General features: G+C 73.4%; 51 protein-coding genes and 1 riboswitch (2 of these 52 running past the window's edge). Of the genes, 31 read left to right on the forward strand and 20 right to left on the reverse strand.

Annotated elements, in window-relative coordinates; translation table 11 throughout:
• Positions 1 to 449: the 3' portion of an FG-GAP-like repeat-containing protein gene (locus tag ACZ5GT_RS01020; protein WP_469012149.1), read on the forward strand. The gene continues 2,830 nt to the left of window position 1, outside the view; 449 of the gene's 3,279 nt are visible here — the last part of the coding sequence; its start codon lies off the left edge, out of view; the stop codon is at positions 447 to 449.
• Positions 450 to 633: 184 nt separating this feature from the next.
• On the opposite strand, the gene ACZ5GT_RS01025 is transcribed toward ACZ5GT_RS01020, so the two are convergent.
• Together ACZ5GT_RS01025 and ACZ5GT_RS01030 are read right to left on the reverse strand one after the other, a co-directional pair.
• Positions 634 to 1,563, reverse strand: coding sequence for a hypothetical protein (locus tag ACZ5GT_RS01025; protein ID WP_469012152.1), 930 nt, complete (start codon positions 1,561 to 1,563; stop codon positions 634 to 636).
• Positions 1,564 to 1,857: 294 nt separating this feature from the next.
• Positions 1,858 to 2,298 (reverse strand): hypothetical protein, encoded by a 441-nt coding sequence (locus tag ACZ5GT_RS01030; RefSeq protein ID WP_469012155.1) that lies wholly within the window; start codon positions 2,296 to 2,298, stop codon positions 1,858 to 1,860.
• A 127-nt stretch (positions 2,299 to 2,425) separates the two neighbouring features.
• On the opposite strand from ACZ5GT_RS01030, the gene ACZ5GT_RS01035 reads away from it, so the two are divergent.
• From ACZ5GT_RS01035 to ACZ5GT_RS01055, 5 genes are all read left to right on the forward strand, one after another.
• Positions 2,426 to 3,643, forward strand: coding sequence for a PP2C family protein-serine/threonine phosphatase (locus ACZ5GT_RS01035; RefSeq protein WP_469012160.1), 1,218 nt, complete (start codon positions 2,426 to 2,428; stop codon positions 3,641 to 3,643).
• 69 nt (positions 3,644 to 3,712) lie between these two features.
• Positions 3,713 to 5,065 (forward strand): hypothetical protein, encoded by a 1,353-nt coding sequence (locus ACZ5GT_RS01040; RefSeq protein ID WP_469012163.1) that lies wholly within the window; start codon positions 3,713 to 3,715, stop codon positions 5,063 to 5,065.
• An 83-nt stretch (positions 5,066 to 5,148) separates the two neighbouring features.
• Positions 5,149 to 5,514: a hypothetical protein gene (locus tag ACZ5GT_RS01045; protein ID WP_469012167.1), complete on the forward strand. Its 366-nt coding sequence runs from the start codon at positions 5,149 to 5,151 to the stop codon at positions 5,512 to 5,514.
• An 8-nt stretch (positions 5,515 to 5,522) separates the two neighbouring features.
• A complete protein-coding gene (locus ACZ5GT_RS01050; RefSeq protein WP_469012171.1) occupies positions 5,523 to 8,702 on the forward strand; it encodes a vWA domain-containing protein in 3,180 nt (1,059 codons plus the stop codon).
• A 74-nt stretch (positions 8,703 to 8,776) separates the two neighbouring features.
• The gene (locus ACZ5GT_RS01055; protein WP_469012173.1) at positions 8,777 to 10,150 is read left to right on the forward strand and encodes an extracellular solute-binding protein; all 1,374 of its coding nucleotides are present in this window, start codon (positions 8,777 to 8,779) and stop codon (positions 10,148 to 10,150) included.
• A 61-nt stretch (positions 10,151 to 10,211) separates the two neighbouring features.
• Here ACZ5GT_RS01055 and ACZ5GT_RS01060 read toward each other — a convergent pair whose 3' ends face one another.
• Positions 10,212 to 10,373, reverse strand: coding sequence for a hypothetical protein (locus ACZ5GT_RS01060; RefSeq protein ID WP_469012176.1), 162 nt, complete (start codon positions 10,371 to 10,373; stop codon positions 10,212 to 10,214).
• 99 nt (positions 10,374 to 10,472) lie between these two features.
• On the opposite strand from ACZ5GT_RS01060, the gene ACZ5GT_RS01065 reads away from it, so the two are divergent.
• Both ACZ5GT_RS01065 and ACZ5GT_RS01070 read left to right on the forward strand, forming a co-directional pair.
• On the forward strand, positions 10,473 to 11,816 hold the full coding sequence (locus ACZ5GT_RS01065; protein ID WP_469012178.1) for a helix-turn-helix domain-containing protein: 1,344 nt from the start codon (positions 10,473 to 10,475) through the stop codon (positions 11,814 to 11,816).
• Positions 11,817 to 12,027: 211 nt separating this feature from the next.
• Positions 12,028 to 12,777, forward strand: a complete 750-nt coding sequence (locus ACZ5GT_RS01070; RefSeq protein WP_469012180.1) for a GAF and ANTAR domain-containing protein — start codon at positions 12,028 to 12,030, stop codon at positions 12,775 to 12,777.
• A gap of 61 nt (positions 12,778 to 12,838) precedes the next feature.
• On the opposite strand, the gene ACZ5GT_RS01075 is transcribed toward ACZ5GT_RS01070, so the two are convergent.
• Positions 12,839 to 13,612, reverse strand: a complete 774-nt coding sequence (locus tag ACZ5GT_RS01075; RefSeq protein ID WP_469012182.1) for a hypothetical protein — start codon at positions 13,610 to 13,612, stop codon at positions 12,839 to 12,841.
• A 200-nt stretch (positions 13,613 to 13,812) separates the two neighbouring features.
• On the opposite strand from ACZ5GT_RS01075, the gene ACZ5GT_RS01080 reads away from it, so the two are divergent.
• Positions 13,813 to 14,778 (forward strand): nucleoside hydrolase, encoded by a 966-nt coding sequence (locus ACZ5GT_RS01080; RefSeq protein WP_469012183.1) that lies wholly within the window; start codon positions 13,813 to 13,815, stop codon positions 14,776 to 14,778.
• Positions 14,779 to 14,789: 11 nt separating this feature from the next.
• On the opposite strand, the gene nicT is transcribed toward ACZ5GT_RS01080, so the two are convergent.
• Positions 14,790 to 15,830 carry a Nickel transporter NicT gene (gene nicT, locus ACZ5GT_RS01085; RefSeq protein WP_469012185.1) on the reverse strand — a complete coding sequence of 347 codons (1,041 nt, stop codon included), beginning with the start codon at positions 15,828 to 15,830 and terminating at the stop codon, positions 14,790 to 14,792.
• A gap of 28 nt (positions 15,831 to 15,858) precedes the next feature.
• Positions 15,859 to 16,047, reverse strand: a riboswitch (cobalamin riboswitch).
• A gap of 80 nt (positions 16,048 to 16,127) precedes the next feature.
• Here nicT and ACZ5GT_RS01090 point away from each other — a divergent pair.
• Both ACZ5GT_RS01090 and ACZ5GT_RS01095 read left to right on the forward strand, forming a co-directional pair.
• On the forward strand, positions 16,128 to 16,547 hold the full coding sequence (locus ACZ5GT_RS01090; protein ID WP_469012187.1) for an ArsR/SmtB family transcription factor: 420 nt from the start codon (positions 16,128 to 16,130) through the stop codon (positions 16,545 to 16,547).
• A 306-nt stretch (positions 16,548 to 16,853) separates the two neighbouring features.
• On the forward strand, positions 16,854 to 18,509 hold the full coding sequence (locus ACZ5GT_RS01095) for a glycoside hydrolase family 13 protein (protein ID WP_469012188.1): 1,656 nt from the start codon (positions 16,854 to 16,856) through the stop codon (positions 18,507 to 18,509).
• A 105-nt stretch (positions 18,510 to 18,614) separates the two neighbouring features.
• Here the strand turns inward: ACZ5GT_RS01095 and ACZ5GT_RS01100 are convergent, their stop codons facing one another.
• The gene (locus ACZ5GT_RS01100; RefSeq protein ID WP_469012189.1) at positions 18,615 to 19,361 is read right to left on the reverse strand and encodes a DUF4142 domain-containing protein; all 747 of its coding nucleotides are present in this window, start codon (positions 19,359 to 19,361) and stop codon (positions 18,615 to 18,617) included.
• A gap of 290 nt (positions 19,362 to 19,651) precedes the next feature.
• On the opposite strand from ACZ5GT_RS01100, the gene ACZ5GT_RS01105 reads away from it, so the two are divergent.
• Positions 19,652 to 20,335: a DUF6445 family protein gene (locus ACZ5GT_RS01105; RefSeq protein ID WP_469012447.1), complete on the forward strand. Its 684-nt coding sequence runs from the start codon at positions 19,652 to 19,654 to the stop codon at positions 20,333 to 20,335.
• A gap of 42 nt (positions 20,336 to 20,377) precedes the next feature.
• On the opposite strand, the gene ACZ5GT_RS01110 is transcribed toward ACZ5GT_RS01105, so the two are convergent.
• The gene (locus ACZ5GT_RS01110; protein ID WP_469012191.1) at positions 20,378 to 20,749 is read right to left on the reverse strand and encodes a DUF6479 family protein; all 372 of its coding nucleotides are present in this window, start codon (positions 20,747 to 20,749) and stop codon (positions 20,378 to 20,380) included.
• A 240-nt stretch (positions 20,750 to 20,989) separates the two neighbouring features.
• Here ACZ5GT_RS01110 and ACZ5GT_RS01115 point away from each other — a divergent pair, with 240 nt between their 5' ends.
• From ACZ5GT_RS01115 to ACZ5GT_RS01150, 8 genes are all read left to right on the forward strand, one after another.
• Entirely contained in the window at positions 20,990 to 21,379 is a 390-nt protein-coding gene (locus ACZ5GT_RS01115) for a luciferase domain-containing protein (RefSeq protein WP_469012194.1), read from the forward strand.
• A 250-nt stretch (positions 21,380 to 21,629) separates the two neighbouring features.
• Positions 21,630 to 23,588, forward strand: coding sequence for a YncE family protein (locus ACZ5GT_RS01120; protein ID WP_469012197.1), 1,959 nt, complete (start codon positions 21,630 to 21,632; stop codon positions 23,586 to 23,588).
• Positions 23,589 to 23,825: 237 nt separating this feature from the next.
• Entirely contained in the window at positions 23,826 to 25,481 is a 1,656-nt protein-coding gene (locus ACZ5GT_RS01125; RefSeq protein WP_469012200.1) for a molybdopterin-dependent oxidoreductase, read from the forward strand.
• A gap of 113 nt (positions 25,482 to 25,594) precedes the next feature.
• Entirely contained in the window at positions 25,595 to 26,275 is a 681-nt protein-coding gene (locus tag ACZ5GT_RS01130) for a fasciclin domain-containing protein (RefSeq protein ID WP_469012202.1), read from the forward strand.
• Positions 26,276 to 26,383: 108 nt separating this feature from the next.
• Positions 26,384 to 26,968, forward strand: coding sequence for an ECF RNA polymerase sigma factor SigK (sigK, locus tag ACZ5GT_RS01135; protein WP_469012206.1), 585 nt, complete (start codon positions 26,384 to 26,386; stop codon positions 26,966 to 26,968).
• Positions 26,965 to 27,714, forward strand: coding sequence for an anti-sigma factor (locus ACZ5GT_RS01140; RefSeq protein ID WP_469012210.1), 750 nt, complete (start codon positions 26,965 to 26,967; stop codon positions 27,712 to 27,714). Before sigK ends, ACZ5GT_RS01140 begins: the two co-directional genes overlap by 4 nt.
• 195 nt (positions 27,715 to 27,909) lie before the next feature.
• Complete coding sequence (locus ACZ5GT_RS01145; RefSeq protein WP_469012213.1) at positions 27,910 to 29,571, forward strand: serine/threonine-protein kinase; 1,662 nt, start codon at positions 27,910 to 27,912, stop codon at positions 29,569 to 29,571.
• Complete coding sequence (locus tag ACZ5GT_RS01150; RefSeq protein ID WP_469012215.1) at positions 29,568 to 30,488, forward strand: hypothetical protein; 921 nt, start codon at positions 29,568 to 29,570, stop codon at positions 30,486 to 30,488. Before ACZ5GT_RS01145 ends, ACZ5GT_RS01150 begins: the two co-directional genes overlap by 4 nt.
• Here the strand turns inward: ACZ5GT_RS01150 and ACZ5GT_RS01155 are convergent.
• Positions 30,469 to 31,188 carry a TetR/AcrR family transcriptional regulator gene (locus tag ACZ5GT_RS01155; protein ID WP_469012220.1) on the reverse strand — a complete coding sequence of 240 codons (720 nt, stop codon included), beginning with the start codon at positions 31,186 to 31,188 and terminating at the stop codon, positions 30,469 to 30,471. The genes ACZ5GT_RS01150 and ACZ5GT_RS01155 overlap by 20 nt on opposite strands.
• 165 nt (positions 31,189 to 31,353) lie before the next feature.
• Here ACZ5GT_RS01155 and ACZ5GT_RS01160 point away from each other — a divergent pair, with 165 nt between their 5' ends.
• Genes ACZ5GT_RS01160 through ACZ5GT_RS01175 form a run of 4 tightly spaced genes read left to right on the forward strand, consistent with a single transcriptional unit; the run spans position 31,354 to position 34,932 of the window.
• Entirely contained in the window at positions 31,354 to 32,385 is a 1,032-nt protein-coding gene (locus ACZ5GT_RS01160) for a medium chain dehydrogenase/reductase family protein (protein WP_469012224.1), read from the forward strand.
• A 47-nt stretch (positions 32,386 to 32,432) separates the two neighbouring features.
• Entirely contained in the window at positions 32,433 to 33,164 is a 732-nt protein-coding gene (locus ACZ5GT_RS01165) for an SRPBCC family protein (RefSeq protein WP_469012226.1), read from the forward strand.
• Entirely contained in the window at positions 33,161 to 33,808 is a 648-nt protein-coding gene (locus tag ACZ5GT_RS01170; RefSeq protein ID WP_469012230.1) for an RNA polymerase sigma factor, read from the forward strand. The genes ACZ5GT_RS01165 and ACZ5GT_RS01170 overlap by 4 nt, the downstream gene beginning before the upstream one ends.
• A complete protein-coding gene (locus tag ACZ5GT_RS01175) occupies positions 33,805 to 34,932 on the forward strand; it encodes a CU044_5270 family protein (protein ID WP_469012233.1) in 1,128 nt (375 codons plus the stop codon). Before ACZ5GT_RS01170 ends, ACZ5GT_RS01175 begins: the two co-directional genes overlap by 4 nt.
• 115 nt (positions 34,933 to 35,047) lie before the next feature.
• On the opposite strand, the gene ACZ5GT_RS01180 is transcribed toward ACZ5GT_RS01175, so the two are convergent.
• Entirely contained in the window at positions 35,048 to 35,470 is a 423-nt protein-coding gene (locus tag ACZ5GT_RS01180) for a PIN domain-containing protein (RefSeq protein WP_469012235.1), read from the reverse strand.
• Positions 35,467 to 35,682 (reverse strand): type II toxin-antitoxin system VapB family antitoxin, encoded by a 216-nt coding sequence (locus ACZ5GT_RS01185; RefSeq protein WP_469012238.1) that lies wholly within the window; start codon positions 35,680 to 35,682, stop codon positions 35,467 to 35,469. Before ACZ5GT_RS01185 ends, ACZ5GT_RS01180 begins: the two co-directional genes overlap by 4 nt.
• 203 nt (positions 35,683 to 35,885) lie before the next feature.
• Between ACZ5GT_RS01185 and ACZ5GT_RS01190 the strand changes: the two genes are divergently transcribed.
• The 3 genes from ACZ5GT_RS01190 (at position 35,886) to ACZ5GT_RS01200 (ending at position 38,591) form a co-directional block, all read left to right on the forward strand.
• On the forward strand, positions 35,886 to 36,470 hold the full coding sequence (locus ACZ5GT_RS01190; RefSeq protein ID WP_469012241.1) for a TerD family protein: 585 nt from the start codon (positions 35,886 to 35,888) through the stop codon (positions 36,468 to 36,470).
• Between the two features lie 19 nt (positions 36,471 to 36,489).
• Positions 36,490 to 37,536 (forward strand): hypothetical protein, encoded by a 1,047-nt coding sequence (locus tag ACZ5GT_RS01195; protein ID WP_469012245.1) that lies wholly within the window; start codon positions 36,490 to 36,492, stop codon positions 37,534 to 37,536.
• Positions 37,537 to 38,216: 680 nt separating this feature from the next.
• Positions 38,217 to 38,591: a hypothetical protein gene (locus tag ACZ5GT_RS01200; RefSeq protein WP_469012248.1), complete on the forward strand. Its 375-nt coding sequence runs from the start codon at positions 38,217 to 38,219 to the stop codon at positions 38,589 to 38,591.
• 232 nt (positions 38,592 to 38,823) lie between these two features.
• Here ACZ5GT_RS01200 and ACZ5GT_RS01205 read toward each other — a convergent pair whose 3' ends face one another.
• The 3 genes from ACZ5GT_RS01205 to ACZ5GT_RS01215 form a co-directional block, all read right to left on the reverse strand.
• Complete coding sequence (locus tag ACZ5GT_RS01205) at positions 38,824 to 39,105, reverse strand: hypothetical protein (RefSeq protein ID WP_469012250.1); 282 nt, start codon at positions 39,103 to 39,105, stop codon at positions 38,824 to 38,826.
• Positions 39,106 to 39,150: 45 nt separating this feature from the next.
• Positions 39,151 to 40,026 (reverse strand): alpha/beta fold hydrolase, encoded by an 876-nt coding sequence (locus tag ACZ5GT_RS01210; RefSeq protein WP_469012253.1) that lies wholly within the window; start codon positions 40,024 to 40,026, stop codon positions 39,151 to 39,153.
• A gap of 189 nt (positions 40,027 to 40,215) precedes the next feature.
• Positions 40,216 to 41,481: a hypothetical protein gene (locus tag ACZ5GT_RS01215; protein WP_469012256.1), complete on the reverse strand. Its 1,266-nt coding sequence runs from the start codon at positions 41,479 to 41,481 to the stop codon at positions 40,216 to 40,218.
• Positions 41,482 to 41,786: 305 nt separating this feature from the next.
• On the opposite strand from ACZ5GT_RS01215, the gene ACZ5GT_RS01220 reads away from it, so the two are divergent.
• From ACZ5GT_RS01220 to ACZ5GT_RS01230, 3 genes are all read left to right on the forward strand, one after another.
• Entirely contained in the window at positions 41,787 to 43,337 is a 1,551-nt protein-coding gene (locus ACZ5GT_RS01220) for a serine/threonine-protein kinase (RefSeq protein ID WP_469012258.1), read from the forward strand.
• Between the two features lie 165 nt (positions 43,338 to 43,502).
• Positions 43,503 to 44,813 carry an AAA family ATPase gene (locus ACZ5GT_RS01225; protein ID WP_469012448.1) on the forward strand — a complete coding sequence of 437 codons (1,311 nt, stop codon included), beginning with the start codon at positions 43,503 to 43,505 and terminating at the stop codon, positions 44,811 to 44,813.
• 194 nt (positions 44,814 to 45,007) lie between these two features.
• Positions 45,008 to 46,252 carry a vWA domain-containing protein gene (locus ACZ5GT_RS01230; protein WP_469012261.1) on the forward strand — a complete coding sequence of 415 codons (1,245 nt, stop codon included), beginning with the start codon at positions 45,008 to 45,010 and terminating at the stop codon, positions 46,250 to 46,252.
• A gap of 55 nt (positions 46,253 to 46,307) precedes the next feature.
• On the opposite strand, the gene ACZ5GT_RS01235 is transcribed toward ACZ5GT_RS01230, so the two are convergent.
• Complete coding sequence (locus ACZ5GT_RS01235; RefSeq protein ID WP_469012264.1) at positions 46,308 to 46,847, reverse strand: alpha/beta hydrolase; 540 nt, start codon at positions 46,845 to 46,847, stop codon at positions 46,308 to 46,310.
• 186 nt (positions 46,848 to 47,033) lie between these two features.
• On the opposite strand from ACZ5GT_RS01235, the gene ACZ5GT_RS01240 reads away from it, so the two are divergent.
• Positions 47,034 to 48,215, forward strand: coding sequence for a mannosyltransferase family protein (locus ACZ5GT_RS01240; RefSeq protein ID WP_469012267.1), 1,182 nt, complete (start codon positions 47,034 to 47,036; stop codon positions 48,213 to 48,215).
• 29 nt (positions 48,216 to 48,244) lie between these two features.
• Here ACZ5GT_RS01240 and ACZ5GT_RS01245 read toward each other — a convergent pair whose 3' ends face one another.
• The 6 genes from ACZ5GT_RS01245 to ACZ5GT_RS01270 form a co-directional block, all read right to left on the reverse strand.
• Positions 48,245 to 50,179: an ArnT family glycosyltransferase gene (locus tag ACZ5GT_RS01245; RefSeq protein ID WP_469012270.1), complete on the reverse strand. Its 1,935-nt coding sequence runs from the start codon at positions 50,177 to 50,179 to the stop codon at positions 48,245 to 48,247.
• Positions 50,180 to 50,280: 101 nt separating this feature from the next.
• Positions 50,281 to 51,360, reverse strand: coding sequence for an NlpC/P60 family protein (locus tag ACZ5GT_RS01250; protein ID WP_469012274.1), 1,080 nt, complete (start codon positions 51,358 to 51,360; stop codon positions 50,281 to 50,283).
• Between the two features lie 45 nt (positions 51,361 to 51,405).
• Positions 51,406 to 51,888 carry a poly-gamma-glutamate biosynthesis protein PgsC/CapC gene (locus ACZ5GT_RS01255; RefSeq protein WP_469012277.1) on the reverse strand — a complete coding sequence of 161 codons (483 nt, stop codon included), beginning with the start codon at positions 51,886 to 51,888 and terminating at the stop codon, positions 51,406 to 51,408.
• Positions 51,885 to 53,351 carry a poly-gamma-glutamate synthase PgsB gene (pgsB, locus tag ACZ5GT_RS01260; protein WP_469012278.1) on the reverse strand — a complete coding sequence of 489 codons (1,467 nt, stop codon included), beginning with the start codon at positions 53,349 to 53,351 and terminating at the stop codon, positions 51,885 to 51,887. Before pgsB ends, ACZ5GT_RS01255 begins: the two co-directional genes overlap by 4 nt.
• 16 nt (positions 53,352 to 53,367) lie before the next feature.
• Positions 53,368 to 55,617 carry a HAMP domain-containing protein gene (locus ACZ5GT_RS01265; RefSeq protein WP_469012281.1) on the reverse strand — a complete coding sequence of 750 codons (2,250 nt, stop codon included), beginning with the start codon at positions 55,615 to 55,617 and terminating at the stop codon, positions 53,368 to 53,370.
• Positions 55,618 to 55,922: 305 nt separating this feature from the next.
• Positions 55,923 to 56,888: the 3' portion of an alpha/beta hydrolase family protein gene (locus ACZ5GT_RS01270; RefSeq protein ID WP_469012284.1), read on the reverse strand. The gene runs 384 nt beyond the window's last position; only the last 966 of its 1,350 coding nucleotides appear in the window; the start codon falls outside the window, past its right edge; the stop codon is at positions 55,923 to 55,925.

Here is a 56,888-nt window from a genome sequence, read left to right on the forward strand (position 1 = left end):
ACGTGAGCGGTGACGGCCGCCCGGACCTGATCGCCCGGAACGCCTCGACCGGCTCTGTCCACCTGTACAAGGGCACCAGCACGGGCAAGCTGTCGGCAGGCGTGAAGCTCTACGCCGACTGGCGGACGTACAAGAAGGTCGTCGGGGCCGGTGACCTCGACGGCGACGGCATCGGCGACCTGCTCGCCCAGGACAAGTCGAACAACCTGTACCGGTACGCCGGCACCGGCAAGGGCACGTTCAAGGCCCGCGTGAAGGTCTTCTCGAACTGGGGCGCCTCCTACAACGCCCTCGTCGCGGCCGGTGACCTCGACGGCGACGGCAGGACGGACCTCGTCTCGCGCGACACCAGCGGCAACCTGTACCGCAACAGCGGAGACGGCAAGGGGTCGTTCGGTGGCCGCACGAAGATCGCGACGGGCTGGCAGGGGTACCGGGCCGTGGTGTGAGCACCGGCCGCGGGGTGCTTGCGCCCGCGGCCGGGCTCCGGGCTCCGGGCTCCGGGCTCCGGGCTCCGGGCTCCGGGCTCCGGGCTCCGGGCTCCGGGCTCCAGGCCCGGGCCCGGCCGCGGGCAGACACCCCCACGCCGTCCCGTTGCCGCGTTCCCGCCGGGGGCGCGAGTGCGTGGGGGTGTCAGGTTCTCAGGCGGGTCGGCCGGGCGGGGGCCGGGTGCGGGGCGGGCGCGGCGGGTTCTCCCCGGCTTCTTCCGAGAGGGCCCGGGCGGCCGGTGAGCCAGGCGGTGAGGGCGACCGTCAGGCCGAGGGCGACCAGCAGCCAGGACGCCTCGCGCAGGGGGGCGGTGAGGGCGTCGTAGACCGCGCCAGCGGCTGTCTCGTGGGACGGTTCGGGCAGGTCGGCGAGGGTGAGGCGGCGGCCGATCGCGATGGCGAGGACGAGCAGCGCACCGCCCAGCGCGGCGCCGAGCGCGGTCGCGGTGACCGCGCGGCGGCGGCAGCCGGCGACGGCGATCCCGGTGACGGCGAGGACCACGGACGCCGGCGGCAGCCAGAAGCCGGCGACCTCCAGTACGCGGAAACCCGTCCGGAAGCGGTCCAGGTCCTCGGCCGACACCACGGGCACCTCGGTGTGCTGGACCGGGATGCGGTCGGCCAGCGGCATGTGCTCGTCGGCCAGTTTGCGCTTGACCTGCGCGGTGACGGGCGCGAGGTCGACGGTCACCGCGCGCTCGCCCTCGCGGTCGTCGTCGCGCAGGGCGCGCAGCACGGCGTCGTGGACGGCCCGGTTCCCGGCGTCCCACGCCGTGCGGTAGGCCTCGGTCCGGGTGAACGAGCGCACCGCGTCGTGCACGAACGGGCGCACGCTGCCCCGCATCGGCCGGACGTCGAACCGGTCGTCGACCTCGTCCACGATCCCGGCGCCGACGGTCTCCGCGACGGCGTTCCGCACGGCCGGGTCCGCCGCCAGCGGCGCCAGCGTCGCGACGTACCGGCCGGTGTCGGCCAGCCCGTAGGCGGCCCAGGCGGCCAGCGCGCCGAACGGCGCGAGGAGACAGGCGAGGGCGATCAGGGCGGCCGACAGGACGCCACGCAGTCGTGAAGGCACCCTCCCAGGCAACGTCCCCGCCCCACCCCCCGCGACCCCAACGCCCGCAAACGGGTGCCCCCGCCCATGCGGGCCGCGGGGCCGGGGGACGTGCGGCCGCGGGGTCGCGCCGCCGCGGCCGCGCTGCCGCCGGGCTGTGCCGCTGCGGGGGCGCGCCGCCGCCCGGTCGTGCCGTTGCCGTTGCCGCTGCCGCTGCCGCTGTCGGCGTCGGGCCGCGCCGTCGGGCGCCCGGCCGCCCGCGCGGCCGGCCGGATCGTCACTGTCGGCCGGGCGGCGGCGCGGCGGTGGGGTTCGTCAGCGGATGCGGTTGCCCGCTGCGTCCTCGCGTGTGTAGTAGCGGTAGAAGAAGACGGCGAAGACGCCCGCCGTGACGGCGAGGCCCAGCGCCACGCACTCCAGCACGGACGCGCTGCTCTGGTTGAAGAGGAAGGCGATCGCCGCGCCGGCGAACGCCGACTTCGTCAGCGAGTGCAGTTCCCGTTTCAGCCGCGGCGCGAGGACCGCCACGGCGATGCACAGCACGATGAACACCAGCGCGGTCACGACGCCGAACAGGAGATTCCAGCCGGTGATGGGGCCGCCGGCGCGACGGTTCGCCGCCGCCCAGTAGCCGTAGAGGAGCCCGAGGGCGACGGGTACCCCGTACCGGGCCGCCGTGTGGACGCGTTCGTCGAAGACGTCGGGTGTGCGAGTGGGCCTGACCAGTTCGCCGCGCCTGGGTGCCGCGTGCGTCATGGGAGCACTCCTTCCTCCTCGCCCCGGTTTCCAGGGCACACCGGCCCGGGGCTCCTGGCAAGTCGGCGGACGGAACCGGTTCCCGCCCCGGATGCGCGGGGGGCGGGCGCGTGCTTCGCTGGGGCTCATGAGCGGGCGGGTGCCGAGGAGGGCGGCCGGCGGCCGGGCTCCGCTCCCCCGGGTGCCGCGGGCCGGGCGCGAGGACGTGCTGTACCGGCACCAGCTGCTGCGCGTGCGCGGGCGCAGCGTCGCCTGGGTGCCGCCGCTGCTGCTGCTCGTCGGCATCATGGCCGTCGACATCAACACCGGTGATTTCCGGATCAACTCCTGGATCGTGCTGGTGCCGGGCATCGCCGCCGCGATCTGCGGGCTGTGGGGCACGGCCGCCTTCGCCGCGCTCGCCCTCGGCGCGTACGTCATCGGGGACCGGTCCTGGCCCGACCAGTACCAGAGCGGCCTGCCCGACTTCATCCTGGTCGCCGTCGGCGGCGTCCTCGCGGTGCTGGCCTGCGCGGTGCGGCTGCGCGGCGAGCGCCGCATGCTGCACATGCGGGACATCGCCGACACCACCCGCCGCACCGTGCTGCGCCCCCTGCCGCCGGTCTGGGGCGGCCTCGAGCACGCGGCCGTCTACCTCGCCTCCGACGTCGAGGCACGGGTCGGCGGCGACTTCTACGACGTCCAGCCCGGCCCGCACGGCACCCGCGTCCTGGTCGGCGACGTCCAGGGCAAGGGCCTCGCGGCGGTCGAGGCGGCGGCCGCGCTGCTCGGCGCGTTCCGCGAGGCCGGCTACCACGAGGCATCCCTGACGACGATCGCCGAGCGGCTGGAGACCCGGATGATGCGCCACCACGAGCACACCACGGCCCTCGGCCGGGACGACGGCGAACGTTTCGCCACCGCCGTGCTGCTCGGCTTCCCGGAGGACTGCCCCGGCGCGGTCGACGTCGTCGTCTTCGGCCACGAACCGCCGCTGATCGTCGGCCCCGCGGGCGTGCGCGCCCTGCCGCCCGGCGACGGCCTCCCCCTCGGCCTCGGCGATCTGACCGACGAGGGCCCGCCCCCTGTCCGCCGGGTGCCTTTCGGCCCCGGTGAGACCCTGCTGCTGACCACCGACGGCGTCACCGAGGCCCGCAACAGCGACGGGGTGTTCTATCCCCTCCCCGTTGACGTGGCCGGCGCCGTCGCCGCCGACCCGGGCATCGCCGCCCCGCGGCGCCTGGTCGCCCTCGTCCGCGACGACACGCTGCGGCACTGCGGCAGGCGGCTCGCCGACGACGCGACGATCTTCGCCGTGCGGCGCGTCCCGCCCGGGCGACCCGGACGGGTGCGTCTGCCGTCCTGAGGCCCACCTTTGCACCCGCAGCGGTTACGGTGCTGCCGTACGTGATCGACGGGGGATGGGGAGGGAACGATGCCCGGAACCGTGCTGCTGCTCGCCGCATCGCCGGCCGGCAAGGGGTGCCTGGTGGACGCCGCGTCGGTGCTCCCGGTCCTCGCGGCGGTCCCGCCCGCCGTGCTGTCCGGCACCGAGACCGCGAACGTCGTCGAGCTCGCCGACCCCCTGGAACCGCAGGCCGTGCTGACCCGGCTGCGGGCCGCCGCGGCCGCGACCGGTCCGCTGACCGTGTTCGTCACCGGCCAGCTCCAGCTCGACCGCCGCCAGCGCCTGCCGCACCTCGCGCTGGCCCGTACGACGCCGGCCACCGTCCGCTACACCGCCCTGCCCTGGCACTGGATCCGGGAGGAACTGCGGCTGCGGGCGGCCGGGTCGACGTCCCTGGTCCTCGACCTGCACGCCGATCCGGAGACCTGGGAGTGGCTGCGGGTGAACCCGCTCGATTCGGGACCCGGCCACGCCGTTTACGGTCGCATCGCGCCGCCGCCGGGCCGGCGCGCGGTGGCCGTGCCGGCGTACATGAAGGCGGTGGCGACGATCCTGCGCAGCGGGCACCGGCCGGAACTGGCGGACCTCCACCAGCAGGCGCTGGCCCGGCTGGGCAGCGACGGCCACGGCTACGGAGACCTGCTGCTGGCGCCGGCGTCGGCAGCCGTGCCGGCAGCAGCGCCGACAGCCGCGTCGGCGGCGGCGCCGGTGGTGGCGGCGCCCGCGCCCTCGCCGAGGCCGACCGGCGCCGGGGGCCCGGCCTTCGTACCCCGGCCCGCCGAGCCCGCCGAGCCCGTCCAGCCCGTCCAGTCTTCAGAGTCCCCCGAGTCCCCGGAGTCCCCGGAGTCCCCGGAGTCCTTCGAGCCCGCACAGCCCTTCGACGGGGACGCCCGTCTGCCCGGACGGTCCGGTCCGCAGGCGCCCGGGGGGTCGGACGCCGCCGCGGCGGACGTCGGCGACGACCCCCACGCCGCCATCTCCGACGCCGTCCGGTCCGGGCGGCACGCGGACGCCGACAGGCTCGCCGCCCGGCACGAACAGGCCGCCCTGGACGCCCACGGGCCCGGCTCCGAGGAGGCGCTGCACTGGGCCGAAGTACGGGCCGACCTCGCGATGTTCGCCGGTGACCCGGCGCGCAGCTGCCGTACCTGGCTGGCGGTGGCCGCCGCGCGGCTGTCGGCCGGGCAGGCGCCGGACGCGCCGGCCGTCGAGGCGGCCGTGGACCGGGCGCACCACCAGTGGGGGCTGATCGACGACCCGGCCGGCGCGCGGGAACTCGGCTCCCTGCTGGCCGACCTGCGCTCCCGGGTGCCGGGGCGCCGGGAGGGCGCGCTGGAGCATGTGCGGCGCCAGCTCGGTCAGTTGCAGACACAGGGCTGAGCCCCGGTCGCCGAGCCGGTCGCGGACGCCGGATCGGACAGACCCTCCCCGGGGCGGCGGCCTGGGTGTCATGATGGTGTGTCATGGCTGAGGGGGATGGAGTGGCCGACCACGGGATCCGCGTACGGCTGGACCGGACGGCGAGCGAGAGCGACGTCGTCGCTCTGAAGAAGTGGCTGGAGCGGGAGGCCCCGCTCGACCAGTTCGCGCGCACCGGCGAGTTACGCATCGACATCCGCAGACGCACGGACGCCGAACCGGGCGCCCCGATGGGCTTCGGTTCGGAGATCGTCGTGGCGCTGGTCGGCGCGGGCGCGTCCGCCGTGTTCAAGGAGCTGTTGCAGCAGGTGAGGCTCGCCGTTCACGCCTGGCAGGCCAACCGCCGGGACGTCGAGAACGGTGAGCCGCCCGGCGCCGACGTCGACGGTTTGGGACCCGACGGCAGGTAGGCCGCCCGGTGAGCCGCTTCGACGCGCGTGGCAAGGGGAACCGGGCGCTGCTGGTCGGCGTGTCCGAGTACGACCACACGAAGCCGCCGCACGGGGTGCCCGGCGACCTCCCGGCCGTACGGCACAACCTGGACCGGCTGCGGGACGTGCTGCAGCGGAGCGGGGTGTTCGGCGCGAGCGAGCTGGTCCTGCTGCGGTCGCCGTACACGCACGACTTCGAGCACCAGCTGCGCAGGGTCGCCGAGGAGGCCGAGGGCCTGCTGCTGGTGTACTTCGCGGGCCACGGGGCCATCCCCAGCGCGGGCGACGAACTGTTCCTGCAACTGCGGGGCGCCGGCGTGTACGCGGGCGAGGAGGCGGTCTTCCCCGGCGCCGAGATGTTCACCACGGTGCTGGGCATGCTGGGCACCAGCCGGGCCGAGCGGATCGTGGTGGTCCTCGACTGCTGCTTCGCGGGCAACGCGGCCTGGATCTGGGAGCACCTCCCGGACCGGCGGCGGGTGCTGCTGCTGACGAGCGTGCAGGCCAACCACCGCATCGACGCGGGCGATCCGGCGACGCCGACGCCGTTCACCGCCCTGCTGGCGGAACTCCTCGACCGTACGGGGGAGGTGTGGTTCGGCCGGCTCGCGGAGGACTTGCGGGCCAGGATGCGGGCGGCGCGCCTGCGGACGGTACGGGACCAGCCGTGGGAGCCGCTCAGCCGGACGGAGCCGGGCGAGGACGTCCTGCTGTCCGCCCGCGGGGTGCCCCGCCCGGGAAGCCCGGTGCAGACACCGCCCGGCCCACCGGCCTCATCCGGCCCGGACCCCCGCGACCCCGGCCTGTCCGGCCCGGACCCCCGCGACCCCGGCCTGTCCGGCCCGGACCCCCGCGACCCCGGCCTGTCCGGCCCGGACTCCCGAGACTCGGGCTTCGCCGGTCGGGACTCCCACGACCCTGGCTTGTCGGGGCCAGATTTTCGCGACTCCGGCTCCTCGGGCCCAGGCTCCCGCGACCCGGGCTTATCGGGCCCAGGTTCCCGCGATCCCGGCTTCTCGGCGTCGCGTCCCCGCGATCCGGGATTTCCTGGGTCGCGTCCCCGTGACCCGGGATTCCCTGGGTCGCGTCCCCGTGACCCGGGATTCCCTGGGTCGCGCATCCGTGACCAGGGCTCCCGCGACCCCGGCTTCCCCCGATCCGGCTCGGGCTCCGGCTCCGGCTCCGGCTCCCGCGATCCGGGTCCCCCGGGGACGGTCTTCCCCGGCACGGGCGCCTCCGGCTCGGGCCCTTCCGGCTCGGGTTCCCCCGGCGGGGACGCCTCCGGCCCAGGCGCCCCCGGCTCCGGACGGTCCGGGGCGACCGTGTCCCCGCCGGTTTCCGGTGGGGCCGGTCCGACCGGTCCGACCGGTCCGGCCGTGGCCCCGCCCGGCTCCGTTCTGCCCCACCCGGGCAGGGCACTCCTCGCTCTCCTGCGGGCTCCCGCCACGCTCCTCGCCGCCTGGTACCGGCGACTGCGGCCGGCCGGGCGGATCACCCTGGTGCTCGCGCTGCTCGCCACCGGGCTCGGGTCCTGCGCCCTGTCCGCGCTGCTGGCCGACGGCTCCTCCTGCGCACCGCCCCTCGAACTGCGCGTGCTGACCGACCCCGACCTGGAGGCCACCGTGACCGCGGCCGCCGCCGCGTACCTGACGTCGGACGCGAACACCGACGGCGACGGCTGCCGGCGCAGCGGCGTCACCGTCTACAGCGCGGGCTCCGCCGACGCGATCACCGCGCTGCGCCGGCAGACCGAGGCCTGGCAGGAACCCCCCGACGAGGACACCAACCCGCAGCGCGACGTCGGCCCGCAGCCGGACGTGTGGATCCCGGCCTCGCCCGCCGACGTCGCCCGGGTCACCAAGGGCCAGGACACCGACACCCTGGCCCGCCTGACGCCGGCCGCCGAGCCGCTGGCGTACTCGCCGATCGTGCTCGCCGTCCCCACCGGCATCGCCGCCGAGTCCCTGGGCGACCGCATCCGGCCCACCCTGTCCCAGCTGCTGAAGGGCCTGCACGAGCGCGCCCAGGACGCCGAGGTGCGCCGCCCGGACCCGGAGTTCACCGACGCGGCGCTGCTCGCCACGACGGGCCTGTACGGCACCGGCACCGACCCGGCCCACGCCGAGCAGCAGGTCGCCCCGCCGGGCCCGCCGTCCCGCACCGCCGCCGACCTGCTGTGCGCGCTGCCCGACGACGACACCGTCGACCAGCGCACCGCCGCGCTCGTCCCCGAGTTCCTGATGAAGACCGGCCTGGGCTGCGACCGTACGAGGCGCACCCCGCGGACGGCGGAGTACCCGGGCGACGTGCCCGGCATCAAGCCCACCTTCGTCCGGGTCCGCTGGACGGGCGCCGACCGGGACGAGGAGGCGCGCGGGACGGCGGCCGGCCGGTTCCGGGACTGGCTCGCCGGCCCCGGCGGCCGGTCCGTGTTCGCACGCGACGGCTTCCGCGCCGCCGACGACGTCCGGGACCTGCTCGATCCCGACCACGTGGCCCCCGGCGTGCTGCGCGCACCCTCCCCGCTGACCGAGGCTTCCGGACAGCGGGCGATGGACACCACGCTCACCCGGTACCGGAACGCCCAGGAGCCCGGCCGGGTGCTGTTCCTGCTCGACAGCTCCAGGTCCATGACGGACCAGTGGAAGGGGGCGAGCGGCGCTCGCGGTCTGCTGAAGCAGTCGCTCGGCGGGCTCGGCGACCGGGACGAGTACGGCGTGTGGTCGGTGGCCGGCACGACGGACGGTCGCCCGTACGAGACGCTCCTCGGCTTCGGGCAGCACCGGCGCAAGGACGCCGAACGCGCCATCGACGCCGCGAAGGTCCACGACGCCGAGGCCGACCCGCGCGCCGCGCTGCTCGCCGCGCTCAAGGACATGGCCGACCGCCGCGCCCACGACGACCGCCCCCAGCTGATCGTCTACATCACCGACGACGAGGACAACTCCCGGCTGACCGGCGGGGGCGGCATCGACGACGTGCTGAACGGGATCCGTACGGCGAAGGTGCCGGTGGCCATGGTGTCCGTGGCGAGCGGCGGCTGTGACCGGGGCAGGCCGGACGCCCGGATCTCCGCGGCGAGCGGCGGGCGCTGCCTGGACGCCGACGACGACCTCGGCGCGGGCCTGACCGACGAGGTCGCGCGCATCGGGACGGGGGACGACTGATGGCCGTGCGAGACGTATCCGTACGACGCCCGCGAGCCCCGCACGGCACGCGAGCCGTTCGAAGCGCGCGGGGCATGCGGGTCTTGCGGGCCGTCGGGCGGATCGCGGCGCTGCTGGCGCTGCTCCTGTCGGCCGCCTGCTCGGGCGGGCCGCAGCCGCCCTCCGACGAGGAGGTGCCCGGCCAGATCGTGATCGCCAGCGGCCGGGACGTCACCGGCAAGAACGGCGTGCGCGAGCAGCTCATCGACGCCTGGAACCGGCAGCAGGACCAGCAGCACACCGGCTACCGCGCCCGGCTGGTCGAACTGCCCGGCAGCGCCGACGAACAGCGCAGCCAGTTGCTCGGCGCCCTCCAGTCCGGCAGCGCGACCTACGACGTGGTCAACCTGGACGTGACCTGGATACCGGAGTTCGCCGCCGCGCACCTGGTGCGCCCACTGCCGGACGGCATGATCGACCCCGACGTCATCCCCTCCGTGGCCCGCACCGCCCGCTGGGACGGACAGGTGTACGCGGTCCCGTTCAACAGCGACGTCGGCCTGCTCTACTACCGGCGGGACTGGCTGGTACAGGCCGGCGTGCAGCAGACCGACCTGAGCCGCGGCATCAGCTGGACCCAGCTCGACACCCTGATCAGCGACGTGAGCGACGTCCGGCCCGAGGGCTACGAGGACGGCTGGACCACCCAGCTCGCCGCCTACGAGGGCCGTACGGTCAACGCGGTGGAGGCGTTCGCGACGGCGGTGCCGGGCCTGTCCCTCACCGACGCCCACGGCCGCTACACCGGCGACGTCGACCGGTTGAGGCGGGGTGTCGAGGAGCTGCGCCGGCGCACCGACGGGCCCTACCTCCTGCCGGACGCCGTCCACTCCGACGAGGCGGCCTCACTGAGCGACTTCGCCGACGGCCGCACCGCGTTCCTGCGGCACTGGCCGTACGTCTACCGCTCCCTGTTCCAGAACTTCACCGAGCAGCAGATCGGTGTGGCCCCGCTGCCCGGACGCGCGGTGCTCGGCGGCCAGAACCTCGCGGTGACCGCCTCCTCCCGGCGGGCGACGAAGGCCAAGGAGCTGATCTCCTTCCTCACCGGCAAGCAGAGCGAACGCTGCCTGCTGGACGCCGGGTTCGCGGCGACGCGGGAGTCGGCCTACACGGACGACGCGGTGCGCTGCGCCACCGCTGCCACCCCCTCGCCCTCGCCGACCGGGGAGCAGGCCGACCGGATGCCCCGCGACACGGCGGGCCGGCCCGAGTACGCGCGCGGCATCCTGCTTCCGGCCCTGAAACGGGCCGTGCAGCGTCCGCGCACCCCGCTGTACGGCGCCTTCACGCAGACCTTCACCGCCCAGCTCGGCGCCCTGTTCGGCGACAGCCCGCCGGACGCCGAGACGCTGGCGAGAAGGCTGGACGAGGCCCTCCGCAAGGCCCTGCCGGACGGAGGGGGCTGACCGGAACCGGTGGGACCGACTGGGCAGAGGGACCGGCGGGACCGACCGGAGTGGCCGCCTGTCAGCCGCCCTGGGGAAGGTGCCGGACGGTCAGCGGGCCGGCCGTCGGCCACAGGTCCGCCGCCTTGGCCGGACCGGCGTTGGCGGCCAGCAGGAGGGCGACCACCGCGACGACGGCCGCGCCGAACCCTCTGGCGTGACGCTCGGAGATGTGTCGGAGCACGGCAACCTCTCAACGGCATCGCGTCAAACGTGTTTGATCCGCCGTTTAACCTAGGGGCGGGCGCGGGGCAACGGCAAGAGTCGCAGGGGGAGTTGGGCGATGCAGGACCGGGACGATCCGGAGACCGTCGGGCGCCGGGTGCGGCGGTTGCGGGCGGAACGCGGGATGACGCAGGAACAGCTCGCCGAGCCCGCCTACACGCCCGCCTACATCTCCACCGTGGAGGCCGGGCGGGTGCGGGCCTCCGAGGCGGCGCTGCGGCACATCGCCGAGCGGCTCGGGGTGGCGTACCGGGAACTGGTCACCGGGCGTCCGGCCGACCTCGCCACCGACCTGGGCCTCGGGCTCGCCGAGGCCCGGCGCACGCTCGCCACCGGGGAGGCCGCGCGGGCGGCCGAGCAGTACGCCGCGCTGCTCGCCGAGGCCGAGGAGCACGACCTCGTCGACGCGCAGGCCGCCGCCCTGCTCGGACTCGGCGAGTGTGCCCTGGACGCCGGCGAACTGGCCGCCGCCCGCCACCACTTCGAGCGTTCCGAGCGACTGCTCGCCGGCCTGCCGCTGCCCGCCCGGGTGCCCGCCCTGCGCGGACGCGCCGTCTCCCACTACCTCGCCGGGGAGCTCCGTTACGCCGTCCACCTCCTCGAGTCCGCCCTCGACGAGCTGAACCGGGGCGGACCGCACGACCCCGACGCGCTGCTGCTGCTGTACGTCGGCATCATCGGGCCGTACATGGACATGGGCGCGCACGCGCGGGCCGCCCGGGCCGCCGAGTCCGCGCTCGCGCTCGCCCCGCAGGCCGGCGACCCCGCGCTGGTCGCCCGCATGCACCGGTCGGTCGCCCGCACCCAGCTCGCCGAGGGCCGCGTCGCCGAGGCCGACGCCTCCCTCGCCAAGGCCGCCGAGCTGTACCGGACGCTGCACCTGCGGACCGAACTCGCCAACTGCCACTGGATGCGCGGCTACGTGTACGCGCAGAACGGCGAACTCGCGCGCGCCGAGGAGCAGTTGCGGCAGGCCCTGGCCATGTTCGCCGCCGGGCGCGCCGCCCTCTACGGCAGCCAGGCCGCCGTCGAGCTCGCCGACGTGCTGCACCGGCGCGGGAAGTCCGGGGAGGCGGCCGAACTGCTGCACCACGTCCTCAGCGACCTCAGCCCCGACCGCGGCGCCCTGCACTCCGCCGCCGCCCACCGCCTGCTCGGCATCATCGCCGAGGACGCCCGCGACACGGAGGCCGCCGAGGAGCACTACGTGCGCGCCCTGAGCCTGCTGGAGCGGGCGGGCGCAGCGGGCGACCTGGCCGATCTGTGCCGGCTGCTCGGCGACCTGCTGCGCCGCACCGGCCGGGTGGAGGCGGCGCTGGACGCGTACCGGACGGGGCTCGGACACCGCAAGGCGCCCGGCACGACCACCCTCGGACCCGCGCCCGCACAGCCTCCGATGTGACCCGTCGGGACCGGTGCCGGCCGCCGCGACGCTCGCGGCGGACGAGGCAGCCGCCGTATCGGCGCCGGAAACCGGGCGGACGCGACCGGAACAGGCGTTTCGGGCCTGGGGTCACGGGTAGTCGGGCGGCGTCCGGGCCACGGGCGGCAGCGCCCCGTACCGGAACCCCCGGACGGCAAAGGCCCTCCTGCGAGTGAAGGAGGCGGTGGCAGTGGGGCCCAGGTCCGAGCCTCCAGACATCCCCGGCGGCGCCGGACGGGACAGGGCACCCGGCGTGGAGGCGATCGCCGAGTGGCTGCGCGACACCGGCCCCGGGGAGATACCGGCCCGCCTGTGCAACGTCGCGGTCAGCCTGCTGCCGGTGACGGGCGCCGGCGTGACGCTGCACACCGACGGCCTGCCGGTGCGGCTGGGCGCCAGCGACCCGCAGGCCGCCTACCTGGAGGACGTGGAGGCCACGCTGGGCGAGGGGCCGGGGCACTCCGCCCTGGAGGCCGGCGAGGCGGTGCTCGCCTGCGACCTGGCGACCGGCACCGACGCCCGGCGCTGGCCGGTCTTCGCGCAGAAGGCCACCGCCGCCGGGATCCGGGCGATGTACTCGATGCCGCTGGGCAACGAGACGGTGTGCGTGGGCACGCTCGACCTCTACCGCGACACCCCCGGCCGGCTCAGCGAACGCGACCTGCACACCGCGCGGCTCATGGCCAGGGTCGTGACGGTGGCCCTGCTGATCATGCCGTGGGAGGACGACGACAGCCGCGACGAGGTGCGCTGGCCGGCCGGACTGGCCCGCGAGCAGGACGAGGTCTACCAGGCCACCGGCATGGTCATGGCACAGCTCGGCGTCTCCGCGGAGGAGGCCCTGGCCCGGCTGCGCGGCCACGCCTTCGCCCGCGACCGCACCGTCGTCGACGTGGCCCGCGACGTGGTGGAACACCACCTGCGCTTCGACCACGACTGACACGGGAACGGTTCGGTTTCGGGGGCGGCTTCGGCGGGTGCGGGGCTGCCCGTGGTTCGGCTCAGATCTCCGCCCGACCCTGCTTGCGCACGTCCGTCAGGCGCCGCACCGCCGTCTCGACGGCCGTGCGGGTCGTGTCCGGGGAGACGGCGCCCAGGCCGCCGTCGGTGAGGACGACGGTGTCCGCGCCGGCCCGGACGACGGCGACGTCCAGCGTGAGCACGCTCCGCTCGCCGTAGTCGGTCTGTCCGCTCAGCGTGACCCGCAGGCCCTGGCGGGCGTCCCCGGCCTCCGGCAGGACGGCCTCGGCGACCTTGACGTCCTGCACGTAGCCCTGGGCGGTGGCCGCCGTGAACCCGGCGCACGCGCGCGGCAGCGTCCGCAGCCAGGCCAGCTTCCGGTCGACGGCCGAGGGTGTGAGGGCGCGGACCTGCTGGCGCAGTTGGGAGCCGTCCACGGCGTCGTCGAGACCGGTCTCGGCGAGGACGGCGGAACCGGCGCCGAACAGGTCGTCGGTGTAGAGGGCGTCGAGGAGCCGTCGGCAGTCCGGCGCCTTGGCGGTGGCCTTCAGCAGGCCGTCCCGCCAGGTCGCGGCCCCCTGGGTGGGGGTCCAGGACGGGCCCAGGTCGGCCGGGGTGAGCAGGGCGGCCTGCGCCTGGTCCCGGGTGAGGGGGCGGGTGGAGAGGGCGGCGGCCGGAGGGGACGCGGCGGCGCGGGAGGCGGCGGGCGCGGCCTGCCGCGCCGCGTCCGGGCCGGCCGTGCAGGCCGCCGCGGCCGGCAGGACGCCCGCGCAGAGCGCGGAGACGACGAGGACGCGGGCCGGGGTACGGGTCATCGGGGCCTCCTGAGCCAGCAGCTTCCAAGATCGGTACGTCTCCCACGGGACCACCGCCCCCCGGCGCCCACCAGTGCGCCGGTCCGTCCGGGTTACGGCCATGGCCGACCCGGCCGTGGCCGAGCCGTCGGGCGTGGCCTGCCGCCCGTGGTCCGTCGGCGGCTGCGTAAGGTCGCTGTCCGAGGAGAGAGGAGCCTGCCGTGACCGGTCAGCCCATTCCGGTGATCATCGACTGCGACACCGGTGTCGACGACGCCCTGGCCCTGCTGTTCGCCGTCCGCCATCCCGGGCTCGACCTGCGGGCGGTCACCTGCGTCGCCGGGAACACGGACGTGGACGGCGTCGTCCGCAACACGCTGACCGTGCTGGAGCAGGCGGGCGCCCCCGACATCCCCGTCGGCCGGGGCGCCGAACGCCCGCTGATCGAGCCCGTGCGGTCGGCGCGGCACGTGCACGGCGACGACGGCATGGGCGACCTCGGCCTGCCCGCGCCGGCCCGCACCCCGTCCGGCCTGGACGCGGTGACCCTGCTGCGCCGGGAGATCCTCGCCTCGCCCCGCCCGGTGACCCTGATCCCCACCGCGCCCCTGACCAACATCGCCCTGCTGCTGCGCACCCACCCCGAGGTGACCCGCAACATCGAGCGGATCGTCTTCATGGGCGGCGCGGTGGCCACCGGCAACGCCACGCCGGTCGCCGAGTTCAACGTCTGGCACGACCCGGAGGCGGCCGCGATCCTGCTCACGGCGGGCGTGCCGATCACCATGTACGGCCTCGACGTGTTCCAGCGGGTCATCGTGCCGGCCGCCGACGTACGGCGCCTGCGGGCGAGCGCGGAACCGGGCGCCCGCCTGGCCGGCGAACTGCTCGCCCACCGCCCCTCCGCGCCGGACCCCGACGGCGACGACCCCGACGGCGGCCTCGGCGACGCGGGCGCCGTCTGCTCGGTCGCCGACCCGGCCGGCATCACCACCAGGCCGCTGCCCGTCGAGGTCTGCCTCGCTCCCGGCCCCACCCGCGGCCAGACCGTCGTCGACCGGCGCGCCCGCCCCGGCGAGTCCGAGATCCACGAGGGCGGCCGCCGCCGGCCGTCGGTGGACGTGGCCCTGGACGTCGACGTCCCCCGCTTCGTCCACCTGTACCTGTCGACGGTGGAAGGGCGTTAGCCGGAACGGAGTCAGTCGGCCTTCGCCGGCCGGGCCGCCCAGCGTTGTTCCACCCTGGCCAGGCGCCAGTACGTCACGGCGACCGCCCAGACGACCACGAACAGGCCGACGATGACGTAGCCGACGTCGCCGAGGTCGAGACCGGCCAGCTGCATCGTGCCGATGACGAAGGCGACGGCGATGGACAGGCCGGTGATGGTGACGTTGTAGTAGACCTTGCGCACCGGGTTGGAGAAGGCCCACTGGTAGGCGAAGTTCATGAACGTGCCGTCGAGCGTGTCGAACAGGCACATCCCCGCGGTGAACAGCAGCGGCAGGCACAGCACCGCGTACCACGGCAGCCCGGCCGCCGCGCCCGAGCCGGCCATCGCCAGCAGCACCACCTCGGTGGCCGTCTCGAAGCCGAGCCCGAACAGGAAGCCGACCGCGTACATCTGGCCGGGGCGGGAGACCGACCGGGTGAGGCGGCCGAGGAAGCGGTTCACCAACCCCCTTGACTCCAGGTGCCGTTCGAGTTCCCGCTCGTCGTACGTGCCCGCCCGCATCGCCCGGAAGACCCGCAGGATGCCCACCAGGGCGACCAGGTTGAGCGCGGCGATGAGATACAGGAACGTGCCGGCGACGGTCGTCCCCATGAAGCCGAGGACCTGGTGGACGGACGAGTCGCGGTTGGTCACCCGGTCGGCGAGGTGCGTGCCGCCCGCGGTCATCGCCGCCAGCACGATCACCACGCTGGAGTGCCCGAGCGCGAACCAGAACCCCACCGACACCGGCCGTTTGCCGTCGGCCATCAGTTTGCGGGTGGTGTTGTCGATCGCCGCGATGTGGTCGGCGTCGAAGGCGTGCCGCGCCCCGAGGGTGTAGGCGGTGACGCCGAGTCCGATGCCGAACGTGCGGGTGCCGACCTCGTAGTGGCCGGGGACGACGAGCAGGAACAGGACGCCGAACGCCAGGATGTGCAGGGCGGTGATGACGGCCAGCAGGCCGGCCGTCTTCACCGTGTCCTCGCGCCGCCAGCGGAAGGAGGCAGAGTTGTGGGCAGGGTCGGTCATACGGTCACGCTCCAGCACCTCGTGGATCACTTCGTGAGCTGCCGTGGCCGGTCTCCTGGCTTACGGGTCGTGCGTCGCCGGTCCGCCTTCCCGGCCGCCTCGCGGCGGCCAGTGGCTGTCCCGAAGGGGACGTGGGCCGACAACTCCCCGATCACAGTGGCGAGGGCCGCTCCGGTTTCGCACCGGCTTCCCGAACACCACGGCCCGCCCACCGTAGGGGCGCGGACCCTCCCCTGCATAGCTGCACACATGCGCAGGTATCGAAGATCACAGAGGGACGCCTGCGAGGATGACCCCATGCATCTCGTCCCGGCCGACCGCGCGGACCGCCGCGCCATCGACGGCCACCGGGTGTGCGACGCGATCGCCGCCATCGGCGACGCGGGCCGCGTCCGCGCCTGGGCCGACCGTTTCTCCCTGCTCGCGGACCCGAAACGGCTCGCGCTGCTCCTCGCCCTGCACCGCACCGGCCCCCTGGCCGTGTCCGACCTGGCGATCGCGACCGGCATGAACGACCCCGCCGTGTCCCAGGCGCTGCGGCTGCTGCGGGCCGCGGGGGTGGTGGCCGGCGAGAAGGAGGGCCGGGTGGTGCGCTACCGGGTCGTCGACACGGACGTACAGGCACTGCTCGCCCACTGCGGGGCGGACGCCGGCCCGGACGCCGACTTGCATGCCGGCTCGGACATCGGCTCGGACCGCGGCTGGGACGGCTGCTGACCGGGCGCGCGGGGGGCGCACGGCCACACCGCGACGCACTGACGCGCGGGGCGCATCGGCCGCATCCCGGAGGACGGATGCGTGCCCGGGGCACGGACGCATCCCGGAGCACGGACGCGCGGTGCACGGCGGACGGGGCGCACGGTGGGGCGGGCGGTGGGGCGGGCGGGTGGCGGACGGGGCCGGCGAACGCCTCCGAAGCAGGAGGTTACCGGGGCGTTCCGGGTTCACCCGGCGGGCTGTCCCGGACAGAGTTGTGTCTGTCGTCCGCCTTTTCTCCGGCCCGGCCCGTCCGAAGGGGAGCACGTGAACCACCCCGCGCCCGACCTCTCGTCCAAGGACCCCGACTGGTGGCGGCAGGCCGTCGTCTACCAGGTCTACCCGCGCAGCTTCGCCGACGCCGACGGCGACGGGCTCGGCGACCTCAGGGGGATCACCCAGCGCCTGACCCACCTCGCCGCCCTCGGCGTCGACGCCCTGTGGCTCAGCCCCTTCTACCCCTCCGAACTCGCCGACGGCGGTTACGACGTCGTCGACCACCGGGACGTCGACCCGCGCCTGGGCACGCTGGACGACTTCGGCGCCATGGTCGCCGAGGCGCACCGGCTCGGCCTGAAGGTGCTCGTCGACCTGGTCCCCAACCACACCTTCCACCGGCACCGCTGGTTCCAGGAGGCCCTCGCCGCCGGACCCGGCTCGCCCGCCCGCGGCCGCTACGTCTTCCGGGACGGCCGCGGCGAACACGGCGAACTACCGCCCTCCGACTGGCAGTCCGTCTTCGGCGGCAGCGCATGGCGGCGGGTGCCGGACGGGCAGTGGTACCTGCATCTGTTCGCGCCCGAGCAGCCGGACCTCGACTGGTCCCACCCGGAGGTGCGCGAGGACTTCCGCACCACCCTGCGGTTCTGGTCCGACCGCGGCGTCGACGGCTTCCGCGTCGACGTCGCGCACGCCCTGGCCAAGGACCTGAGCGAACCGCTGCGCGACCTCGGCGACCTGCCCCGGGTCGCCGAGGAGGCCCTGCTGCTGACCGCGCCGGGCAGCCACCCCTACTGGGACCGCGACGAGGTGCACGACATCTACCGCGACTGGCGCACGATCCTGGACGCCTACCGCCCGCCCCGTGCGGCCGTCGCCGAGGCCTGGGTACCGGACGCCCGGCGCGCGCTGTACGCCCGCCCCGACGAACTGGGCCAGGCGTTCAACTTCGAGTATCTGCAGGCCGGCTGGGACGCCGAGGAACTGCGCCGGGTGATCGCCTCCTCGCTGCGGACGGCCCGTACCGTGGGCGCCTCCGCGACCTGGGTGCTGTCCAACCACGACGTCGTACGCCACGCCTCACGGCTGACGCTGCCGCCGGGCGCCGACGAGAACGCCTGGCTGCTGTCCGGCGGGCACGCCCCGGCGGTGGACGAGGCGGCCGGGCTGCGCCGGGCCCGGGCGGCGACCCTGCTGATGCTGGCGCTGCCCGGATCGGCGTACCTCTACCAGGGCGAGGAGCTCGGCCTGCCGGAGGTCGCCGACCTGCCCGCCGAGGTGTTGCAGGACCCGATCTGGGAGCAGACGGGTCACGTCCGCAAGGGCCGCGACGGCTGCCGGGTGCCCCTGCCGTGGACGACGACGGGGCCGTCGTACGGCTTCGGGGCGGGCCGGGCCTGGCTGCCGCAGCCGCCGGGATTCGCGGCGTACTCGGTCGAGGCGCAGGACGGCGCCGAGGGCTCCACCCTGGAGCTGTACCGCAGGGCGCTGCGGCTGCGCCGCAAGCTGCTCGAGGGCGAGTCGCTGACCTGGGTGCAGGACGCCCCCGACGGAGTCCTGCACTTCACCCGCCGCGAGGGCTGGCGGTGCGTCACCAACCTCTCGGGGAGCGCCGTCCGGCTGCCGCCCGGGGAAGTGCTGCTGAGCAGCGCGCCGGTCGAGGACGGCCGGCTGGACCCGGACACCACCGTCTGGCTCGCCTGACCGCACCGAACGCGCCCGGCACTCACGGCACCGGGCGCGCGCGGTCATCACGGCACCGGGCGCGCCCGGTACTCACTCACCGGTCCTCACCGGCGCGCCCGGTCGTCATCCCACCGTCGGGTTCGGGGTGGCGGGCTGGGCCGACGACTCGCCGGGCAGGGCCGGCGGCTGGGTCGTGCTGTCCACCGGCGGGGTGAGCACCACCTCGGGCTGGCCCGCGGCCGGGGGCGGCGGGGTCAGGTCCGTCGAAGGCAGCTTCGGCGGGGTGGTCTGCTGGAAGAGGGCCTGGTCGAAGTCGACCAGACCGGTCTGCTCCATCACCGTGATGTGGTCCAGGACCGTGTCGTTGGCCTGGTCGGCGAGCGTCCGCACCAGGGTGTTCTTGGTCGTCGAGCGGATCTTCGCGATCGTGTTGAAGATCGAACCGTGCGTGATGCGCAGGATGTTGGCGAAGTCCTTGTCGAACTGCGCGCCGCTGTCGGCGTTGAGGGTGTTGATGAACCCCTGCTGCTGCGGACTCGGCAGGTTGGGTATCGCGATACCGAGCATGGGGCCGATCTTCCGGCAGCTGGCGTCCAGCGCCGCGTGCCCGTCGATCAGGTGCTTGCTGGCCGTGATGACCGCCTTGCTCTGCCCCTTCTTCAGGCCCATCTGGCCGACCGGGTACTCCCACAGCCCGGCCGCACGCACCTTGACGACGAAGTCCCGGTCGCCCTCCGTCAGCGGGCCCCACTGGGTCTGCGCGATGACCCGGTCCGGCGCGCTGCTGACCTTGCTGACCCCGAGCATCGACGGATAGGCGAGCGCGACGAGGGTCATGCTGAGCGCACCGCCCACGAAGAGAGTTCCCATCGCGTTCCGCGAAAAGCGCACCGTGCCTCCTGCCCGGTCGGGGGTCCCGCCAAGGGACGGCGGGGGTCGGACGCAGGGGAGTACGGACCGGATCAGCCGCAGAACCTTTTGATTTGGTAAAAACTGCGGGGTGTGAGCCAGGTCTCGCGCACCCGCCGGGGCCGCCCCGACGGGTTGACGGAAGGTTGACCGTCGTGCAGGAGAGTTGACCCGTTCGCGGGAGAGTCGAGACCCGCCCCGCGCCTACATTCGGCCGCATGTCCCCCCAGCCCCCCAGGTTCCCCGCAGGCATGTCCCCCCAGCCCACCAGGACGCCCGCAGCCCTGCCCGTGCTCCCGTACCGCAAGCCCACCAAGGGCCGCGACTACTGGGTGCTGGACGACGTCCTGCCCGACCTAGACGCCGTACGGGAGCGCTGTCTCGCCAGGGAGGACTGGGTCCAGGGGTATCCGTACACCGCGGAGACCTGGCCGGGCCTGCGTGCCATGCCGGGGCTGGAACCCGGTGAACTCGCCCGTGTGGAGCGGCTGGTGAGGAAGGCGACCGGGGCGGACCGGCTGTGGGTGCAGCGGGCGCCCGGCGGCGGCACCCTCAACCACAACTGCGTCCAGGTCGTCGGCGCGGGCGAGAGCGAGCCGCGCCCGCACACCGACTCACGCGCGCTGTGCCGGTACGCGGCCGTGCTCTACCTCAATCCCGCCGTGCCCAAGGACTGCGGCACGAGCTTCTACCGCCAGTCCCTGCCGGGCGGCCGGCTCGGCGGCAACGTGGTGCAGGCGCCGCACAACAACCTCGTCGAGGCGCTCGGGACGCGGTTCGTGGCGCCGGACGCCTTCGAGGAGGACGTCCGTGTCCCGCACCGCGCCAACCGGCTGCTGCTCTACAACGCCAACCTGGTGCACAGCGCGACCGGTTACTGCGGCAGCACGCCGGCCGACAAGAGGATGACGGCGGTCTTCTTCTGGATGGCCTGAGGCGAGCGTGCCGCCCGCTCGCCTGAGCCGAGCGGGCCGCGCTCACACGTGGCCGATGCCGCCGCTGCCGAAGGAGCCGCTGGAGCCGGGCTGCCAGCGCCGGCGATGCTGGTCCTTCCCCGTTCTGGTCGACGCGGCGTGCAGTTCGTAGGGCATGAGCCGTTCGCCGTGGTCCCCGTACGGGACCTCGTCCGGCTCGCGGACCTCGCGCGCCTCGCGGACCGGTCCGCCGGGCGGGGGATGGGGCTGGTCCTCCGGGCTGGGATGGGGCAGCTCGCGGTCCCGGACCCCCATGCCGAACTGCACCGCCCAGATGAGCCCGCCGGCGACGAAGATGCCGCCGATGAATGCGGCGATCACCTTGACCACGTCGCCCGTCGAGGCCGCGGCCAGGACAAAGGTCACTGTGTTCATGAGCCAATTATCACCCAAATGCCTGAAAAGGGCAGATTGAGGAGAAAATTAGCTATATCGGTCTGCTCGTCCAGGCCGCGCGCCGGATGGTGAACGTGTATTCGATGGCATCGGGCGGCGGCCCGTCCGTGAGTGATGCGTTCCGTTCGTTCCGATCTCGGCTGATCCGGGCGGATCTCCCGGTGGTTACGGATCGCTCAATCTCTGGTGGCCGCACGGTGATCGGCGCACCATGGGCTCATGACGCCGGTCCTCAGAGCCATGCAGCAGTTGGTGACATGGCCCGACCTCAGCCCGTGCCCGACCAGTTGCGGAACCGGCCGGGCGCTGCGCTCGGCCCGTGACGAGATCGTCCACTTCCACTCGGACCGCGACGTGGACCTCCACCTCACCGCCCCGGCGATCCAGCGGCTCCACTACGACTTCGCCGGCTCCAGCGCGATCCACCTGGTGCCCGGCTCGCGCTGGGTCACCGTCCACCTCGACTGCGACACCGATGTCGACCTGCTGCTCAGCCTGGTGAGCGTCGCCCTCAAGGCGCACCAGATCCGGCCGGTGCGCGGCGACGTGTCGGCGGCCTCCTGCAACTTCCACCGTGTGACGGTGCTTCCACGCGACGGGGGCGGCTGACCCGGAGGGCGCGCGGGCGGGCGGCCACCGAGGAGGTTGCGCGGGCGGCCGGCGAACATTCCCGGACCCCCGATCCCCCCGAACCGCCTGTACCGGAAACGCCTTTCCCAAGTGTCACAGGCATGACATAGGCTGCCATTCGCAGCCGCGCCCCGCGCGTCTCCGCCTTCCAGCGGTCATGCCCGGGTGCTGCGCGGCGCACTCGTCTTCCCGGTCACGCGCCGGGTTTCCTCGTGGGGGTAACAGCACTGTGCGCACGCGCAGCATCTCGACCGCGACGGCACTCGCGGTCCTCTTCAGCTCGGCGGCGCTGAGCGTCGTCGCGGCCGGCACCGCCTCGGCGGCCACCGCCAACGTCACCACGCCCGCCGGGATCGTCGTGGACGGCGCCCTGAAGCGGGTCTTCGTCGGCGACCGCTCCGCCGGCACCGTCACCGCCACCAATTACTCGGGCACCGTCCTGGAGTCGGTGAGCGGCGTCAAGGGCATCACCGACCTGGCGCTCTCCGACGACGGCGCCACCCTCTACGCGGCCGTCGAGGACACCCACGAGATCGTGGTCCTCGACGCCGCCACCCTGGATGTCCTGAAGCGTTACCCGGTCGCCGTCACCAAGGGCCCGCGGTACGTCGCCTTCTCCGCCGGCAAGGTCTGGTTCACCTACGGGGACCAGTGGGACGGCAACCTCGGCTCGGTCGACCCGGCAGTGCCCCCCGTGACGGACCCGGCGACCGACCCCGACCCGGTCACCCTCGGCCAGCGGCCGGCCGACGTGTGGATCCACGACCCGGGCCTGCTCGACACCGACCCGTCCTCTCCCGGCGTGCTCGCCGTCGGCGAGACCGGCCTGTCCTCGGACTCGATGGCCGTCTTCGACGTGTCCTCCGGCACCGCGCAGAAGGTCGCCTTCTACAACGGCGACTACACCCTCAACAGCGGGATCGGCGACATCGACGTCGTGCCCGGCGCCTCCCAGGTGCTGGTCAACGGCTACCTGCGGGACGCCTACCAGGACGGCAAGTTCACCCAGGCCGGCACCTACCCGACCGGCCACAAGGCCGACATCGCCCCCGACGGCACGGTCGCGCAGTTCAACGGCACCCAGATCGCGACCTACAAGCCCAACGCCACCAAGCCGATCCGCACGTACTCCACCGGTTCGTACGGCCTCGCCGACCTGGCCTGGGCCCCGGACGCCTCCCGGATCTTCGCCCTGGTCGGCACGTCGGGCGGCGGCTACACCCTCAAGGCGCTCACCGACCCGACGAAGAACGTCCCGACCCTGACGGTCAACGCCCCGTCGACCGCCAAGCGCGCCACCAAGCTGACGGTCACCGGCAAGATCTCGGCGACGGTACCGCTGCCCAGCGGCGTGAAGCTCGAGGTCACCCGCACCGACCTGGAGTCCCCGAACGGCAAGGCGCTGCCCTCCGTCACCGTCAAGTCGGACGGCACGTACTCCTTCTCCGACACCCCGCCGGCCGGCGGCACGGTCACCTACAAGGTCAGGTACGCGGGCGACGCCCAGCACGCGGCGGTCAGCGCCAGCGACAAGGTCTCCGTGTCCCGCAACGCGACCACGCTGACCCTGAACAACAACGGCAAGCTGTACTCGTACGGCACCGACGTCAAGTTCACCGCGCACCTCGGCACCACGTACAAGAACCGCACGGTCGAGATCTACGCCGACCCCTTCGGCGGCGACAAGCCCAAGAAGCTGATCAAGTCCGGCACGGTCAACTCCAGCGGCAACATCACCGCGACCGTGGACATGACCCGCGACACGCTCGTCACCGCGGTCTTCAAGGGCGACGCCCGCTACGCGCCCAAGACGGTGAAGTCGACGGCGTACGCCAAGGTGAAGGTCTCCGTCGCCGTCTCCAAGCACTACAAGACGGCCAAGATCGGCACGCACACGTACTACTGGTTCCACAAGAGCACCGACCCGCTGCTCACCACGACCATGACGTACTACCCGGGCCGCCAGCAGCGCTTCGACCTTCAGGTCTACTACAACGGCACCTGGTACTCCGCCGACTCCGAGTACTTCCCGATCGGCAGCAACGGCAAGTCGGCCGTCTCCCTGGGCGCCCCCGGCGAGTCCGGCATCAAGGCGCGCATGCGCTCGGCCTACATCAACGGCTCCTCGGGCGACAGCGTCAACTCCACGACGTACAGCTCCTGGAAGTACCTGTACTTCTCCAACTAGCCGGTCCGGCCGGACAGTCAGGGCTCCCGCCCCCGCACGGAAACCCGTGCGGGGGCGGGAGCCCTTCCGCATGCGCCCGCAACGCGCCCGGAACGCGCCCCAAGACGGCTGAGGAGGGCCGAAGAGGGCCGAAGAGGGAATCCGTAGCCGGGGCCGCCTCCGGACGGGTCCGGAAGAAAAGTTCACTCGATCGGGGAATCGGCCAATCCGCCGAGCCCGCGGGTTCGGATTCCCCGCGTGACGGACGACGAGAAGTTCCCGGTCAGGCCAGGCGACGCGACGCGCGACGCGTCGGCGCTCAGCGGCTTGCTGGGCGCGCTCAGCGGTGTGCTGGCGGGGTGCGCGGCGCTGGCCGTCGCGGAACTCACGGCGGCGTGGACGCGGCCGCAGGCCGGACCGGTGGTGTCGGTCGGCGGCGCGGCCGTCGACCGTACGCCCGCCGCGGTGAAGGACTGGGCGATCCGCTCCTTCGGCACCGACGACAAGCTGGTGCTGCGGCTCGGCATCCTCGCGGTGCTGGCCCTGGCCGCGGCGGCTCTCGGCGTGCTCGCGGTGCGGCGCCGGCGCACCGGGGCCGCCGGGATCCTGCTGTTCGGCGTGGTCGGCGCCGCGGCGGCGCTCGGCAGGCCCGACTCCGTCGGCGCCGCCGACGCGCTGCCCTCCTTCGCGGGCGCGCTGACCGGGGCGTCGGCGCTGTACGTCCTGGCCGGCCTCCTGCCGTCTCCCGCGCACCGGCCCACCACCGCGAAGGCAGCCTGGCCCGCCACCGCCACCGCCACCGCCACCGCCACCGCGAACGCGGCCCGGGACCGGCGCGGATTCCTGCTCGCCGGGTCCGCGGTCGCCGTCGGGTCGGCCGGCGCGGGCGTGCTGGGCCGGGCCGTCGGCGGCGCCCGCGGCCGTGACGCGGCCGCCGCCCGCCGCGCCGTGGTCCTGCCGTCTCCCGCCTCCCCGGCCCCGGCCGTGCCCGCGGCCGCCCGGCCGCGCATCGCCGGGCTCGGTCCGTTCACCACGCCCAGCGCGCGCTTCTACCGGGTCGACACCGCCCTGGTGGTGCCGAAGGTGGACCCGTCCGGCTGGCGGCTGCGCGTCCACGGCAGGGGCGTGCGCCGGCCGGCCGAGTTCTCCCTCGACGACCTGCTGCGCCGGGACCTCGTCGAGCGGGACATCACCCTGACCTGCGTGTCCAACGAGGTCGGCGGCCCGTACGTCGGCACCGCGCGCTGGACCGGGGTGCGCCTGGTGGACCTGCTCGCCGAGTGCGGGGTGCGGCCGCCGTCGCGGGGCGGCCGGGCCGACCAGCTGGTGGCCCGGTCCGTGGACGGCATGACCATCGGCACGCCGGTCGAGGACGTCATGGACGGCCGCGACGCGCTGCTCGCCGTCGGCATGAACGGCGAACCGCTGCCCTTCGAGCACGGCTTCCCGGTCCGCATGGTCGTCCCCGGCCTGTACGGATACGTCTCGGCCTGCAAGTGGATCGAGGACATCGAGCTGACCACGTTCGACGCCTACGACGCCTACTGGGTCAGGCGCGGCTGGGCGCGGCGGGCGCCGGTCAGGACGCAGTCGCGCATCGACACCCCCAAGCCGTTCGCCCGGCCCGCGGCCGGCCCGGTGACCGTGGCCGGGGTGGCCTGGGCGCAGCACCGCGGCATCGACCGCGTCGAGGTCCGCGTCGACGACGGGCCCTGGCAGCAGGCCACGCTCGCCGCCGAGTACTCCCGCGACACCTGGCGCCAGTGGTTCTTCCGCTGGCAGGCGGTCCCCGGCCGCCACAGCCTCACCGTGCGCGCCACCGACCGCACCGGCGAGGTGCAGACCGCCCGGCGCACCCGCACGGTCCCCGACGGCGCCACCGGCCGGCACTCCGTGGTGGTGACCGTCGAATGACCCGCCGACCCACCCCCGAATCACTGTCCCCGGGGACCCCCTCTGACCTCCGAACCACCTTCCTCACCCGTGTACGGGCGGCAGCCGCCGCTTACATCGACAGGAGACACCTGATGAACACCCGTATCCGCCGTACCGCCGTCACCCTCGCCGCCGCGGCCGTGCTGCCGCTCGCACTGAGCGCCTGCTCCGGCGACGGCGACGGCGGCGACTCCGGAAAGGCGGGCTCTTCCGACAAGGCGTCCGCCTCGGCCTCCGCCCCCGCGTCCACCTCCGCCGCCGACGGCGGGTCCGGCGGCTCCACGGCCTCGATGTCCGACGACCCCTTCGGCCCCGCCTGTTCCTCGGTGCCCAAGGACGGCGCGGGCTCCTTCGCGGGCATGGCGAAGGACCCGGTGGCCACCGCCGCCTCGCACAACCCCGCGCTGTCCACGCTCGTCTCGGCGGTCAAGAAGGCCGGCCTGGTGGACACGCTCAACAACGCGCAGGACATCACCGTGTTCGCGCCGACCAATGACGCCTTCGCCAAGATCCCGAAGGCCACCCTGGACAAGGTCCTCAACGACAAGGAGCAGCTGACGAAGATCCTCACCTACCACGTGGTGGGACAGCGGCTGGCCCCCGCGGACCTGGAGAACGGCTCCTTCACTACCCTGGCGAAGGCGAAGCTGACCACCTCCGGCTCCGGCGAGTCCTACACGGTCAACGATGCCGCCAAGGTCGTCTGCGGCAACGTGAAGACCGCGAACGCGAACGTCTACATCGTCGACACCGTCCTGATGCCCGCCGGCTGACGGCGTCTCCCAGTCCCTCTCTCTCAGGTCCCGGGCGCCGTGCGGCGGTGCCCGGGACTCCGGTCGGCCGCCGTCCGGCGGCGAGGTGTGCACAGGAAGGCGTGAGCGGTGAAGGAGCCCGTGTTCATCGGCGAGCATCCGGCGCGGAAACCGGATCTCGAAGCCGTCGTACAGGCGGTGGCCTGCGGCGACGAGGAGGCCTTCGGGACGCTGTACGACGCGGTCGCGGCCCCCGTGCTGGGGGTGGTGCGGGCGGTGCTGCGGGACGCGGCCCAGTCCGAGGAGGTGGCGCAGGAGGTGCTGGTGGAGGTGTGGCGGACCGCGCCGCGCTACCGGCCCGACCGCGGCACCGTCGTCAACTGGATCCTGACCCTGGCCCACCGCCGCGCCGTGGACCGGGTGCGGTCGGCCGAGGCCGCCGCCGCCCGGGACCACCGGGCGGCCGTGCTGGACCGGGTGCCCGAGTTCGACGAGGTGAGCGAGCAGGTCGAACACCGCCTGGAGCGCGAGCAGGTGCGCCGCTGCCTGCGCACGCTCACCGAACTGCAGCGCCAGTCCGTGACCCTGGCCTACTACCGCGGACTCACCTACCGGGAGGTGGCCGCCCAGTTGTCCGTCCCCCTCGGAACGGTCAAGACCCGCCTGCGCGACGGACTGATCCGGCTGCGCGACTGCCTGGGAGTGAGCGCATGACCACCGAAGCAGAACTGCACACCCTCACCGGCGCCTACGCCCTGCACGCGCTGTCCGACGACGAGCGCGCCGCCTTCGAGGAACATCTCGCGGACTGCCCGGCCTGTGCCGGGGAGGTGGCCGAATTCACCGCCACCGCCGCCCGGCTGGCCGGGGCGCTCGCCCTGCCGCCCGGGCCCGCCATGAAGCGGCGGGTGCTGCAGCGCGTGGCGACGGTCCGGCAGGTCGCGCCGGGCGTGCCCCGGCAGGTTCCGGTCCCGGCGGCCTGGCGGCGGCGGCTGCCCCGGCTGGCGCTCGCCGCCTGCCTCGCCGCCGCGACGGCTTTCGGCGCCGTCGCCGTGCACGAGTACCAGGCGGCCCGCGACGCGACCGCGCAGGCCCGCCAGGCGCGGCGGCTGGCGGACGAGACCGCGGCGGTGCTGACCGCGCCGGACGCGGTCACCCGCAGCACGGTGCTGTCCGGCGGCGCCCGCGCCACCGTCGTCGTATCCCACGACCGCGACCGTGCGGTGCTCGTCGCCGCGGGGATGGCCGCCCCGCCGTCCGGCAAGGTCTACCAGCTCTGGTACGACGTGGACGGCACGATGCGGTCGGCCGGCCTGATGGACGCGGGCCGCACCCGCCAGGCCGTGCTGCTGACGGGCTCGGCGAACGCCGCGAGCGCGGTGGGCGTCACCCTGGAGCCGTCCGGCGGCTCTCCCCGCCCGACCTCCGCCCCCCTCGCCGTCGTCGGTCTGCCCGCCTGACAGCCCGATCGCCTGACCGACCGCCTGCTCGCCGCCCGACAGCCCGACCTGCGCCGGGCCCGGCCGACGGGTCCGGCGCCCGCACGGGCGTTCCCCGGCCGCCCGGCTTCCTGTCACACTGCAACCGCAGTGGCCGAAAACGTGTCTCTGCAGGCGTGCTCCGCCGGACGGATGCGGCGGCTTCGGGGGGTCGGAATGAGTACGTGGGCGGTGCCCGGATACACAGAGTCGCTGGAACTCGGGGCGGGGGCGAGCGGTCGGGTCGTGCTGGCCGTGCACGAGGAGACCGGCATTCCGGTCGCGGTGAAGTACCTCAGTGACTCGCTGCGCACCCGGCCGGGCTTCGTGCACGACTTCAGGGCGGAGGCGCGGCTGCTCGCCGGGCTGGAGAGCCCGCACGTCACCGGCCTGTACGAGTACGTCGAGAGCCCGGACGGCGCGGCCATCGTGATGGAGCTGGTGGACGGCGTCTCGCTGCGCACCCTGCTGAAGCGGAACGCCCCGCTGGAGCCCGAGGCCGCGCTGCTGATCCTCAAGGGGTCGCTGCTCGGCCTGGCCGACGCGCACCGCCTCGGCGTCGTCCACCGCGACTACAAACCCGACAACGTGCTGGTCGCGCCGGACGGCACCTCCAAGCTCGTCGACTTCGGCATCGCGGCGGACGCCGGCACCAGCGCCGGCGCGGCCGGCACCCCCTCCTACATGGCGCCGGAGCAGTGGACCGGCGCGCCCGCCTCCCCGGCCGCCGACGTGTACGCGGCCACCGCCACGTTCTTCGAGTGCCTGACCGGCCGCAAGCCGTACAGCGGCGGCAACCTCGCCGAACTCGCGCTGCAGCACGTCGACGCGCCGGTCCCCGCCGACCAGGTCCCCGAGGCGGTACGGGACCTGGTGCGCCGCGGACTGGCCAAGGACCCGGAGGAACGGCCCACCCACGCCGAACTGTTCGTCACCGAGCTGGAGTCGGCCGCCTGCGCCGCCTACGGCCCCGACTGGGAGGAGCGCGGCCGCGGCCGGCTCGCCGCGCTGGTGGCCCTGCTGCCGCTGCTGCTGCCGTCGGCCCGCGTCCGCCCGCGCACCACCACGGCCACCGCCCGCACGGTGCTCGGCGGTGAGGCGGCCCGGGGCGGCGCGCGGTCGTGGCTGCCCGGCCGGCCGGGGATGCTGGTGTCCGGCGCGGCCCTGGTGCTGGGCGCCGTGCTGGCCTACGGCCTCCAGCCGCAGCCGGCGGCGGACGCGCAGCAGGCCGCGAAGGCCCTGGCCACCACCAGCGCACAGCCCGGCGTGACCGCGACGGGATCCGCCGGCGCGAGCGCGTCGCCCTCCGCGTCGGCGTCCCCGACGTCCTCGGAGTCGTCGGGACCGTCGCCCTCCGACACGGCGGCCTCCGCCTCCGCGTCGGCGTCCGCGACCGACGGGCCCGCGGCGTCCGAGTCCGCGGGTCCGGCCGGCGGGACGTCCGCGCCCGGCGGGTCGACCGCCGGGGCCACGCCGACCACCTCGGCCCCCACCTCGGCCGCGCCCGCCCCCGCCGCGGTCAAGGACGTCGCGGTGTCGGGCTTCGGGCAGACCGGAATGTCCACCGCCACGGCGACCATCGACGTCACCACGGACGGCACGGGGCCGGTCTCCATCACCGTCGTGTGGTTCACGGGCAACGTCCCCGGGCCGCTCGGCGCCCCCGACGGCGCGCCCCAGACGTTCAAGCGCAGCGGCGCCACGCACTACACGATCCCCGTCGCCCACACCTTCCAGAACTCCGGCTGCTACTGGGCGGTGCAGGCCACCACCACGCCGTCCTCCGCCGACGGCGGCGCCTCCCAGCAGCTGCTGACCAGACAATGCGAGCTCCGATGACCGCCGACAGCGACCGCGCTCCCACGCCCGCCGGTGACGGCGAGCCCACCCGGGCACTGGGCCCCGCCGACCCCGAGTACAGCGCCACCGTGCTGGCCAGCCACTGGTTCCAGCGTCCCGAACCGGACGACGGCGCCCTGCCGGCACCAGAGCCGGACGACGTCACGGTCGTCGCGCCGCCGACGGATGCGGACGCCACCCTCGTCGCGCCGCCCGGGGATGCGGACGAGACGGTCGTCGCGCCGCCCGCGGGTGCCGAGGAGACGGTCGTCGCGCCGCCCGCGGACACGGACGAGACGGTCGTCGCGCCGCCCGCGGGTGCCGAGGAGACGGTCGTCGCGCCGCCCGCGGACACGGACGAGACCGTCGTCGCGCCGCCCACAGCCGTACCCGCGTCGACGGACACACCCGACCGCACCGAAGGCACCGTGCTGCGCTTCGGCCCCGGGGTGACCGCGGCCGTCGCGCACCGCACCAGCGTGACCCTGGCCGCCGTACCGCCGCCCCCCGCGCCCCCGCGCCGCCGCCACCGTCTGCGCCGGCACGCCCTGCCCGCGCTGGTGCTGCTGTGCGTCCTCGCCTTCCTCGCCTGGCAGCGGCTCGGCCCGTCCGTCGCGGTGCGCACGGTGGAGGTCGCGTCCCGGCCGACGACGGTCGGGTGCGACGCCACCGCGGATATCGTCGGCGTCGTCACCACGAACGGCCGTCCGGGCACCCTCTCCTACCGCTGGACCCGCAGCGACGGCACCGCCTCGGGCGTCCTGCGCGAGAAGGTCACCCGAGGGCAGCGGCAGGCCCGACTGCACCTGCTGTGGAGCTTCCAGGGCAAGGGCCGCTACGCGGCACGGGCCGAACTGCACATCCTGACCCCGACCGCGCGCACGGTCGCGACCGGCCTCACCTACGACTGCCGGTGAGGGCGTCCACCTCGGCCGCGTAGAGCAGTCCGGGGTCGAACCCCATGCCGGCGAAGTGGCCGGCGAGTTCGAGGGACAGCACGCCGTGCAGCCGGGTCCAGAAGGCCAGCGCCCGGTGCAGGGCGGCGGGCGGCGCGGGGTGGTCGGCCGCCCAGTCCCGGTGGTCGGCGAGGTGCGCGTCGAACGGCGACGCGGGCGGTGTCGCGGGCGCGGGCGTGGGCGACGGTGCGGACTGCGCGGCGCAGGCGTCGAGCAGGACGGCCATGATCTCGGACGCGATCGCGGTGACGTCGGCGGGCGCGTGGTAGCCGGGAACCGGCGTGCCGTAGACGAGCAGATAGCGCTGCGGATCCTCCAGGGCCCAGGCCCGCATCGCGTGCGCGAGCGCGTTCAGCTCCGGGGCGGAGCCCGACCCGGCCCCCGTCCCGGCCCCGGCCGCGGAGCCCGACCCGGCCGCCACGCGGAAGGCGTCGGCGAGGCTGCGGTAGGCGTCCGTGACGAGTTCGGTGATCAGCTCGTCGCGGCCGGCGAAGTACCGGTACAGCGCGGGCCCGCTCATGCCCAGCTGCTTGGCGATCGCGTTCAGGGAGAGCGCGGACGCGCCCGCCGTGGCGATCTGCTCCCACGCACGTTGCTTGATCTCGGCGCGCACCTGCGCGCGGTACCGCTCGCGCGGGGTCCTCGTTCCTGTTTCCGCCACTGCTCCGACCGCCTCTCCACCGTTTAGTTAGAGGCTATCACCAACGCTATTGACCCTCCGCTCCGCGTTGAGTTATAACTTCTAACGAACGCGACGCTGTATAACCCGCACATCGCCCAGCGCCTGGCCCATCGCATGGCCAGGCGGAACGCAGTGGAGGTAGTCATGAACGACGAAGGACTCGTCGAGGTCGTCCTGCCGGGCACGGTGGAGCCCGAGGGGCTCGAGATCCGGCACGGAGCGGTGCCCGTCCCCGGCCGGGGACAGGTCGTGATCCGCATGGAGGCGACCGGGGTCTCCTTCGCCGAGCAGCAGATGCGGCGCGGCCGCTACTACGACCAGCCGCCCTTCCCCTTCGTGCCCGGATACGACCTTGTCGGCACCGTGCAGGCGGCCGGGGAGGGCGTCGAGCGGGACCTGCTCGGCACCCGGGTCGCCGCCCTGGTGAAGGTCGGCGGCTGGGCCAGCCACGTCGTCGTGGACGCCGCGGACACGGTGCGGGTGCCCGACGGCATCGACCCCGCCGAAGCGGAGACCCTGGTGGTCAACGGCGTCACCGCCTGGCAGATGCTGCACCGCAAGGCCCGCGTGCGGGCCGGCGGGACCGTGGTGGTGTACGGCGCCAACGGCGGCGTCGGCTCGGTCCTCGTCCAGCTCGCCCGGGCCGCGGGCGCCACGGTGATCGGCACGGCGTCCGCCCGCCACCACGACGCCCTGCGGGAGAAGGGCGTCCTGCCGGTGGACTACCGCGCCGCGGACGTCGCCGCCCGGATCCGCGCGCTCGCCCCCGGCGGGGTGGACGCCGTCTTCGATCACGTCGGCGGACGGGGCATCGTCGACTCCTGGCGCCTCCTCGCCCCCGGCGGCACGCTCGTGTCGTACGGCACCGCCTCCACCCGCGACGACCAGGGCTCCAAGCAGTGGCCCGTGCTGAAGCTGCTCGGCCGGGTCTGGCTGTGGAACGCCCTGCCCAACCGCCGCCGCGCCTACTTCTTCAACGTCTGGGCCGGGCGCGCCCTGGCCAGGAACCGCTTCCGGGCCCGGCTGCGCGCCGACCTGACCCAGGTCTTCGCCGCGTTGCAGCGCGGGGAGGTCAGCGCCCAGATCGCCGCCCGCCTCCCCCTCACCCGTGCCGCCGACGCCCTGCGGCTGGCCGAGTCGGGCACGGCCGCCGGAAAGGTCGTCCTGAACCCGTGACGCACACCGCCACCCCGACCATCACGCCCCGCCACGGAAGGAACCCCATGCCCCGCCCCGACCGCACCGCCGCACCCACCCCCCGCTCCCGCCGCCGCAAGACCACCGCGCTCACCCTCGCCGTCACCGCTGCCGGTCTCCTGGTGAGCACCACGACCGCGACCGCCGCCCCCGCCCGGCCCGCCGCGGGCAGCGGCCAGGCCGCCCAGTGCCGCGGGCTGGGCGTCGACCCCGCCGCCCGCGTCCGCTACCGCTCCGACATCGTGATCGACGCCCCGCTGAGCACCGTCTGGAAGCTCCAGACCGACGTCGAACGCTGGCCGTCCTGGCAGCCCCCCGTCCTCACCAGCGAACGCCTGGACCCAGGCCTCCTGCGCACCGGCTCCCGCTTCCGCTGGACCACGCCCGCACCCGGCACCACCCTCGACATCACCTCCACCGTCCGCGCCCTGAAGCCGCGCTCCTGCGTCCTGTGGACCGGACCGGCGACCGGTGACGGGCTGCGCATCGACGAGGGCGTCCACCTGTGGACGTTCACCGAGGTCGAAGGCCGCGTGCACGTGCACACCGAGGAGACCTGGGCCGGCGCCCAGATCGAGTCCGACGCCCCCACCGCCACCGCGGCCCTCGGCTCCTCCCTGGAAGCCTGGCTCCAAGCCCTGAAAACCACAGCCGAAAGCCGGCCCCGTCCTGGCGGAATGCACGACGGCGGACAGCGTCACGGTGTGACGCAGGTCACGGGAAGTCGGTCGAAGGCGTCGGACAGCTCATTGAGGTGAGCACTCATCTGCGTACCCGGGTCCGGGCCGGGGAATCGAGCGCGTTCGCCGAGCTGTTCGACAGCTACGCCCGCGCGGTCTACAACCATGCCTTCCGGCTGACCGCCGACTGGTCGGCGGCCGAGGACGTGATGGCCGCGACCTTCATGGAGGCGTGGCGGCTGCGCGACCGGGTCGACCCGGAGGGCGGCTCGCTGCGGCCCTGGCTGCTCGGCATCGCCACCAACACGGCGCGCAACCAGTACCGCAGCAACCGCCGTTACCGGGCGGCGGCCAACGCCGCCGCGGCGGCCGAACTGTCGGTGCCCGACCACGCCGACGAGGTGGCGGGCCGGGTCGACGACCGGCGCCGGCTGGCGACGGCCCTCACCGCGCTGGCCGCGCTGCGCCGGCCGGAACGCGAGGTCATCGCGCTCTGCCTGGGCGAGGGCCTGGACTACGAGGCCGCCGCGGCAGCGCTCGGCATCCCGGTCGGCACGGTCGCCTCCCGGCTCTCCCGGGCCCGCAGAAAACTGCGCGCGCTCGTGCGGGGCCCCGCGGCGCGCGAGAAATCTTCCGCGAAACGGGAAGCCGGCCACGCCGGCAGACAGACAAGAGGCGATCACCCACACACGAGGCGGCCCGCGCAGGAGGGAAACCGATGAACGCGAACACGTCCCGGCAGGAACCGGCCGGGGAGGACAGGGAAGCTCAGCTCCTGTCCTGGACGACGCGTGATCTGCCGACGGGCCGTCACCAGTTCCACAGGGAGCGTCTGATGACCCAGATCCACGACATGCGGCAGCAGGAGCAGCGGGAGCAGCAGGCACGGCAGGAGCAGCGCACCGCATCGGCGGCGCCCGCCAAGCGCCGCCGGATCCGGCTGCCGCGCCCGGCGATCGCCCTGCCCGCCCTCGCGGCGGCCCTGGCCGGCACGGTCGTCGCCGGCATCGTCATGCACGGCGGCGGCGGGACCCGGGACGGCGGCGTGGCCACCGGTCCGGCCCTGACCACGCAGGTCGGCGCGGTCGCCGCCGGCGCGCCCCGGCTCCTCGACCAGATCTCGCTCGCGGCGGCCGACACCTCCCACCCGGAGGTCGCTCCCGGCCAGTACGTCTACATCGAGTCCCGCGCGGCCGACACCTTCCTGAAGACCGTGAACGGCAAGACCAGCCTGGCCAGCCACGCCCTGCACCGCCGCCAGGTGTGGATGTCACCGGACGGCACCAAGGGCTGGCTGATCGACCCCGCCGTCAACGACAGCCCCGAGGGCGAGACCCTGAGCCTGCCCGACGAGCAGGGCAACACCCCGAAGGCCGACCTGAACGCCCCGTCGTACGACTACCTCGCCAAGCTCCCCGTCGACCCCGGCAAGCTGCTGGCCAAGATCTACAAGGAGACCGAGGGCCACGGCAACTCCCCCGACCAGGAGGCGTTCACCACCATCGGCGACCTCCTCGGCGAGAGCTACCCCCCGGCGGACCTCTACCCCGCCCTCTTCAAGGCCGCCGCCAAGATCCCCGGTGTCGTCGTGGTGCGGGACGCGGTCGACGCGGCCGGGCGGCACGGGGTGGCGGTGGCCCGCCTCGACGAGACCAGCGGCCAGCGCGAGGAGTGGATCTTCGACCCGAAGACCCACGTCTTCCTCGGCGAACGCACGGTCCAGGTCCGCCAGAGCTCCGACCCCACGGACGCCCTGATCAAGCCGGGCACGGTCCTGTTCACCTCGGCCATCATGAACAGGTCCGTCGTCGACGGCATCAAGCAGACCCCGAAGACCGACGGCTGACCCCCGCCGTCGGCCCGGACCTGCGCCCCCGGACCGCCCTCCCGCCGGCCGGCGACGGCCCCCGGCAGGCGGGAGACGGCCCCCGACCTCCAGCCCGCACCTCCGGCCCCCGCCGCTATTTGCCGGGTTCGGGCCCGTACCACTGGAGTGCCTGACCGGTGACTGCGGCGATGCACTCGAAGTCCCGGTCGCGGTGCAGCAGCGTCAGCCCCTGCAACTCGGCGGTGGCGGCCACCACCAGGTCGACGGCCCCGGCACTGCGGTGCTGTCCGCGCTGGGTGAGCGTTTCCTGAACCTGCCAGGCACGGTCGTAGGCGCGGTCGTCGACCGGTACCCAGCCGAAAAGCACGCGCAGATCCTCGACGCCTCGCGCACGGTCCGCGGCGGAACGTGCGCTGTGGAGGAACTCCAGCTCTGTGATGGGACACGTGGCTATGAGTCCGGCTGCCGCCGCCTGGTCCCATCCGAACTGCTCGGCATCGCCGCGCAGCAGCCGGGCGAGCGCGCTGGTGTCGATCAGGAACTGGGCGGCGTTCACTTACGGTAGTTCCCCTTGTCCTCAAGGACGTCGAGATCGAAGGCGCCCTCGGCCGCCGCCGCACGGAGGCGGGTGAGCGCCAGCGCCCGCCGCCGGTTCTCCAGCACCTCCCGCAGGGCGGTGTTCACCGTCTCCTTCTTGGTGCTCGTGCCGAGAGCCTTGGCGACATCCGCGACGAGCTGATCGTCGAGATCTATCACGGTGCGAGTCACCGACCCACCTCCATGGATATCAAGTATGCCGCTGAGTATATACGTGGCGGGCAAGGTGAGCGGAGCCGGGCCGCTGGAGTCCGCCCTCCTGGCCCGGCACAGCGACGTGCGGCGACATCCCCGCGCCGGGGGCCTCGGTGGGAACCGTCGGGGACCCCGGCAGACTCTGCATGTTGTAGACGTCTGAAAGGGATGGCCGAAACATGATCACGCTCACCAAGGAAGACGGTCCGGCGGACCTCGACGGAGTGACCCACCTGTCCATCGGCGTGTCCTGGGACCCCACGGCCGGCACCAGCGGCGGTGTACTGGGCAAGCTGCGCCGCAAGCAGGGCACCGACCTGGACCTGATCGCCGTCGCCATGCAGGGCACGGACCCGGTGCGCCTCGCGGGCCTGGACTCGCTGAACCCCATGGGCAACGGCTCGCTGGTCCACAGCGGCGACGACCAGACGGGGCACGGGGACGGCGACGACGAGACGGTGACCGTCGAGTTCGCCAACATACCGCCCCAGATCACGTCGATCGTGTTCGTCGCCGCCGCGTTCAAGAAGGGCAGCTCCTTCCAGAAGGCTCGCAACATCAGTTTCAAGGTCTACGACGCGACGGGCGGAAGCTCGCAGCAGGTCGCCGACATCTGGCCCAGCCTGCTCAGCCAGGACAACGGCTGTGCCGTGGCCAAGGCCGTGCGGCAGGGCGGCGGGTGGAAGCTCGAAGTGATCAACGTGACCGGGAAGATCAAGCAGGGCGACGAACACGCCCTGATGCGCTTCGCCATCAGCAAGTAGCCGCATAACGGGGGTTGGAGTGAGCGAGGCCCTGTACGCCGAGCGGTCGTGGAACCCGCTCTGGCGGCCCGTGGAGCTGACCGAGGACGGGCTGCGCCGGGGCGGCGGGGTCACGCCGTTGGCCGAGCTGAACCTCGGCGCCATGGCCGAGGCGTTCCAGCGCGGGTGCTGGCTCGGCGGCGGCGGCGCGGAACGCCCGCTGGAGTGGTTGCCCGAGGGGACCGGGTTCGTCCCGGTGACCCGCGTGACCGGCACGGCGACGCCGGTGAGGGTCCGTCAGGCCGCCCGGTTCGCCCGCGCGCTGGGCGAGTTGGCGGTACGGCGGTGCGGCGGGCCGGAACAGGTGGCCGCGCTGGCGGAACGGGCGCGGGCCGAGGGCGTACCGCTGTGGATGGCGAGGCGGTCCGCGCCGGGGCCCGCCGGACCGGTCACGGTCGTCGTGGACCGGCGTCTGGTGCGTGTCGACGTGTGGGGGCCCGGCGCTCCCGTCGTACGGATCCGGGCGCCGCACGGATTCCACCGCGACTCGGCCGAGCCGGCCAAGGGCCTGCGGATGACCGTCGGCGAGGTGACCGCACAGCTCGGCCTCAAGAAGAAGCTGCGCAAGTCCAGGAGCTCCGTGGAGGTACGCCTGCCCGGACACCCGGCACATCCCGGACAGCCCGGTGGGTGCTGGACGCTGCGGCGGGAGAACACGGTCAGTTCACGGCTGCTGCGCGACGACCGGAGGGTCGCCCTGCTGACGTGCCCACCGCGCCGGCCCGCACGCGAGCCGGGTGAGGTACTGCTGCCGCTGGCGCCCGTCCGCTACGAGAGCACCGACCCGCTGGACGCCGTGATGGCGCAGGTCTTCTCCGTCGCCTTCGGACTCGGCGACGCGACGGGCCTGGCGCGGTTCCGCTCAGCACAGCGGGACACCGGCGACGAAGGCTGGGACCTCCCCTGGTTCAGCAACCTCGGCAACGGCGGCGACGACAACGAGTCCGGAGCCGCCGACGGCTGGGGCACGGACAGCGGCGACGGCGGCAGTGACGGCGGCGGTGACGGCGGCGGCGGCGGCGACTAGACGAAGTGGGCCGAGGGGTCCGAGCGGCTCGAGCGGTCCGCCTGCCGCGTCGTGGGGCCCTGGTGCTCGTACGGCACCAGGGCCCCGAAGGAAATGCAACACCATCTGTCGGCTCTCTACTGCTTTGCCGACCTTCTCTTTTCCGCTACCCGGCCCAGCAGGGCGGAGCGGGGGATCGCAGCTGCGTGACCGGGGACCACCTTCCATTCCGGGGTCTTGCGGTACCCGGGCCGAGCGCTCTCTCGGTGCTTCTCGGACCGGGCGATCCTGATGGCGTCTGTTCCTCCGTTCCTCTCCGAACCAACCACTGTGTGAACCGGTACTGCTGTCGGCAGCTCCTTCACGTGCGAGCCGCCCAGTGCGGCTCTCAGTCCCGTCACCGTTCTGAGAAGGCTGTGGCTCCGAGGCTCGAGAGCCGCACTGACCTGCGTCTTCTGTACTCAGTCACCCGGCAGTTCGTGTCTGTCGGGTCTCGCTCGACCTTGTCTACGAGAAGAAGCGTACCCACAGCAGAGCCAAAAATCTACTGCGGCAAAGGCAGTTTTCACTCTCCCGGCGGAGGAAGAACCTTGCGGCGCCCGCTCCTCGCCGGTTCGTGGAAGCCGTCTCCTGCCGCGCACGCGGCCGCTTCGGCCCCGAGGGCGGTCCTGGTGCGGGCGGGCCGAATAAGCTCTGCTGTCATGTCGAACCCTGATGAGCTGCTTGTCGCCGTCTCCGCCGCGGTGGAGACCGAGCGAAGCAATCAGATGTCGCTGACCGTGGTCGTCGGCGGCGCCGTCATCACCGGCCGGTTGGCTCCCGAGGCCGTCTGGCGGGAGCGGGTGGCGGAGGTGCTGAAGGACTCGGACCGTCTCGGCCCGTTCTCGAACGTCTTCACCGGCGCTCCCCGAGAAAACCGGCCCGGCCGCGGCGAGGCGCCCACGCATCTGCACTTCCATCTCGCCCGGATCCTGCAGGGAAGCCTCGGCATCCCGGAGACGGGCGGCATGTACCGAGTCGCGATCAAGGACGTCAGCGCATGGACCGTAGGCGATCTCAGCTACTCCGACCGCTGAGACGCTGTTCGGTACCGCCCCCGGTCCAGGCCGACGTCTTACGGGCGGCGAACGGCGACGCGCTGACAGCGGCGGCCCTCGGGCCCCGCAGATGAGCCGCGCGGGCGTGCCCCGCTCCGACAGGGCACGCCCACGCGCGGCAGCCGGTGAGACAGCGGGCTGAGGGCTGAGGGCTGAGCGCCGGGCGCTGACGGCCTGACGCCCTGACGGCTTGCGGGCTGAGCGCCCCGGCTCAGTCGCTCCCGCCCGGCGCCGTCGGCTCGCCGGTCTCGCCGTACATGTCGGCGCGGAGCCGCTCCTTGGCGGCCTCGAGCCGTGTGCCGTAGTCGGGCGCGAAGATTCCGCTCAGCGTCTTGTCCAGGGTTCCCGAGATCGCGTAGATCGGGGACCAGACGGCTCGGTCGCGCATGATTCCCTCGAGGTCGTCGGACGTGAACATCACTTGGTGGAGCCAGTCCGACAGCACGAACGCCTGATCGTGCGTGAGCCGGATGGTGATCGCTTCCTCGTCCACGCCGTCAGCCCCGCTCCGCCGGCAGACGGCGGCTCTGCGTCCGCGTCACCGGACGTGGGCCAGCAAGGTGCGCAGTACGGCGTCCGCGTGTGTCCAGAGCAAGGCTCCCGCGGCGGTGGGGAGCAGGTGCCGGGTCGCCGTCGGGATCATCTGCGCGAGCGATTCACCCAGGTCCGGGGAGTGGACCGGGCTGGTGTCCTGCTGTCCGTACCAGAGGTCGACCGGGACGGTGATGTCGGCGGGGTCGAACGGCCAGCGGCCCATCGCCAGGACGGTGTCGCGGGCGTAGCCTGCCGGGCCCTGGCGGAACGCCTCGTCCAGCGCGCGCCGGAAGGCGTGCCGGAAGACGGAGTCGGTGTAGACGGCCCGGTCCGCCTCGGGGGTCGTCCGGAGGATCAGGTCCCACAGCGCGTCCGCGCTGCCGAACTCGGTGAAGGAGGCCTCAGCGCCGCCAGGGTCGGCTGCGACGGCGTCCACCATGTCCCTCACCTGCGGGTTCAGCGAGCGGGCGAAGCGGGGATGGGCGAGTTCGTCGCTGCCGGACACCACGGCCACCGCGCTCACCAGACCGTTCGCCGCCAGGGCGAGGGCGAACGGCGCCCCCTGCGAGAACCCCACCACCGACGGTGCGTGCAGGGCTCGCTCTTGGACGAAGTGCCGGATGTCGGTGGCCCAGCCGGTCAGGGTCCGGCCGGGGGCCGGGTCGGAGGCGCCGAGGCCGGGCCGGTCCACGCTGACGAGCCGGACACCTGCCGCGTCGACGAGGTCGCCCCCGAAAGCGAGCCACCTGCTGGTGGCCGCCCCCGGGCAGAGCAGCACCGGGGTGCCGTCGGCCGGCCCCCATTCCGCCCAGCCCAGGAGCCGGCCGTCCGGCAGCTCGGTCTGTCCGAGCCGCGCTGGTTCCCGTACGCCGTAGTCCATGATCCGTATTGTCACGTGCCGGCCTTCGGGCTGCCGTCCCTTTTTTCACCGGCCGCGGCAGCGGTCGGCCGCGGGAAGCGGCCGCCGGCAGCGTGCGGGGCCGGGCGAGGAGTTCCGGTATTCCGGCCTCGGCCCGGCCCCGCAGCGGTCATGGCGTGCGGTCCCCGCGCCGGGACCGCAGGCTCGGCGTCAGGGGCAGCTGGGCTGGTTGACGCCGTAGATGATGCGTTTGCCGAGCCCGGGCCACTCGGTGACCGTCCACAACTGGCGGTTCGACCTCATCACGTACAGGTCCTGGAGCCCGACGCCGCCCTGCTGCCACGTGGGCGGCCGGTTGGGCCGGTCCGTCACCAGCCAGCCGAGGTTGTTCTCGCCCCGGCTGCTGTCGAAGTAGTAGCAGCTGCGCGCGCTGCTGGCCGGGTCCTGGTACGAGACGCCGCCCTGCACGTTGGTGACCGGTTGCTTGAAGACTTCCTGCGCGTGGATGGTGTTGCCGGCGGTCCGGGACGTGATGTCGCTCGTCCGCCACCGCGCGAGACGCGAGTCGCACCACACCAGCATCCCGCCCCGGCGCTCGCTGCAGTACTCACCCGTGATGAACTGCCAGCTGGACGCGGACCGGTCCAGGGCGACGTAGTCGTAGCAGGCGCGATTGCCCCTGTTGCAGGCCTGGGGGGACACCCCTCCCGTCCCTGTGGACCACAGACCGACCTCCGGCAGCACGAACCGGCTGCCCGGAGCCCTCGAGTCGTTGGTCCGGCCCAGGTCGAGGATGTTCCGGGTGTCGAACACGAAAAGACCCCTGCGCGGATCCGCGACGTAGAGGAAGTTCTCGTGCCAGACGACGCCGCCCGCGTGCGTCGGCAACGACCTGAACTGCGTCGAGCCGGGCGTGAGTTGCACCAGTTCCACGTGCACGTACCGGGTGGGGTTGCCCGGGACGAGGAAGCTGACCCGGGAACGTGTGGGCGTGCTCTGGTTCGGTGCGTGCCCGTACCACGAGTTGAGAAGGACCCGCCTGCCGTTGACCGTGCCCCCGGGGTGAGCGTCCTCACTGCCGCTCATCCCCTGAGGGGTCCAGGTGGACGACGCGGAGTCCACGCTGTCGAAGCAGTACCAGTCGGCTGCCGCGACCGCGTTGCGCAGTGCTCCGAGCTGGCTGTTGGCCGCGGGGCACCTCCGAGTGGCGGTGTGATCGAGGTTGTTGGCGTTGCTGATCAGCTGCCCCGGGGTGAGCCGCGGGTACGGCAACGCGGGGATGTTCGAGGCGCGGGGGTCGGGATCCCACGTCAGGTGGAAGTCCGGTACGGACGCGGGATCCAGCGTCATCGGCCGGGGCGCGGGGACCGGTGCGGCGGCCGGCCCAGGGGACTGCGTGTGCGCGCCGGCCGGTCCGGCACAGAAGACGAGGGCCAGGGCGGCGACAGCCACCCGGCCCAGCAAGGGGGGAATCACGAGAACTCCTTCTCCACGTCGCGGCCGTCATGGCTGCGAAGCATTGCCCGCCACCGCAGCCCGTGGAACGGCCACGCCGAGAGAACGGACGTGCGTGAGTACGGCGGGTGATGTGTCGGAGAGAGTTTTGACAGCAGACCAGTACTTTCTGACGTGTGTCGCGAACATTCACCCGTAAACAGCAATCGGGAATGGTCGTGGGCGATCAGGGACTGACAGATCGTTACTACGGTGCTTATGATCCTCGGGATGAAGAACTTCTCCTCGTATGGATTGGGGGACTCGTTCGCGCAAGGTGAGTGCTGATGGCACTTCACGTTGCGAACGAGATTCCGGCCCGCCTGTCGATGTGGCAGCGCGTGCGTGAGTACGCCGTGCCACCGTCCATGATCGAGACCGCGACCGCACGGCGTGCGGTCGGCGACTGGGCGGGCGCCTGCGCCGCCGCCCGGATCGACGTCGATCTCGATCTGCGCGCCGTGCGCGACCGCCACGGCACCGACCTCGCCACCCGCCTCCGAGCGGATCTGCGCCGACTGGCACCCGACCTGCTCCGCTGGCACATGCCCCGGATCGCCCCCGACGGGCGGCTCCGGCCCGGCCTCACCGTCTCCCTGGCCCGTTACCGGAGTTCCGGCGCCACGCCCCTGCAGTTGGTGGTGCGGACACCGCCGGCCCGGGCGGACGCCGGACAGCGGATGTCCCTCGCCCTGTGGGAGGGTTCCGGGCCCAGCTCCCCCAGGCACCATCCGCACCCGCGTCCACATCCACGTCCAGATCCGCATCCGCATCCGCACCCCGACCCGCGTTTCCGGCTCGACCTGCACCGGCATCTCTGGGACTCCGGGCGGACCGCCGAACTGGCGCGGCGGTCCGGTGCGACCGGGACACAACCCGCGTCACCGACCGATTGGCCCCGCGCATCCGGTCCGTGGGCGGTGGCGAGGTGGGCCGCCGAAGCCGAGTTGCTGCTGCGGGCCGAGGGACGCCCTCGCGGAGCCTTCACCGTACGGCTCGGTGCGCGCAGCCGCGCCGTGCTCGAACTCGTAGCCCCCGACGACAGCCACGCCCCGACGTTCCGGCTGCTGCCGGAGGCGCTGCCACCGCAGGAGGCCGCGGCGCTTCCGCTGCTGCCGGAGGCGGCGGCCCGGGTCCTCCCGGATCTGGAGCTGCTGCGGACCGGGCTGGTCGCGGCCGAGCGGCTGCATCCGCTCGTCGCCGCGGCACTGACGGCGGCCGGCTCGGCGCCATCGGTCTGCTCGGCACCGCCGGTCGGCTCGGAGCCATCCGTCGGCTCGGCGCCGGTGACCGGCGTCGTCCCCGGGCCCGGCGATCCGCACCGGGTGGAATGCCGGGGCGAGGTCCACCGGATCGCGCTGCGGAACGGGGTACTGACGGCGGTCGATCATGACCCGGTCACACTGCGCCGGGAGGAACTGCTCGTTGCGCTCGGCGGGCCGGCACTGCCGTGCCTGCGGGCGATCGACGCGGTGCACCGCAACCCGGAGGCACTGCCCGCGGTCCGGGAGCGGCTCGGCCACGGTGACGTCGCCGGGGCGCTGGCCGTGGTCGAGGGGCTGCTCGGACCCGATGCGGTCCTGCGCGACGGACCGCTCCGTGAGGAGCTGGAGTCGGCAGCGGCCCGCCGCATCGACCACGGGCTCTTCCGCTCAGGCCTGACCGCTGCGCCCCCCGGTGCCGGTGCCGGTGCCGGTTCCGGTGCGGTGGGAGGCGGGAGCGCCTCGGGCGTGGGACACGCGGAGGCGAACCACCGCCCCCGCCTCGACCGTCGTACGCCTCCCGCGGTGCGCCGCAAGCGGGCCGGCCGGGCGCGCCCGCGCACCGGCCTGGCCTGACCCGACCCGCTGACCCACTGACTGGCGACCCGCTGACCGGCGACCTCGCCGAATTCCGCCTCCGGCACCGCGCGTTCGGCGCCGCATGCTCCCACCACACCCGGGACGGGCCGCCCCCCGTTCCCCTACTCACCCCAGGTGACACACATGACCTACAGCCCCCTCATGCCCGCCCCCGCCCCCGCCCCCGCCCCGGCCCCGGCCGCCGGCACGCAGGCACTCACCCACGCCGACACCTCCGTAACCGGTACCGGACTCGCCGTCGCCGATGACCTCCTGGACCTCCTGCGGACGACCACCACCGAGCCGCGCCCCGACGAACAGCTCGAAGCGCTCACCCTGGCCGTCGCGGCCGACCTGCCCGTGCTGCTCTGGGGCGAGCCGGGCATCGGCAAGACCGCGGCTCTGACGCAGCTCGCCACCTCCCTCGACCTGCCGCTGACGACCGTGATCGCCAGCGTCCACGAGCCGTCCGACTTCTCCGGGCTGCCCATCGTGGGTGACGACCCGGCGGTGCGGGGTGTGCCGATGGCACCGCCGCAGTGGGCGGTGGAGCTCGTGCGGGCCGGACGGGGACTGCTCTTCCTGGACGAACTCTCCACCGCCACCCCGGCGGTGCAGGCCGCACTGCTCCGGGTCGTTCTGGAACGGAGGGTCGGTGAGCTGCGACTGCCGCCGGGGGTACGGATCGTGGCCGCCGCCAATCCGCGCGCCTCGGCGGCGGACGGGTGGGAGCTGAGCCCGCCGCTGGCCAACCGGTTCGTGCATCTGCACTGGGTGCACGACCGGGAGGTGGTGGTGCGCGGGCTGGGCGGGGTCTGGCCCCGCGCGGAGCTGCCCCGGCTGGAGCCGGAGCGACTGCCGGAGGCGGTCGCTTTCGCCCGTCGCGCGGTCTGCGGCTTCCTGGACGCGAGGCCGACGCTGATCCACCGGCTGCCGAGCACCGAGACCCGGCGCGGCGGTGCCTGGCCCTCGCCCCGCAGCTGGGAAGCCGCGCTGACACTGCTCGCCTTCGGTACGGCGGCCTCCGTCTCCCGGGAGGTGCTGGCGCTGCTGGTGCGGGGCGCGGTGGGAGACGGTCCGGGGCTCGAACTCCTCGCCCACATGGACCGGATGGACCTGCCGGACCCCGAATCGCTGCTGGCCGATCCGGCCTCCGCCGAGCTGCCGGTGCGGGGCGATCTGCGTCAGGCGGCGCTGGAGGCGGTGGTGGCCGCCGTCGGTACGCGGCCACAGCGCGAGCGGTGGGAGGCGGGCTGGCAGGTGCTGGTCCGGGCGCTGGAGACCGGCGCCCCCGACCTGCTGGTCGCCCCGGCGAAAGCGCTGGCCGAGCTGCGGCGCGACGACTGGGAGGTGCCGGACGCGGTGGAACGGCTGGCCGCGGTGGTCGGCCTCGCCCAGCGGGCCGACCGGTCGGTGGCCCTGGCCACCGCATCGGCCGAGGCCGGGCGGCGTACGACGGGGACGCGCCGATGACGGGGGCCGCCGAGCGCCCGGTACCGCGCCCGATGCCCCGGCCCGCGCCGCCGCGCCCGGTACGAGCCGCCGTACCGAGACCGCCGGCCGGCCCCGCAGGCCTCGCCGGGCCGACCGGCGGCGGCAGGGCGTCCGGCCCGGGCGGACCGGTCGGCTCCGGCGGGCCGGTCGGCGGGCCCGGGCTCCCGCTGGACATGGAGAAGCTGCTCGCCGCCCGGCTGCACGCGGTGAAGGTCCGCCCCTACCTGGCCGACGCGCTCTTCGCGCTGCACGTGGTGGAGGACCGGTCGGTGCCCACGATGGCCGTGGACGCGCACTGGCGCTGCTACGTGTCGCCCGGCTTCGTGGCGCGCACCCCGGTGGAGGAACTGGCGGGCGTCTGGGTGCACGAGGTCTCCCATCTGCTCCGCGACCACCACGGGCGGGGTGAGCGGTACGCACGCGAGCACGAGGAGCACGGACCGGGCGAGCGGGGCGGGACGGGGGTCGCCCCGGCCGAAGGCTGGGGGAGGCTGCGGCGGAACATCGCCGCCGACTTCGAGATCAACGACGACATCTACGGTGACGGTCTGCCCGTGCCTGCCGGGGCGGTACTGCCGTCGCTGCTGCGGCTGCCCGCCGGGCTGCTGATGGAGGAGTACCTGCGGACCGCGTCGATGTCCGGGCTCACCGCGGACCTGGCCTGGCTGGACTGCGGCAGCGGTGCCGACGGGCAGCACCGGCCGTGGGAGCTGGGGCCCGACGGGGCGCACGGGCTGAGCCGGCAACAGCGGGACGCGGTCCGTTTCCGGGTCGCCGAGGGGATCAAAGGCCGGCCGGGTGACGCGCCGGAAGGGTGGCGACGCTGGGCGGACGAGGCGTTCCATCCACCGCAGCCGTGGCGGCAGTTGCTGGGGGCGGCGGTCCGCTCGGCGGCGGGCGCGCCCGGTGCGGGCGAGAACCACAGCTACCGGCGGCCGTCCCGGCGTTCAGCCGGCGTCCCCGGAGTGGTGCTGCCGAGCCTGCGCCGCACGCCGCCCCGGGTCTGCGTCGTGATCGACACATCGGGGTCGGTGAGCGACGCGGAGCTGGGCAGCGCGCTGCTGGAGGTGGCGGCGATCGCGCGGGCGGTGGGCGGGCGGCGCGACCTGGTCTCGGTGATCTCCTGCGACGCCGCGGCCGGGATCGCCGTCCCGCTCTGCCGCGCCGAGAACATCCCACTGGTCGGCGGCGGGGGAACGGATCTGCGTTCCGGGTTCGCCCGGGCGCTGCGCTCCCGGCCCCGCCCGGACGTGATCGTCGCCCTGACGGACGGCCAGACGCCGTGGCCCTCCGCGCAGCCGCCCTGCCGCACCGTCGTCGGTCTCTTTCCCCGCCCCGCCCACGTCGCCGACGAGGAAGACCCCGACTACGTCCCGGACACCCCACCGCCCTGGGCGCATGTCGTCACCATCGGCTGAGGAGACGATCGAAGGAGACGATCGACGTCTCGCGCGTCCGTAGTACTCGCTCCGCTCACGCGCGGGCCGAAGAGGGAGGGGTTCCGGGATCGCCGGAACTGATCACCTCGGCCACCTCCCTCAGATCGTTGTTCAACTGGTGATCACGCCCGGGCAGCCGGTGCACCCGCGCCTGCGGAATCATCCGGGCGTAGAGGTCGGCATGCGACGGTGGGACGGTCTCGTCCGCGAGTCCGTGGAACACATGCACCCGCGCGCCGTGCGGCAGCCTCGCGCCGAGGTCGCCGGGCAGCTCGAACCCGTCGCCCGGCCAGCCGCCCCGGCCGACGAACGGGACGGCGATCAACAGGACCGCAGCAAGTCCGCGCTCCGGCGGCTGCTCGGCGAGCGCCTGGACGAGGATCGTGCCGCCCACTGAATGGCCGGCCACGACCGCGCCGTCCTCCAGGTCCGCCAACTCGCGCCGGATCGCCGGGCCCCACCGGGCGTGACTCGGGTCGGACTCGTCGGGCATACGCGGGTAGCGGACCTCGTACTCGTCCCCGAGCTCTCGGCTCAGGCTGTCGACCAGCTTGTCGTCCCATTCGTCGTGCACACCCGCGCCACCGCCCTGAATGAAAAGAACCTGCCGAGCCCCTGCCATGACGATCACCCTCCGCCCTCGTAGGAAGCCGTTCCGATACCCGCTGCCGACCGGCGCCAACCCTGTCGGCGTAGCGTTCCATGGGTTTCCGGCACTGCCCTCCTAGGCTGTGGCCTCACGGCCGGGCAGGGAGTGAGGGTGACCGACCAACTCATCGAGCATGAATTCACACCGGCGCGCGGGGGAGCCGACCGGTGGCGATTTCGTCTGAGTCTCACGGACAGAATCGCACTTCAGGCTTATCTGTTCTTCCATGCAGCGGTATGGGTCATCTTATATGCCACTGGATGGCTGTTCCCCGACAGCGGCAAACCTGTTCATGCCCTCCCGATCCTGCCCCGCTGGGCGCAATGGGATACCGCCCTTTTCATCGGCATCGCCAAAGACGGTTATTTCCCGAACGGTGCGCTCGCCAAGGACGCTCGTGAGGCATTCCTTCCCGGCCTTCCGCTGTTGTTGCGCTGCGTCCATTCGGTCATCCCCGAGTGGCGCGTGGACGGACTGCTCGTCTCCTTCTTGGCCGGGGGTGTTGCCGCGCTGGCTCTGAGCCGCGTTGCGCAGGCCACGCTGCCAGGGCAAGAAGTGGGGCCGCGTTCCGTATTCTTCTTGCTGGCATCTCCTGGTGCGGTCTTCCTGGCGGCAGGCTATTCGGAATCGCTGTTTCTCTCGCTGGCACTTCCCGCATGGCTCGCGGCCAAGAAGGACAACTGGCGCCTTGCCGCCGCACTGGCCTGCGCGGCCGGTGCCGTTCGCGTGAACGGACTTTTCCTCGCGGCGGCCATGATGGTGCAATTCGCAATGTCCGGGAAGGCGCGCAGCCAAGCACGCCTTCTGCCGTGGCTTGCCCTTCCGTTCATCCCCATGCTCGCCTACACGTGTTATCTGTACGCGCACACAGGTGACTGGCTGGCCTGGAAACATGCCCAGGAGCGTGGTTGGTACCGCGGTTTTCACGACCCCTGGCAGACTTGGTGCAACACATGGAAGGCGGCCTTCTCACATACTCAGTCGGCGCCCTACGCATTCATGTTCCAACTGGAACTCGTGGCTGTGGCGGCAGGAATCCTGCTGCTCGTCGTGCTGATGAGGCGACGTCTCTGGCCCGAGGTCACTTACGTAGGCTTGAGCCTGTCGGCGCTCGGCACCTCCTACTGGTACATGTCCGTCCCCCGGGCTTCCCTCCTCTGGTGGCCGCTGTGGACTTTCCTGGCAGCGTGGAGCGTGCGGCGCCCATGGGTGAAGAGCGCATATGTTTCCGTCGCCCTTCCACTGATGACGCTCATCACCGTCACCTTCACTTCGGGACGGTGGGCCGGGTAACACTCCCCGGGCCCGCTCCGGACGGCGCGTCACTTCTTGGGGGCGCAGTCGTAGAGGGTGAAGGTGCCGTTGGTGCGGAGGCCGTAGGCGGTGGGGCGGATGGGGGTGCAGTGGGACTTCACCCAGGTGGTGGCGGGAGTGGTGGGGCGCTGGGTGGTGAGCAGCGCGTAGCGAAGCTGGTGGGCGGTGACGAGGCTGCCGAGCTGCTGGGCGGTCGGGAAGGGGGTGCCGCCGGTGAAGCCGCCCATGACGAGGATGGGCTCGGACTTCGCGCGCAGCAGGGGCTCGGCGGTGTAGGCGGCCTGGGTGGCGAGCAGGTACTTCTCGCCGTGGCGGTGCGCGGTGAGGTAGGCGAGCAGGGCGGTGTCGCGTGCGTTGGGCCGGTCGAGCCCTCTTCTCCGCGGGGCGCGATGAGGATGCTCGTTGTACGACTTGCCCACCGGACCGGCCATCGGCGAGGTGGTGGCGCCCGCGTAGAGCGGGTCGAGGCTGGAGACGGCCCAGCCGGCCGGTACGACCAGGGTGGCCGCGATCCCGGCGGCCAGAGCGGCGTTGATCAACCGCGGGGAGGTGCGCGGCCCGCGGCTCCACAGGCCCACCACGCCGCACAGCGCGAGCATCACGGCGACCGGGAGCAGCCAGGAGACGAATCGGGTCGGCCAGTCGAGCACCAGTGCCCACGCCGCCGTCAGCGCGATCGCCGCCGGCAGCACCAGGTGCCGCCGGTCGGCCGCCTCCTGCTCCACCGCCGGCTCCCACTGGTACTTCGCCTCGTAGTCCGAGCGGAAGAGGGCGAGGCCGCCACCGGCCAGCGCGGCGAGCGCCGGGGCTATGACGGCCGTGTAGTAGGCGTGGTTGCCGTTGGAGACGCTGAACACCACGGTGTGCACGGCCAGCCAGCCACCCCACAACAGGAATCCCGCGCGCTGCGGGTCGGTTCGCGGCCGCCCGGCGTGCCGGACGACGCCCAGGACCGTGGCGAGCACGGCGAGCGGCAGGAACCAGGCGACCTGCGGGCCGACCGTGTGGTTGATCAGCATGTCCCAGCCGGTGTTGCCGGTGGTGCGGCTGGCGGCGGTCCCCGCGACGGCGCCGAACGCGGTGGGATCGCTGCCGAAGCGGCTCAGGCCGTTGTAGCCGAAGACCAGGGCGAACGGATCGTTGTGGGACGTCCCGTCGAGGTACGGGCGGTCGGCGGCCGGTGTCACCCAGGCGATCAGGATCCAGAAGCAGGAGACCGTCAGCGCGACCACGCCGGCCACCAGGACACGCAGAGCCCGCTTCAACGGCGTACCGGGCGCGACGAATTGGTACACCACGGCGAAGACCGGCAGCACCAGCCACGCCTGCAGCATCTTCGCCTGGAAGGCGAGCCCGACCCAGATCCCGCAGGTGATCAGCGGCAGCAGCCGCTCGGTGCGCACCGCCTTCTGCAGCGCGCCGGCGGCAGCCACCAGGAGCAGAGTGAGCGCGGTGTCCGGGATGGTGGCACGGTTCAGCGCCACGGTGACCGGGGTGAGCGCGAGCACCAGCGCGGCGATCAGCGCGGCGAACGGACCGGCCCAGGCCCGGACGATCCGGTGCAACAGCCATACGGTGAGCACGCCCTCGACGACCTGCGGAAGCGCGGCCGCCCAGGTGTGCGGGCCGAAGATCCAGACGGAGACGGCGTCGGGCCAGAAGGCGCCGGGCAGCTTGTCGATGCTGATCGAGCCGGCGGTGTCGAGCCCGCCGAAGAAGAACGCGCGCCAGCTACCCGCCATCGAGCGTATCGCCGCACCGTAGAAGGGGTGGAGCGCGGCGTGCCCGATGCCCCAGGAGTACAGCACCGTGGCGACGGCCAGCACCGCGGCGAGGGCCGGGCGCTCCCAGCGCGGGGCGTCCTTCGGCCGGCCGGGGCGGCGGTTCGCCGCCCGATGGCCTCGCGGCGCTCCGGTGGCCTGGGCGGCGGGGGTGGCGGTCATGACAGTGGTCCTCGGATCAGCAGGTCAGATGAAGCGGCGGTGCACACGCGGCGGAGTCACGGACGACGCCGGCACGGACGGCGCCGTCACACGCGGCGGAGTCACAGGCGGCGGGCCGCCCGGAAGCCGCGGGCGTAGAAGTCGGTGCCGTCCAGCAGCGCGTGGCCGGACAGGTCACCCAGGGTCGGGCCGTTGGCGGCGGAGCGGCTGGAGTAGAAGCGGTGCCGGCCCCGGTCGTCGAGGCCCATGTACATGCCGACGTGGTCGATGAAGTCGGGCCGGCCCTTGATGATGGCGAAGAAGACCAGATCGCCGGGTTGCAGGGCGTCCAGATCGGTGGCCTGCCGCGTGCCGGTGTGGGGGATCACCGTGCGGCCGGGACCGTAGGCGGCGATGGCGTAGGCGCGGCGCGGCAGACCGGCGCCCTTGGTGTTGGTGTTGTGCAGGGGGATGCCCATGCGGTAGCCCCACACCAGACGCTGGAAGCCGGAGCAGTCGACATCGCCGTAGCGGGCCTTCTCCGGCTGCGCGCGCGTGCCGTCCGGGAAGGTCCACTCGACGCCCAGATAGTCGTAGAAGTCGGACTTTTCGTCGTAGTAGGCGAAGTCCAGCGGGTTGTCGACCGCGGCGTTGCGCGGGCCGAAGTGCGCGGTGCCCGCGTAGCGCACGCCGTCGGCGTTGCGCTTGTCGGGCGCCCCGGCGCTGCTGTACTGGAACGCCACCGCGAAGACGTCCGGGCTGCTGTCGCCGAGCGTCTTGCGGAACCAGCCGGTGAACCAGGCGGACTTCTCCATGCCCCGCTGCCACGCGTGCGGCAGCACCCGCACCCAGGCGTCCGTGGTCACCTTGGCCTCGGTGGTCCGCGGCTCGCTGAAGGTGCGGGTGGGACCGGTGAGTACGGCCGTACGGGCGCCGTCGGTGAAAGTGGCGAGCGTCCCGCCGTCGGCGGCGCGGACCACGGTGCGGTCCGGGGCGGTCAGCCGTTCGAAGGTGTGCGGCCCGGTGGACCGGGCGCTCCCGCCGGAGCCCGTGCCGTCGGCCGCACCGTCACGGTCGTCGTCGTTCCCGAGGCGATTCCAGGCGTACCCGCCCACCGCCCCGGCGGCCACCACGCCCGCGATCGTCCGGAACACGGCGCGGCGAGCCGGGCGGCTTCGCCTGTCGGCGGGGTCGGAGTGCATGGGCCGATCCTCCTGTAACTGTGAGGTGAGCGGGTGGTGAGCGGGTCAGCCGGTGGGCAGGGCACCGATCAGCAGACCGGAGACCAGCACCACGTACGTGGCCAGGGTCACCGCCGTGGTCGTGATGACCGTGGCCGCCGGCGGCTGCCGGGTCATCTGGTAAGAGACCAGGCCGGGCACGATGAAGCCAAGGGTCTGTGACGTGTACAGCAGCGGAAACTCGTGGTTGAGCGCGAGCATCACGGTGGTCTGCAGCAGCACCGCGCACAGCACCACGGCGGCGAACAGCCGCTTGCCGTAGAGGATCACCGTGCGCTGCACCAGCTTCGTGAGGAAGTAGGAGGCCGCCGCCACGCCGACCATCAGCCCGGCCATCCGCACATCGGTGACGAGCGTGAGGGCGATCCAGCCCGGGGTGATCATCCCCCCGGGGGAGAGGTTGGTGGTCAGGTAGCAGACGAGCGAGAAGACCAGCCCGAGGGCGATCCCGAGCGCGGCGGTCTGTGCGTTGAGATTGGCGGGGATCACGGGTTCCTCGTGAACTGGGAAGGATCGTAGGGGTGGCGCGGGTCGTCCGCGGTGCTCCGGTCGTCGGCCCGGCCCTGGCGGGCGGCTGCCCGGCGGGCGAGGTCGCGCTGATCCGGGATGCGGAAGGTGTACGTCGGTGTCTCCAGTGGCGCCACCCAGCTGTACGGCTCCGGCTCGGGCGGCCGGGCCACCGAGACCCTCGGCCTGGGTATGGCGAACTGCATGGTCTCCTGGTCCAGGCCGTCGCCGCCGGGAACGGCGTCCAGCGGGTCCTCGGGGGAGTCGTCCAGCGGCAGCTCGGCGAGGCACTCCAGGAACAGCTCGCCCTGGCCGTGGATGTTGCCGATCGCCACCAGTGAGGATGCCGGGCCGAGTTCGGCGAGGATCGCCGCGGTCAGCTCCTCGGGGTCCCGGCGGTCGCCGCCGAGATCCACCACCTGCCCGGTGAAGCCGTCCGGGATCGCGTCGTGGGCGCTCTTGGTCGGGTGGCCGATCAGGAACACCGTCTCGGCGGCGAGGGCGGGGACGATCGCGCCCATCTGGCCGTTGCGCTCCACCCGGTCCGGGCGGCAGTTGATGACCACGTTGATCGGCCGTTTGATCGCGCCCAGATCCTCCAGCTGCTTGACGTTCATCAGCGTCGACTCGGGGTCGTTGGCCGCGAAGACGTTGGCGAACCGCAGCCGCTTGCCCTCGGGGGTGACGTAGCGCTCCACCGACAGCACACCCGGGTCGGGCGGCGCGTCCCACATGCCCTGCATGGCGGTCTGGCGCTCCACGCCGAGCAGTTCGGCGACGGCGAGCGCGATCGCCACGTTCTCCTTGAAGGTGAACCAGCTGAAGCCGCGCAGTTCGGCGTCGGTCACCGACTCCGGATCGACCGCGATCAGCCGGCAGTTCCGCTTGTCGGCCTCCTCCTGGAGGATGTGCAGCCGGTCCTTCTCCGCCGTCACACAGATCCCGCCCACCGGCATCGAGCGGGAGAGCGAGCGGGCGACGTCGTCCAGCGTCGGCCCCATCTCCTCGAGATGGTCCTCGCGGACATTGCACAGCACGCCGATCGTGGAACGGATCAGCTTCTCCTGGTTGATCTCCTGCAGGGCCGGCATCACCGCCATGCACTCGATCACCAGCGCGTCCGGCCGGTAGATCGCCGCCCGCCGTACGATGCCGATCTGCTCGACGATGTTGGAGATGCCGAACTTGCGGTAGATCGGCTCCTCGGTGGCGTCCGGGTGGATGAACCGGGCCGCGGTGCCGGTGGTCTTGGCCACCGTGACCAGGCCGCCGCCGCGCAGCGCGCCCGCGCACAGCCGGGTGATCGAACTCTTCCCGCGGATGCCGTTGACCAGCACCCGCGTGGGTATCTGTTCCAGCGAGGCGAAGTGCCGCCGCTGCTCCAGGATTCCGGCGATCCACAGCGCGGCGCAGCACAGCAGGACGATGACATAGAGGAAGACCACGTCGATTCCGTCCTTACTACCGCTGGAGGGTGTTCTGATACGGGGACCGGGAGGGCCCGGCGGCGTGGCCGGATCTGGCCGCCCGGTCGCGTTCCACCAGGGCTTGGCGTACCAGCTCCAGGCTGCGGGTGACCGAGCCGATCTCGTCGTGGTTGACCGGATGCAGCACGGTCCGGCGGTCTCCGCCGACGAGCCGCTCGACGAGCACGGCGACCGCGCGCAGCGGCCGGACCACCACGACGTGCAGCCAGCCCAGGCAGGCCACGCCCATGGCGAGGCCCAGGATGCCGGCGAGCATGGTGCGCTGCTCGGCCTGCACCGCGGGGATCCGTAGCGCTGCCGCGGGCTCCGCGGTCACCACGTGCCAGCCGAGGCCGGCTGTCGGGCCTTTCTGCGCCAGCGGCGCGGCGGCGTCGACCGACGGGCCGGAGGTCGTGTGGTGCACCGCCGAGGTCGCGGTGCCCGCGGTTCCCGGGGCGCTCTGGGTGGCGCGGGCGAGACGGGTCAGGGCGGAGTCGGGCAGCGACTGGAAGGCGAGGTAGCCCACGCTCGCCGCCAGCACCTTGTCGTGACGGTCCGTCACGTAGACGCTGCCCAGCTTCGGCCTGGGCAGTATGGAGTTGAGCGCCTTCACGTCGATCTCGCCGAACAGGACCACCCCGGCCGCCGGGGTCTTGCCCTTGACGGCCCCGACCTGGGCGTAGGCGGCGATCACCGGGATCCGGCCCGAGGTGTTGACGTTGGTGATCCCGCTGCCGCCCGGCACGTGGACGAGGGTGCGCAGCGGTGAGTCGCCCACCCGCAGCGTGATGCCGCCCGAGCGGTTCAGCAGATACAGCGAGCGGTACTGCTCGTGGTCGGCGGCGAACTTCCGCAGGACCTCGGTCTGGGCGGCCCGGCTCGTGCCCGGCAGACTCGCGACCACGGCGCTCAGGTCGGTGTACGACTGGTCGAGGGACTGCCGGATCCGCTGCGACGCGATCTCGGTCCGCGTCTGCTGGTCGGCGAGGACCGGAGCCGGAACCGCGGTCGCGGTGTCCGCCCGGTTCAGCACGAAGATCATCGGAACCGCCCAGCAGGCCACCACCAGCACGCCGGCCACGGCCAGCGCCCGGTAGCCCGGTCCGCGCCGGGCCGGGGACTCCTGCGGGCCGCTCTCGCCGAGCAGTTGCCCGCGCAGTGACTCCAGCGCCCGCCCGATCCGGGCCAGTTCACCGAAGCCGTGCACCGGAACCGGCCGGTACAGCTCCTCCGTCGCGGCCGGCCCGCCCCCGCTCGCGCCCCGGGCCAGACGGCCGGCGGACAGATACAGCCGCAGCAGCGGCCGCTGCACGCTGAAGTACAGCGCCAGCGCGAGCAGCAGCGCGACCACGGCCAGCGCCCCCGCCGCCTCCAGCGCGAAGCCCGAATAGTCGGCGGCGGCGGTCGTGACGGGCACCGCACGGGAGGTGAACACCACCAGACCGAGGTCGTCGGTCTCGCCCGGACCGGTCGCCGAGGCGACCTGGGCCCAGCCGGCCACGGTGCGCCGGCTGCCGGTGGCGGCGCCCAGCAGGCTTCCCGAGGCGTCGGTGTCAGTGCCCGACCCGCGCGCCGCGCGGGCCGCCGCCGTGGACAGGGCGCTGTCCGCGGCGTCCGGCGACGCCGTGCCGTGGACCGCGGTGGCGAGCACCGCTCCGCTCGCGTCCAGCACTTCGGCGGCGCGTCCGTCGCCGTACGCCGTGAGGGCGGGGAGCGTTTCGGAGACCACCAGCAGCCACTGCCGCTCGGCCCGGTTCGGGGCCTGGAACTGGTCCTGGTCGGGGTCGTCCTGCGCGGGCAGCGTGACCCTGGCGAAGTACAGCAGTTGCCGCGTCCCGCCCGACGTCACCAGCCGGGGCGGGATCTTCTTGTGCCCGGACGCCGTCCTGGCGACGTTCACCCCGCCCAGCGGCACGGTCCTGCCGCCGGTCGCCAGTAGTCTGCCGGTGCGCGCGTCGAGCAGCACACGGCCGAGGACCGTCTTCTTGTCGGAGGTCAGCGCCTTCAGCGCGGTCGTGGGGGTCGAGGCGCTCGTCGCCGGGTACGCCTCGGCCGTACGGCGTACCGTGCTCGCCTCGGCTTCGATCGCGGTGCGCATCGACAGCGCGCTGTCCGCGGCGATCCGCTGCTCCCCGTCCAGCACGGCCTGCGGGATGCCCGCGGTGTGGATGCCTTCGAGGCCGATCACGGTCAGGGCGGCGACCACCAGCAGAAGTACGACAAGTGAGGCTATCGGCGGGCGCACCCCGCCGAGCATCGGCATATCGGCGCGGCGGCGGATGCGGTGCCGGCGCGGCGCCCGGGGTGCGGAGGGCAGGGCAGCGGGTCCTTCCTCAACCTGGCGCCGGGCGCCCGAATGTTCGACGGTCGAGCAGTCTAGCCCCCCGGTATCACATAACCATCACACCCTCGCCTCACCTGTCGCACAGGGCGACAGGACGCCTGTGCGGCGGCGACAGACGCGGGACCGTCCCCCCACGCGCCGAAGGGCGGACCCACGAGGAGGTCCACCCTTCGGATGCCCGGTCAGACGCCCGGTCAGACGCCCGGTCAACGGACGAAAGAGATCTCCGGGTACGTGCTGCTGGGCCCGTCGAGCAGGCTGCTGTGCTTGTTGCGCAGCTGCTGGTCGAAGAAGGCGGCGAGGTAGACGCGCTGGATCTTCACCGCCCGGTTCGGGTCGATCGTGCCGTACTGCTGCTGGATCTGCGACTTGGAGATCCCGAGCAGGCCCGCCCACTGCGGCACCAGGTACTCGTAGTCGCTGAACGACAGGTGCGCCGCGCCGGCCAGCTTGATGTCGACCCGGTATCCCTTCAGGTGCGACCACAGCGTCCGCCACGACTTGTCGTTGTTGCGGTTGTGGTTGGCGGAGCTGAAGAGCATGAAGGCCCGGTCCAGGTCCTTGCTAGGCGCCGTCCCGAAGAACTGGCCGTCCAGGTTGGCACCGGCATCGATCCGCTTGTCGAGCTGCATGGCGGTGTCGACCGCCGCGCCGCCCAGCGAAAAGCCGAACATCCCGATACGGGAGGTGTCCACCGACTTCGACAGCCCGGACGGGAGCGTCGCGTGGCCGGCGTCCGGGTTGCTGCCATTGCTGATCTTGCCGAGCGCGTTGATGACGAACTTGATGTCGGCGGCGCGCACCTTGAGCGTGTCGGAGGAGTGGGTCCCCGCCGGCATCTTGTTGACCTCGAGCCGGTTGCCGGGGAACTGCACCTCGTTGGCGTCGTGGGTGTGGTCGACGGTGACGACGAGGTAGCCGCGGCTGGCGAGGTCCTGGGCGAGCGCGGTGCCCACCGCGCGGTCCGAGTGCAGCCCGGTCGAGTACAGCAGGACGGGCAGCTTGCCGAGCGAGGTCTTCACCGGGGCGAGGACATGGCCCGCGGTCTTCGGCAGGGTCACCTGCTGCGGCGACAGCCAGCGCGAGGCCAGGAAGTGGGCGCCGGAGATCGACGGCATCCACGGCGCCCGGTAGTGCCCGGACGTGGAGGCGGCCGGATACCAGAGCGACAC

The organism is Streptomyces sp. NPDC031340, assembly GCF_055569945.1.

Bases quoted from the DNA above. Each gene is read 5' to 3' on its own strand.
- ACZ5GT_RS01230 (WP_469012261.1), top strand. From the start codon at position 45,008: ATGGAGAAGCTGCTCGCCGCCCGGCTGCACGCGGTGAAGGTCCGCCCC.
- ACZ5GT_RS01250 (WP_469012274.1), bottom strand. From the start codon at position 51,360: ATGCACTCCGACCCCGCCGACAGGCGAAGCCGCCCGGCTCGCCGCGCC.
- ACZ5GT_RS01110 (WP_469012191.1), bottom strand. From the start codon at position 20,749: ATGAACACAGTGACCTTTGTCCTGGCCGCGGCCTCGACGGGCGACGTG.
- ACZ5GT_RS01115 (WP_469012194.1), top strand. From the start codon at position 20,990: ATGACGCCGGTCCTCAGAGCCATGCAGCAGTTGGTGACATGGCCCGAC.
- ACZ5GT_RS01175 (WP_469012233.1), top strand. From the start codon at position 33,805: ATGAACGCGAACACGTCCCGGCAGGAACCGGCCGGGGAGGACAGGGAA.
- ACZ5GT_RS01130 (WP_469012202.1), top strand. From the start codon at position 25,595: ATGAACACCCGTATCCGCCGTACCGCCGTCACCCTCGCCGCCGCGGCC.
- ACZ5GT_RS01055 (WP_469012173.1), top strand. From the start codon at position 8,777: ATGCGGGTCTTGCGGGCCGTCGGGCGGATCGCGGCGCTGCTGGCGCTG.
- ACZ5GT_RS01220 (WP_469012258.1), top strand. From the start codon at position 41,787: ATGGCACTTCACGTTGCGAACGAGATTCCGGCCCGCCTGTCGATGTGG.
- ACZ5GT_RS01145 (WP_469012213.1), top strand. From the start codon at position 27,910: ATGAGTACGTGGGCGGTGCCCGGATACACAGAGTCGCTGGAACTCGGG.
- ACZ5GT_RS01045 (WP_469012167.1), top strand. From the start codon at position 5,149: ATGGCTGAGGGGGATGGAGTGGCCGACCACGGGATCCGCGTACGGCTG.
- ACZ5GT_RS01075 (WP_469012182.1), bottom strand. From the start codon at position 13,612: ATGACCCGTACCCCGGCCCGCGTCCTCGTCGTCTCCGCGCTCTGCGCG.
- ACZ5GT_RS01245 (WP_469012270.1), bottom strand. From the start codon at position 50,179: ATGACCGCCACCCCCGCCGCCCAGGCCACCGGAGCGCCGCGAGGCCAT.
- ACZ5GT_RS01065 (WP_469012178.1), top strand. From the start codon at position 10,473: ATGCAGGACCGGGACGATCCGGAGACCGTCGGGCGCCGGGTGCGGCGG.
- ACZ5GT_RS01030 (WP_469012155.1), bottom strand. From the start codon at position 2,298: ATGACGCACGCGGCACCCAGGCGCGGCGAACTGGTCAGGCCCACTCGC.
- ACZ5GT_RS01040 (WP_469012163.1), top strand. From the start codon at position 3,713: ATGCCCGGAACCGTGCTGCTGCTCGCCGCATCGCCGGCCGGCAAGGGG.
- ACZ5GT_RS01150 (WP_469012215.1), top strand. From the start codon at position 29,568: ATGACCGCCGACAGCGACCGCGCTCCCACGCCCGCCGGTGACGGCGAG.
- ACZ5GT_RS01105 (WP_469012447.1), top strand. From the start codon at position 19,652: ATGTCCCCCCAGCCCACCAGGACGCCCGCAGCCCTGCCCGTGCTCCCG.
- ACZ5GT_RS01225 (WP_469012448.1), top strand. From the start codon at position 43,503: ATGCCCGCCCCCGCCCCCGCCCCCGCCCCGGCCCCGGCCGCCGGCACG.
- ACZ5GT_RS01200 (WP_469012248.1), top strand. From the start codon at position 38,217: ATGTCGAACCCTGATGAGCTGCTTGTCGCCGTCTCCGCCGCGGTGGAG.
- ACZ5GT_RS01140 (WP_469012210.1), top strand. From the start codon at position 26,965: ATGACCACCGAAGCAGAACTGCACACCCTCACCGGCGCCTACGCCCTG.
- ACZ5GT_RS01090 (WP_469012187.1), top strand. From the start codon at position 16,128: ATGCATCTCGTCCCGGCCGACCGCGCGGACCGCCGCGCCATCGACGGC.
- ACZ5GT_RS01165 (WP_469012226.1), top strand. From the start codon at position 32,433: ATGCCCCGCCCCGACCGCACCGCCGCACCCACCCCCCGCTCCCGCCGC.
- ACZ5GT_RS01190 (WP_469012241.1), top strand. From the start codon at position 35,886: ATGATCACGCTCACCAAGGAAGACGGTCCGGCGGACCTCGACGGAGTG.
- ACZ5GT_RS01100 (WP_469012189.1), bottom strand. From the start codon at position 19,361: ATGGGAACTCTCTTCGTGGGCGGTGCGCTCAGCATGACCCTCGTCGCG.
- nicT (WP_469012185.1), bottom strand. From the start codon at position 15,830: ATGACCGACCCTGCCCACAACTCTGCCTCCTTCCGCTGGCGGCGCGAG.
- ACZ5GT_RS01035 (WP_469012160.1), top strand. From the start codon at position 2,426: ATGAGCGGGCGGGTGCCGAGGAGGGCGGCCGGCGGCCGGGCTCCGCTC.
- ACZ5GT_RS01210 (WP_469012253.1), bottom strand. From the start codon at position 40,026: ATGGACTACGGCGTACGGGAACCAGCGCGGCTCGGACAGACCGAGCTG.
- ACZ5GT_RS01160 (WP_469012224.1), top strand. From the start codon at position 31,354: ATGAACGACGAAGGACTCGTCGAGGTCGTCCTGCCGGGCACGGTGGAG.